Annotated in this window: 51 protein-coding genes and 1 pseudogene; 17 read left to right on the plus strand and 35 right to left on the minus strand. The window is 50.2% G+C overall.

Features of this window, described 5'->3' with window-relative positions; genetic code table 11:
- On the minus strand, window positions 1-2085 hold a 2085-nt coding region (locus tag DCW36_RS16350; RefSeq protein WP_170312520.1), incomplete at its 3' end, for a metallophosphoesterase.
- A 247-nt stretch (window positions 2086-2332) separates the two neighbouring features.
- On the opposite strand from DCW36_RS16350, the gene hrpB reads away from it, so the two are divergent.
- Window positions 2333-4780, plus strand: a complete 2448-nt coding sequence (gene hrpB / locus DCW36_RS16355; protein WP_114783550.1) for an ATP-dependent helicase HrpB — start codon at window positions 2333-2335, stop codon at window positions 4778-4780.
- A gap of 306 nt (window positions 4781-5086) precedes the next feature.
- Window positions 5087-5617 (plus strand): annotated as a pseudogene (locus tag DCW36_RS16360) (REP-associated tyrosine transposase).
- Here the strand turns inward: DCW36_RS16360 and DCW36_RS16365 are convergent.
- Together DCW36_RS16365 and DCW36_RS16370 are read right to left on the minus strand one after the other, a co-directional pair.
- On the minus strand, window positions 5612-6136 hold the full coding sequence (locus tag DCW36_RS16365) for an ExbD/TolR family protein (RefSeq protein WP_114783552.1): 525 nt from the start codon (window positions 6134-6136) through the stop codon (window positions 5612-5614). The pseudogene DCW36_RS16360 and the gene DCW36_RS16365 overlap by 6 nt on opposite strands.
- Window positions 6137-6298: 162 nt before the next feature.
- On the minus strand, window positions 6299-6775 hold the full coding sequence (locus DCW36_RS16370; RefSeq protein WP_114783554.1) for a DinB family protein: 477 nt from the start codon (window positions 6773-6775) through the stop codon (window positions 6299-6301).
- 363 nt (window positions 6776-7138) lie between these two features.
- Here DCW36_RS16370 and DCW36_RS16375 point away from each other — a divergent pair, with 363 nt between their 5' ends.
- The 5 genes from DCW36_RS16375 to DCW36_RS16395 all read left to right on the plus strand — a co-directional run bounded on the left by DCW36_RS16375 (window position 7139) and on the right by DCW36_RS16395 (window position 10584).
- Window positions 7139-7315, plus strand: a complete 177-nt coding sequence (locus DCW36_RS16375; RefSeq protein ID WP_240676212.1) for a hypothetical protein — start codon at window positions 7139-7141, stop codon at window positions 7313-7315.
- A 294-nt stretch (window positions 7316-7609) separates the two neighbouring features.
- On the plus strand, window positions 7610-8116 hold the full coding sequence (locus DCW36_RS16380; protein ID WP_114783558.1) for a GbsR/MarR family transcriptional regulator: 507 nt from the start codon (window positions 7610-7612) through the stop codon (window positions 8114-8116).
- Window positions 8117-8175: 59 nt separating this feature from the next.
- Window positions 8176-9012 (plus strand): DCC1-like thiol-disulfide oxidoreductase family protein, encoded by an 837-nt coding sequence (locus DCW36_RS16385; RefSeq protein WP_114783560.1) that lies wholly within the window; start codon window positions 8176-8178, stop codon window positions 9010-9012.
- 10 nt (window positions 9013-9022) lie between these two features.
- Complete coding sequence (locus DCW36_RS16390; protein ID WP_125185487.1) at window positions 9023-9715, plus strand: DUF2071 domain-containing protein; 693 nt, start codon at window positions 9023-9025, stop codon at window positions 9713-9715.
- Window positions 9697-10584, plus strand: a complete 888-nt coding sequence (locus tag DCW36_RS16395) for a Rossmann-fold NAD(P)-binding domain-containing protein (RefSeq protein ID WP_114783564.1) — start codon at window positions 9697-9699, stop codon at window positions 10582-10584. Before DCW36_RS16390 ends, DCW36_RS16395 begins: the two co-directional genes overlap by 19 nt.
- Before the next feature lie 2 nt (window positions 10585-10586).
- On the opposite strand, the gene DCW36_RS16400 is transcribed toward DCW36_RS16395, so the two are convergent.
- Entirely contained in the window at window positions 10587-11579 is a 993-nt protein-coding gene (locus tag DCW36_RS16400; protein WP_125185488.1) for a carboxypeptidase-like regulatory domain-containing protein, read from the minus strand.
- 36 nt (window positions 11580-11615) lie between these two features.
- On the opposite strand from DCW36_RS16400, the gene DCW36_RS16405 reads away from it, so the two are divergent.
- A complete protein-coding gene (locus tag DCW36_RS16405) occupies window positions 11616-11903 on the plus strand; it encodes an alpha-2-macroglobulin family protein (protein WP_128396987.1) in 288 nt (95 codons plus the stop codon).
- Window positions 11904-11962: 59 nt separating this feature from the next.
- On the opposite strand, the gene DCW36_RS16410 is transcribed toward DCW36_RS16405, so the two are convergent.
- From DCW36_RS16410 to DCW36_RS16435, 6 genes are read right to left on the minus strand one after another with little or no spacing between them, the layout of a single operon-like run.
- On the minus strand, window positions 11963-13294 hold the full coding sequence (locus tag DCW36_RS16410) for a DUF58 domain-containing protein (protein ID WP_114783570.1): 1332 nt from the start codon (window positions 13292-13294) through the stop codon (window positions 11963-11965).
- Window positions 13294-14286 (minus strand): AAA family ATPase, encoded by a 993-nt coding sequence (locus DCW36_RS16415; protein ID WP_114783572.1) that lies wholly within the window; start codon window positions 14284-14286, stop codon window positions 13294-13296. Before DCW36_RS16415 ends, DCW36_RS16410 begins: the two co-directional genes overlap by 1 nt.
- Window positions 14287-14300: 14 nt before the next feature.
- Window positions 14301-15482, minus strand: coding sequence for a DUF4350 domain-containing protein (locus DCW36_RS16420; RefSeq protein ID WP_114783574.1), 1182 nt, complete (start codon window positions 15480-15482; stop codon window positions 14301-14303).
- A complete protein-coding gene (locus DCW36_RS16425; protein WP_114783576.1) occupies window positions 15479-16216 on the minus strand; it encodes a DUF4129 domain-containing protein in 738 nt (245 codons plus the stop codon). The genes DCW36_RS16420 and DCW36_RS16425 overlap by 4 nt, the downstream gene beginning before the upstream one ends.
- Window positions 16200-17090, minus strand: coding sequence for a hypothetical protein (locus DCW36_RS16430; protein WP_114783578.1), 891 nt, complete (start codon window positions 17088-17090; stop codon window positions 16200-16202). The genes DCW36_RS16425 and DCW36_RS16430 overlap by 17 nt, the downstream gene beginning before the upstream one ends.
- Window positions 17065-18027, minus strand: a complete 963-nt coding sequence (locus DCW36_RS16435; protein WP_114783580.1) for a stage II sporulation protein M — start codon at window positions 18025-18027, stop codon at window positions 17065-17067. Before DCW36_RS16435 ends, DCW36_RS16430 begins: the two co-directional genes overlap by 26 nt.
- A gap of 69 nt (window positions 18028-18096) precedes the next feature.
- Here DCW36_RS16435 and DCW36_RS16440 point away from each other — a divergent pair, with 69 nt between their 5' ends.
- Complete coding sequence (locus DCW36_RS16440; protein ID WP_114783582.1) at window positions 18097-18816, plus strand: RDD family protein; 720 nt, start codon at window positions 18097-18099, stop codon at window positions 18814-18816.
- A gap of 51 nt (window positions 18817-18867) precedes the next feature.
- On the opposite strand, the gene DCW36_RS16445 is transcribed toward DCW36_RS16440, so the two are convergent.
- On the minus strand, window positions 18868-19287 hold the full coding sequence (locus tag DCW36_RS16445) for a hypothetical protein (protein ID WP_125185490.1): 420 nt from the start codon (window positions 19285-19287) through the stop codon (window positions 18868-18870).
- Between the two features lie 392 nt (window positions 19288-19679).
- Between DCW36_RS16445 and DCW36_RS16450 the strand changes: the two genes are divergently transcribed.
- Window positions 19680-21626, plus strand: coding sequence for a PAS domain-containing sensor histidine kinase (locus tag DCW36_RS16450; RefSeq protein WP_114783586.1), 1947 nt, complete (start codon window positions 19680-19682; stop codon window positions 21624-21626).
- Window positions 21627-21725: 99 nt separating this feature from the next.
- Here DCW36_RS16450 and DCW36_RS16455 read toward each other — a convergent pair whose 3' ends face one another.
- The 14 genes from DCW36_RS16455 to DCW36_RS16515 form a co-directional block, all read right to left on the minus strand.
- Window positions 21726-22049, minus strand: coding sequence for a hypothetical protein (locus DCW36_RS16455; protein WP_114783588.1), 324 nt, complete (start codon window positions 22047-22049; stop codon window positions 21726-21728).
- Between the two features lie 6 nt (window positions 22050-22055).
- Window positions 22056-23483 carry an NADH-quinone oxidoreductase subunit N gene (locus DCW36_RS16460; protein ID WP_114783590.1) on the minus strand — a complete coding sequence of 476 codons (1428 nt, stop codon included), beginning with the start codon at window positions 23481-23483 and terminating at the stop codon, window positions 22056-22058.
- Between the two features lie 193 nt (window positions 23484-23676).
- Entirely contained in the window at window positions 23677-25164 is a 1488-nt protein-coding gene (locus DCW36_RS16465) for a complex I subunit 4 family protein (protein WP_114783592.1), read from the minus strand.
- A gap of 9 nt (window positions 25165-25173) precedes the next feature.
- Window positions 25174-27096, minus strand: a complete 1923-nt coding sequence (gene nuoL, locus DCW36_RS16470; RefSeq protein ID WP_114783594.1) for an NADH-quinone oxidoreductase subunit L — start codon at window positions 27094-27096, stop codon at window positions 25174-25176.
- Between the two features lie 11 nt (window positions 27097-27107).
- A complete protein-coding gene (gene nuoK / locus DCW36_RS16475) occupies window positions 27108-27425 on the minus strand; it encodes an NADH-quinone oxidoreductase subunit NuoK (RefSeq protein WP_114783596.1) in 318 nt (105 codons plus the stop codon).
- 13 nt (window positions 27426-27438) lie between these two features.
- Entirely contained in the window at window positions 27439-28086 is a 648-nt protein-coding gene (locus DCW36_RS16480; protein WP_114783598.1) for an NADH-quinone oxidoreductase subunit J family protein, read from the minus strand.
- Between the two features lie 3 nt (window positions 28087-28089).
- Window positions 28090-28566, minus strand: coding sequence for a 4Fe-4S dicluster domain-containing protein (locus DCW36_RS16485; RefSeq protein WP_114783600.1), 477 nt, complete (start codon window positions 28564-28566; stop codon window positions 28090-28092).
- A 5-nt stretch (window positions 28567-28571) separates the two neighbouring features.
- Window positions 28572-29636 carry an NADH-quinone oxidoreductase subunit NuoH gene (gene nuoH / locus DCW36_RS16490; RefSeq protein WP_114783602.1) on the minus strand — a complete coding sequence of 355 codons (1065 nt, stop codon included), beginning with the start codon at window positions 29634-29636 and terminating at the stop codon, window positions 28572-28574.
- Window positions 29637-29646: 10 nt separating this feature from the next.
- Window positions 29647-30768, minus strand: coding sequence for an NADH-quinone oxidoreductase subunit D (locus DCW36_RS16495; protein ID WP_205702957.1), 1122 nt, complete (start codon window positions 30766-30768; stop codon window positions 29647-29649).
- A 6-nt stretch (window positions 30769-30774) separates the two neighbouring features.
- A complete protein-coding gene (locus DCW36_RS22760) occupies window positions 30775-31251 on the minus strand; it encodes an NADH-quinone oxidoreductase subunit C (protein ID WP_205702958.1) in 477 nt (158 codons plus the stop codon).
- An 11-nt stretch (window positions 31252-31262) separates the two neighbouring features.
- Window positions 31263-31847 (minus strand): NADH-quinone oxidoreductase subunit B, encoded by a 585-nt coding sequence (locus DCW36_RS16500; protein WP_114783604.1) that lies wholly within the window; start codon window positions 31845-31847, stop codon window positions 31263-31265.
- Complete coding sequence (locus DCW36_RS16505) at window positions 31838-32188, minus strand: NADH-quinone oxidoreductase subunit A (RefSeq protein WP_114783606.1); 351 nt, start codon at window positions 32186-32188, stop codon at window positions 31838-31840. Before DCW36_RS16505 ends, DCW36_RS16500 begins: the two co-directional genes overlap by 10 nt.
- 418 nt (window positions 32189-32606) lie before the next feature.
- Window positions 32607-33620, minus strand: a complete 1014-nt coding sequence (locus DCW36_RS16510; RefSeq protein WP_114783608.1) for a 2-oxoacid:ferredoxin oxidoreductase subunit beta — start codon at window positions 33618-33620, stop codon at window positions 32607-32609.
- A gap of 2 nt (window positions 33621-33622) precedes the next feature.
- Complete coding sequence (locus DCW36_RS16515; RefSeq protein WP_114783610.1) at window positions 33623-35476, minus strand: 2-oxoacid:acceptor oxidoreductase subunit alpha; 1854 nt, start codon at window positions 35474-35476, stop codon at window positions 33623-33625.
- Between the two features lie 268 nt (window positions 35477-35744).
- Here DCW36_RS16515 and DCW36_RS16520 point away from each other — a divergent pair, with 268 nt between their 5' ends.
- The 4 genes from DCW36_RS16520 to DCW36_RS16535 all read left to right on the plus strand — a co-directional run bounded on the left by DCW36_RS16520 (window position 35745) and on the right by DCW36_RS16535 (window position 41916).
- Window positions 35745-36095 (plus strand): 4Fe-4S dicluster domain-containing protein, encoded by a 351-nt coding sequence (locus DCW36_RS16520; protein WP_114783612.1) that lies wholly within the window; start codon window positions 35745-35747, stop codon window positions 36093-36095.
- Between the two features lie 153 nt (window positions 36096-36248).
- Complete coding sequence (nifJ, locus tag DCW36_RS16525; RefSeq protein ID WP_240676213.1) at window positions 36249-39782, plus strand: pyruvate:ferredoxin (flavodoxin) oxidoreductase; 3534 nt, start codon at window positions 36249-36251, stop codon at window positions 39780-39782.
- A gap of 47 nt (window positions 39783-39829) precedes the next feature.
- Window positions 39830-40207 carry a HEPN domain-containing protein gene (locus DCW36_RS16530; RefSeq protein WP_114783614.1) on the plus strand — a complete coding sequence of 126 codons (378 nt, stop codon included), beginning with the start codon at window positions 39830-39832 and terminating at the stop codon, window positions 40205-40207.
- A gap of 560 nt (window positions 40208-40767) precedes the next feature.
- Complete coding sequence (locus DCW36_RS16535) at window positions 40768-41916, plus strand: DEAD/DEAH box helicase (protein ID WP_114783616.1); 1149 nt, start codon at window positions 40768-40770, stop codon at window positions 41914-41916.
- Window positions 41917-42036: 120 nt separating this feature from the next.
- Here the strand turns inward: DCW36_RS16535 and yiaA are convergent, their stop codons facing one another.
- The 5 genes from yiaA to DCW36_RS16560 all read right to left on the minus strand — a co-directional run bounded on the left by yiaA (window position 42037) and on the right by DCW36_RS16560 (window position 47225).
- Window positions 42037-42456: an inner membrane protein YiaA gene (gene yiaA, locus DCW36_RS16540; protein WP_114783618.1), complete on the minus strand. Its 420-nt coding sequence runs from the start codon at window positions 42454-42456 to the stop codon at window positions 42037-42039.
- 81 nt (window positions 42457-42537) lie between these two features.
- A complete protein-coding gene (locus DCW36_RS16545) occupies window positions 42538-43101 on the minus strand; it encodes a Crp/Fnr family transcriptional regulator (protein WP_114783620.1) in 564 nt (187 codons plus the stop codon).
- A gap of 692 nt (window positions 43102-43793) precedes the next feature.
- A complete protein-coding gene (locus DCW36_RS16550) occupies window positions 43794-44852 on the minus strand; it encodes a c-type cytochrome (RefSeq protein WP_114783624.1) in 1059 nt (352 codons plus the stop codon).
- A 168-nt stretch (window positions 44853-45020) separates the two neighbouring features.
- Window positions 45021-46673, minus strand: coding sequence for a bifunctional metallophosphatase/5'-nucleotidase (locus tag DCW36_RS16555; RefSeq protein WP_114783626.1), 1653 nt, complete (start codon window positions 46671-46673; stop codon window positions 45021-45023).
- 192 nt (window positions 46674-46865) lie between these two features.
- Window positions 46866-47225, minus strand: coding sequence for a hypothetical protein (locus DCW36_RS16560; protein ID WP_114783628.1), 360 nt, complete (start codon window positions 47223-47225; stop codon window positions 46866-46868).
- A 187-nt stretch (window positions 47226-47412) separates the two neighbouring features.
- Here DCW36_RS16560 and DCW36_RS16565 point away from each other — a divergent pair, with 187 nt between their 5' ends.
- The 3 genes from DCW36_RS16565 to DCW36_RS16575 all read left to right on the plus strand — a co-directional run bounded on the left by DCW36_RS16565 (window position 47413) and on the right by DCW36_RS16575 (window position 50437).
- The gene (locus DCW36_RS16565) at window positions 47413-47805 is read left to right on the plus strand and encodes a rhodanese-like domain-containing protein (protein ID WP_114783630.1); all 393 of its coding nucleotides are present in this window, start codon (window positions 47413-47415) and stop codon (window positions 47803-47805) included.
- A gap of 3 nt (window positions 47806-47808) precedes the next feature.
- Window positions 47809-48747: a YeiH family protein gene (locus DCW36_RS16570; RefSeq protein ID WP_114783632.1), complete on the plus strand. Its 939-nt coding sequence runs from the start codon at window positions 47809-47811 to the stop codon at window positions 48745-48747.
- A gap of 67 nt (window positions 48748-48814) precedes the next feature.
- Window positions 48815-50437: a bifunctional metallophosphatase/5'-nucleotidase gene (locus DCW36_RS16575; RefSeq protein ID WP_114783634.1), complete on the plus strand. Its 1623-nt coding sequence runs from the start codon at window positions 48815-48817 to the stop codon at window positions 50435-50437.
- Window positions 50438-50477: 40 nt separating this feature from the next.
- On the opposite strand, the gene DCW36_RS16580 is transcribed toward DCW36_RS16575, so the two are convergent.
- The 5 genes from DCW36_RS16580 to DCW36_RS16595 form a co-directional block, all read right to left on the minus strand.
- Window positions 50478-50882, minus strand: a complete 405-nt coding sequence (locus DCW36_RS16580; protein WP_114783636.1) for a hypothetical protein — start codon at window positions 50880-50882, stop codon at window positions 50478-50480.
- 85 nt (window positions 50883-50967) lie between these two features.
- Entirely contained in the window at window positions 50968-51207 is a 240-nt protein-coding gene (locus DCW36_RS22765) for an RNA polymerase sigma factor (protein WP_205702959.1), read from the minus strand.
- Window positions 51208-51228: 21 nt separating this feature from the next.
- Window positions 51229-51315, minus strand: coding sequence for a hypothetical protein (locus DCW36_RS23040; protein WP_394344816.1), 87 nt, complete (start codon window positions 51313-51315; stop codon window positions 51229-51231).
- Between the two features lie 953 nt (window positions 51316-52268).
- Complete coding sequence (locus DCW36_RS16590; protein ID WP_114783638.1) at window positions 52269-52460, minus strand: hypothetical protein; 192 nt, start codon at window positions 52458-52460, stop codon at window positions 52269-52271.
- A gap of 53 nt (window positions 52461-52513) precedes the next feature.
- Window positions 52514-52833 (minus strand): tyrosine-type recombinase/integrase (locus tag DCW36_RS16595; protein WP_164891164.1); only part of this gene is annotated, 320 nt, incomplete at its 5' end.

Consider the following 52833-nt stretch of genomic DNA (forward strand, 5'->3'; position numbering starts at 1 on the left):
ACAATAAAGGAGCAATTCCGTCTTTGTAAAAAAGTTAGAATAGGATTCGCTTACCTGTTGTTGATTTACTTCAAAATTTATCAGATAGTATTTTAAATAATTTAAAACAAGAGGTAACAGATTAATATCATTTGAATCAATAACTTTTGAGAATAACGCTCTTAAAGAATTTGATAAATCTTTTTTAAACTCAAGTGCTTTCTCAGATTCATGGATATTAGTCCTAGATAAATCTAGTTCAATTGCCCTTGGTTCAAATATTACTTCACCACCAATTATATGTGGAAATTTGAAAGGTATTATTTGAGGTGAGTAACGAGTAATTAAAAATCCTTTATTAGTAGCTATTATATCTCTTGAGTCGGCACTAATTGTTAATTTAAATTGGTATTTTTCATTGTTCCGAGAATCAAAGTATAAGCCACCATCTAAGTTCCAAGAATCATTTATTGCCTGTTGAACTTCATCCAAATATATTTCAAGGTTTGTAATATGCCGACAAAAAGTTTTAGCAATAGATAACAAATTGTTATTACTAAACTCGCTCCTTAAGGTTACCCTTATTTGAGTACCTGTGTTTTGGGGTAAAAAATCTTCTTGTTGAGGGGATGCATTAAAATTAAAACCTTTAAAAACATCTTCAATTTCGAAGTGTATTAATTCGTTATCTTCGCTCCTAGTTTTGATGCTTACTTTTCTAGCAACAATAAATGTACTTATAAATCCAATTCCAAATTGAGAAATTAAATTATAGCTACCATTAGAACTAATATATTCTTGGCTAATACTTTTGCCTATAATAGAGAAGTGGTCTCGTAATACTTTTTTACTCATACCATCCCCTTCATCTATAACTTCAAAATAATTTTCTTTGATATTAATTTTTACAACTACTTTGGGCGTAAGATCAGGGTATTTTCTTTTTATCCTATCACAGGCATCAACAGAGTTTTGGATTAGTTCTCTTACAAAAATATATTGGTTAGGATATAAGGATTTACCAATTAATAATTTAACTATCCTATTTACATCTGCGCTATATCCATTAGGAAGATCGCTCTCATGTGCATTTGAATCATTTGATAGTGGAACCAAGGACATTGGACTTAATCTTCCGCTATGAATACCATCCTTCAAAGATTCAACATCTTTATCAAATCTATAACCACTCGCAATATACTTACGAGCATGTAAAACATAACTTCTACTTTTTATATCCAGATCTAAAATATTATATCCAGGTTGGTATCTCGCTTGTTTTTCATTAGTGTCGTTAAAGGCGGATCTACCGTTAATTAATAGGTACCCACCTTCGGAGGAAAATATTGAATTTGACTTATGATGATGATTGTGTCCACAAAAAACAATTTCATAATTTTTTGATTTCAAAATATTTTCAACTTCCTCAGTTTCTTGTGTGTTGAAACTTTCAATGGGGTGGTGAAAAACAGCTATATTAATGTCAGTGTCTTTTTTTCTAAAGAAATTATAAGCATTAAATAACTGGGTAGTACCTATAAAGTGGTCTTCTTTATTTAAACTAGGACTACACCTCCATGAATCGTTTATCAATGCAAAACCAACTTTGTGGTCCAAAGCATTTTCTATAATCAAAGACTCATTAAAAGTGAAAATGTAATCATCATTTTGAGAGTGGAACCTTTTTTCAAATTCTTTGAATTTTTTTATTCTTTGATTTGGTCTTTTTAATTCTTCGGCTTGATCCTTTATTATCTTATTAGCCTCTATTCCTGTAAGTGTTCTAGAAAGTTTAAATTCATTGTCTTCATCAATAAGATTAACATCAATGTCATGATTGCCAGGAATAAATAAAATTTTATTTTTATCAAAAGCCAAAGCTTTGATTATAGGAGTAATTAATTCATTTTCAAAAATTTCATAGGGGTTGTCTCCCAATGATGCACCTCCTTTATCAACGAGATCACCTGTGAATAATATTACATCGATAGGTTTCTGTTTATTATAATTTTCTAAATCATTTAATAAAGATTCAAGGTAATGATTACGTAAGTCTTCTAAGTTAGTGTTAGAAAGATGTATATCTGAAAGTTGTACGATTCTCATAATAATAAAAATGTTTTCGAATAATCTCCTTGAATACAGTATTTAAAAGATTTCAATATAAGGAAGATTTAAATATATTTGATATGCTATCTTTACAATTTACTAGCTGAAAATAAAATTTTATGGTAGACAGGCGTTGGAAAATTGAGATGTAATTAATTTTACTGTAAACATTTATTAAATCTTCCACCAAAAATTTCTAAACAACAACTTATTAATATCTAAAGAAACAAACACTACCACCACCTTGCCCTTCAACCCCTTCACCATCGACCTCCCCGTACGGGAAATAATCCCCGCCGTGCGGGAGCACCTAACCGCGCAGAACACGCTCATCGTCAACGCGCCGCCCGGAGCCGGTAAAAGTACCCTGCTGCCGCTGGCTTTGCTGGACGAGTCCTGGCTCGGAGACCAGAAAATTATCATGCTGGAGCCGCGGCGGCTGGCGGCCAAAACCATTGCCGAACGCCTGGCGCAGCTGCTGGGCGAGGAGGCCGGGCAAACGGTGGGTTACCGCATCCGCTTCGAGAACCGCACCGGGCCCAACACCCGCATCGAAGTCGTAACCGAAGGCATCCTGACGCGCATGATGCACTCCGACCGGGGGCTGAAAGGGGTGGGGCTGGTGATATTCGATGAGTTCCACGAGCGCAGCATCCATGCCGATGTGGCTATGGCTCTGGGCCGCGAAGCACAGCACACGCTGCGCCCGGACCTGCGCATCCTGGTGATGTCGGCCACGCTGGATATGCCGCAGCTCACGAGCCTGCTGCAGGCCCCGGTGGCGCAGAGCGAGGGGCGGCAGTACCCCGTTGAGACCATTTACACCGGCGATGCCGACGACCGCCAGCTGCCCGAAATGACCGCCCGCATTGTGCAGCAGGCCGCAAAGGAGCGGGAAGGCGACATCCTGGTGTTCCTGCCCGGCGAAGGCGACATCCGCAAACTCGAAACGCTGCTGCGCCAACAGCTGCGGGGCTTCATGATTCACCCGCTGTTCGGCATGCTGCCCTTCGGTAAGCAGTACGCCGCCCTCATGCCCGACCGCAACGGCAAACGCAAAGTCGTGCTCGCCACCAGCATCGCCGAAACCAGCCTCACCATCGAAGGCATTTCGGTGGTAGTGGATACCGGCTTTGGCAAAACCTCCCGCTTCGACCCCAAGTCCGGGCTGTCGCGGCTCGAGACGGTACAGATTTCGAAAGACGCCGCCGACCAGCGCGCCGGTCGTGCCGGTCGCCTCGGCCCCGGCACTGCCTACCGCATGTGGAGCAAAAGCACGCACGAGCGCCTGGCTCCGCACCGCACCCCCGAAATCCTGGAAGCCGACCTGTCGTCGCTTGTGCTCGACATGGCGCAGTGGGGCATTACCGACATCCGCAGCCTGACCTGGCTGAACCCGCCGCCGCGCGCCGCTTTACAATCAGCAACCGAGATGCTGCACCAGCTGCAGGCCCTGGAGCATGGCCGCATCACGGCGCATGGCCGGAAAATGCACGCGCTGCCCTGCCACCCCCGCATCGCGCACATGCTGCTCAAAGCCGACGAAACCGACCAGGTGCCGCTGGCCTCCGACATCGCCGCCATCCTGGAAGAACGCGACCCCCTCGACCGCAACGCCGGCATCGACATCAATTTAAGAATACAGGCGCTGCGCCGCTTCCGCAAAGAGCAGGGGCAGGCCAGGCGTTTCGCCAAAATCGAAAAGATAGCCCGCTCGTACCGCCAGCTCTTCAGCGCCGAAGCCGACAACGGCACTTTCGACGACTACGAAACCGGCGTGCTGCTGGCCCACTGCTACCCTGAGCGCATCGCCTACGCCCGTCCCGGCAACAACGCGCAGTTCCAGCTGGCCAACGGCAAATACGCCATGGCCGGCCACCGCGACGACCTGGCGCACGAGCCCTGGCTGGCCATCGCGCACCTGCACGCCGGTTCCGGCGACCAGCCCGGCCGCATTTTTATGGCCTCGCCCCTCAACCCCCGCGACCTGGCCCCGCTCGTCAAACAGCAGGAAGTCTACCACTGGGACGTAAACGACGGCGAGCTCACCGCCTCCATGGACACGCGCATCGGCAGCATCGTGCTGCAAAGCAAGCCGCTGCCCGCCCCCGACGAAAAGCACCGCGTGCCCGCCATGTCCGAAGCCATCAAACACGAAGGCGAGCATTTACTCGATTTTAACGAAGAGGTCACGCAATGGCAGCACCGCGTACTCAGCCTGCGCAAGTGGCGCCCCCAGGAAGGCTGGCCCGACGTGAGTACGCCCACGCTGCTCCTCACCAACCGCGACTGGCTGTACCCGCACCTGCACGACATCGAGCACCCCGACGACCTGATGGCCCTCGACCTGCTCCCCATCCTGCAGCAGAAGTTCCTTGACGAGCAGCGGCTTTGGAGGCTGGAGCAGCTGGCCCCCGGAAGCCTGGTTTTACCGGATGGCTCTTCCATCGAACTCGACTACCAGCCCGACGCCACCCCGCCGAAACTCGAAATCCGGCTGCAGGACGTGCTCGGCTGGCAGCAACACCCGCACGTAGACGAAGGCGAAATGACCGTAGAACTCCACCTGCTCACCCCGGATCTGAAGCCCATTACGAAGGTGCTGGACCTGGAATCGTTCTGGAAAGGCAACTACCGCGTGATCAAACGGCAGCTGGAGGTGGTGTTTCCGGAGGTAGATTGGACCCGGTGAGGCTGTGGTGGGAGGAGCAGTGCGGTTTTTTGCGTTGCTTTGGGTGATTTTTGTTCGTGGTTCACGGCGGCCAGAGGCCGCAGAATAGTAAACACGAGTCTGGAGGCTCGCGCTAGGAAAGGTTTTTTTATTTTTTAAAAAAATATTTAAATAAATAACCATGGCGCGAGCGTCCTCGCTCGTGCCGACTATTCTGCGGCCTCTGGCCGCCGTGAACCACCAGAAGCTAAATCTTTCAGCGAGCAAACGCAACCTCATTATTTCACCGATTTTCCATTCTTTCGTAAAAACAGGAAAAAAGGTAGCATGTCAGAGAAATACAAACTATACCAGGGCGGCCTCTTCTTTGTAACCTTAACTGTAGTCGGTTGGATTGACGTTTTTACCAGGAGGGAGTATGCCGAAATTATAGTCGACAACCTAAACTATTGCAGTAGCCGGAAAGGCTTGGAAGTGTATAGCTTCTGACTGATGCCAAGCCACCTGCACCTGATTTGTGGCGCCGGAGAAGGAAGTCTAAGCAACATCCTGCGCGACTTTAAAAGCTACACCTCCAAACTGCTACTGAAACGGATAGAGGAGAACCCGCAGGAAAGCCGGAAAGAATGGCTGCTGCACCTGTTTCGCTACTTCAGCAAAGGCAATAGCCATAACAGCACCTACCAATTCTGGCAGCAGCACAACCACCCCATCGACTTAACAAATGCCGCTTTACTTCACCAAAAACAGGACTACATCCACCAGAACCCGGTGCTGGCCGGGCTGGTGACGGAGCCGCAGTACTATACCTTCAGCAGTGCCAACCGGGAATGTGGCGTGCAGCTGGCAGCACTATAGTGCTTCAAACTTACCCTTGTGCTTTTCAAGCAGCTCCCGGTCAGCTGCCTCCAGGTCCGCCAGGGCATACTTTTTAGTGCCGGTGATGCGCATCTCATCCAGGGCATCCACCAGGTTCCGGTACTTCGATTCCTTCATGGCTTTCAGCAGCACCACCTGTTTCTGGTTGGATTTTACTTTTTCCGAGAGCAGCAGCTTCCGGAGACCCTCTGCAGAAAAATCGGTGGTCGTTACGGCTGGCGCATCGCCGGGGAATCCGAAGAAATAATAGATTCTGTCGTTCTCTCCCAGCACAATGGTAAGTGCATTCCTGGCAGGAACAGGCGTGGTGACTTTGGTGTCCGCCGGCATCTGCAGTTCCATGGCTGCCAGTTTGCTGAAGGTGGTGGTGAGCATGAAAAAGGTGAGCAGCAGAAACGCCAGGTCGACCATGGGGGTCATGTCGAGGTGGGTGTTAAGTTTGCGTGCACGTCGTTTGCCGCCTTTTCCGGATTCGGGTTTTTCCTGTAACTGTGCCATGGGGTGTGTTCCTTTCTGTTAAATAAACTTGAATGATGAAACCTATGTCGGTTTAACAGAAGATGCCGTTTGCCTGCTTTTTCCATAAAGCGGTGGCAAAAATCTTTGAAAAATGCTGGAAAAGTTCTGCTGCACCAGCCACCACAGCCACTGCTGCTGTTTCTATTTCCAGGTACCCAGCAACCGCCGGAGCACCAGGATTTCTCCCAGGTGATAGGCATTGTGCTCCGCCACGAGCATGGCCTCGCGCAGCAGGTTTTGGCCGGTGCCGTGGGCGAAGGGCTCGTACAGGTCGGTGCTGGTATCCTGTACCAGTTGCACCATGGCATCCACACCATCTTTTATAGCCTGAATGCTGTTGTCCAGCGCTTCCTGGTCGGCAGGGGCATTTTCCTGCGGCCAATAGCCCGCTGGCCATTCCGGCGATACATAAACCGGATCGCGGCTGAATTCCAGGATGTCGTACAGGGCAATGCGCAGGTGCTCGATGAGTTTCCAGAGCGTGTACGGCAGTCCATCAACCGTTTTGCCTGCTTCTGCTGCGGTTATGCCCTCCAGCAATTTGTCCATGGGCTGAAAAGCCTGTCCGCTTTTCAGCAGCTTTGTCAGCTGTTCGCGAAGTACCTGGTCCTGTTTCATAGGTCGGGATAAGTTTGTAGTTGTTAACGTATTTCTACGGATTATGGAGCAGAAACAGGTAATTACTTGTCCCTGAAACAGCTGCCCTGCATTTTGCTTCGTAAGTAACTATTTTTGTTATTTTGTGATGAAGGCAAACGTGGCGCTATTTTTCGACTCCTTCCCGGATCGCAGGCAGTGTTTGGGAAGAGTACCTGCTCATATCTGGAATGCAGCTTCCGGCTTGCGGCCAACAAAACACAAACTGGTGCACCTGAGCCATACCAGGCAAAACAGTAAGTTTAAGACCACTGTGAAATTATATTTCCTGGAGGAGTGTTTTCAAATTACCGATTCATAATATTGCGGGCTACGAAAATGGAAATGACAGAAGAAGAGTTTGATACAAAGTTTACAGCGGCACTGGATGCCCTGGTGGTAGCCATGGCCGAGAATCCGGAAATCGAGCCGAACAAGTTTTTCGGGATGACCTGTATCCTGGAGAACCTGCGGTTTTTCAGCCCGGTGCTATACGGAGTGCTTCAAAATGCGAAAAAGTAATCAGTAACTGACCTGATTTAGTTTAAACTATCCCCTTTTTGTCATCCTGCAAAGGATCTTGTGGGAAAGCTGCAGGAACGCTTGTTGTATGAAGTGTTATACCAGAAGGTATTTAACCAGTGCCACAAAACAATTCCCCTCTGTCATCCCCGCAGGGGATCTTGTGAGCGAACTGCAGTCAAGCGAGCTACTAGATGTCATGTGATGGAAGGTATTTTTGCTGGTTGAAATAATTGTTATGCCAAAACTTTCAATAAGTATTGAAAGTATAGAAAATTATAATAACTTTGGCGTATGCAATTAGAAGAAGGAAAAGAAAAGTTTTTACAGGCCTGGGGCACCCTTGGCTCGAGTTGGGGGATTAACCGCACCATGGCGCAGGTGCATGCATTGCTGCTCATTTCGTCGGAGGCCATGAGTACCGAGGATGTGATGCAGGAACTGAACATTTCCAGGGGCAACGCCAACATGAACCTGCGGGCTTTGATCGACTGGGGCCTGGTTGGCAAGGAACTGCGGCCGGGGGAGCGGAAAGAGTTTTTTGTGGCTGAAAAAGACATGTGGAAAGTTGCCAGGCAGGTGATCCGGGAGCGCCGCAAACGCGAACTGGAGCCTATGCTGCGCATCCTGGAGGAACTGAAACAGGTAGAAGGAGCGCAGGACGATAAAGAAGCAGAGGCATTTACGAAGGCTATCCAGAACTTGTACGACCTGTCCTCAAAAGCCGACAAGACTCTCAATACCATGCTGCGGGCAGACGAGCACTGGTTTCTCAGTTCTTTCATGAAGCTGATGCGTTAATTTTTTTGCTTGTAATGTTTCAATGTTTATTGAAAGTTCTAAAAGTTTAAAACAAGAAGATGGAAAACAAACTGATCATTTACGATGGCAATTGCAAAGTCTGTGTAGGGCTGCGGGATCTGATGCTGGTCCTGGGCCTGGTGGAGCAGCAGGAATGTTTGGCTTATCAGCAGCTGAAACCAGGGCTGAAGGCGCATGTAAACCCGGACCGCTTCCGAAATGAGATGGCCCTTATCGATACCGGTGGGGGAGAGACCCTATACGGTGCTGAGGGCGTGTCATTCATCTTTTCAGAAAAGCTGAAACTGCTCAAGCCCCTGTTCCGGTTCAAACTATTTTTTCGCCTGTTCCGGTTTCTCTACAAAACACTGGCCTATAACCGCTATGCTATTGCCACACCCAAAGCACCAGCCATTGCCTGCGATTGCTACCCGGAGGCGGCCACAAAATACCGGTTCGCCTACATCGCCCTGGCAATAGCCTTTTCAGTTTTACTGACGGCCCTGTTTGGCATTTCGGTGCACGAGGTACTCCAAGCCGGGCCTTTTGCTGCAGCTGTCCAGATGCTCCTGATGGCCGGTACGGGCTGGGTAATTCAGCTCATGGCCGCTGCACTCCTGTTGGAGCGGCAGCAGGCACTGGAATATGCAGGGCACCTGGGTACCATCATGGTCGCGGGGCTCCTGGTGTTGGTGCCTGCGATGAGCTTCTATTTCATCGGCGGCATCCTGTTCTATCCCTTGCCTGTGCTGAGCGTGTTGTGCAGCAGTGGCCTGATGCTCTACCTGCACCACCACCGGGTGCAGTACCTTGGTTTATCGCAACGCTGGACGGTGCAGTGGTTCTTCCTGCTGCAGGTAACGGCACTGCTTTGGTTACTTTACTTTCACCTCTAAATTGTTCGTTATGGACTTGCTAAAAAAACTACCGCTCACGTATACCGGGGAACTGCACCAGGTGTGCCTGGTCAATTTTTCAGTTGAAAAAGAAGAGGTGCTGCCGTACCTGCCGGAGGGCTTACAGCTGCGCGATTACCATGGCCGTGCCCTGATCTCGCTGGTAAATGTGCAGCTACGAAACATGCGGCCTGACTTCCTGCCAAAGGCACTACACTTCAACTACCAGCACATCGGTTTCAGGTTGCTGCTCGATGATGCCCGGTATAGCAACGGTACGGCAAAGGGAATTTACTTTCTGCGCTCGTTCACCGACAAGCCGCTGCTGGTGCAGGGCGGCAGCTGGTTCACCAACTACAAACTGGAAAAAGCAAGCCTTACAAACGAAGCGGGTGCTTTTGAACTCCGGCAGCATGACCACTTCCTGCGTTACCGCTTAAGCGAGTCCAAACCGCTGCAGGTGAACGAGGAACTGCAGCAGCTGGTCGGAGCCCTCGACCGGGCCTATTCTTACATCGGGAAGGAGTTGGTACGGGTGCAGATCATGCGGGAGCGCTGGCCGATTGAATGGGTAACCTGCGAAGGTTTTGAAACGAATTTCTTTCAGACTGCCCGGTTCGAAGGCGCTTTCCGGGTGCGGGAGGTGATCCCGTACCAGTGGTTGCCAGCTAAAGCTGTAACAGTATGCGCATCGTCGTACTAGGCGCCAACGGGCAGTTAGGCTCCCGCATCCTGGCGCGCCTGCTGCAGGAGTATCCGCAGGCGCAGGTGGTGGGCTGTGTGCGCGAAAAAAGCATAGCCTCGGTAAAAGGAAACGCAGGTTTTCTGCAACACCTGCTGCCCTTCAACCCTTTCCGGGACGACTGGGCCGCGCTGGGAAAGGTGGATGTACTCATCAACTGCATCGGCATTATCCGGGAAACGGCTTCCCTGAGTTTTGAGCAGGCGCACCTGGGGTTGACAAAACTAATGCTGCAACACCGGGAGCAGCTGGGAAATCCAAAGCTGATACAGCTTTCTGCGTTAGGAGCTGATCCGCAAAGTCCTTCCGGATTTCTGCGTACCAAAGGCCAGGCGGATGCGCTGCTGTTAACACAGCGGGCTACAGTCGTTGTGCGACCTTCTATTGTCTGTACGCCGGGAACCATGCTGAGCCGGAAACTGCAGCTGGTAAAGAAGCTTTGCCGCTTTACGGGTGGCCTGCTGCTTTTCCCGGAACAGTTCCTGGAAACAAAGCTGCAGCCGGTGGCGGTGGCGGATCTGACGGCGCTCGTATCGCAGCTTTGTCTGCAGCGGGAGCATCCAGCAGTAGTTGAAGTTGCAGGAAAAGAGCGGTATACGCTGCGGCAACTGCTGGAGCTGGTGCCCACCTGCCGCAACATTCTCCCGCTGCCCCAGGCATTGTTCCGCATGTTTTCCCCGCTGCTGTACCGGTTGTTTCCTGCGCTTATCGACAAAGAGCAGGCAGTCCTGCTGCAGCATGATAACATTGCTGAGACCGACGCATGTGAGAAAATCCTGGGCAGGCCTATGGCTTCGACATTGCCTTTCTGGCAGCAGGAACTGGCATAGCGCTATTTCTCATACAACAAAGTTACATACATCCCAAAGCTCCTCGAGTTGATCAACGTGGATTTCAAAATTTGCCAGGGCTTTTCGCCGGATTCCCGGTAGTAAATCAGCTGGTCTTTGGGATGTGTTGCAAAAGCCATGAGGGTGCTGGTGGTAAGGGTGCTGGTTTCGGTGAGCCATTCCAGCACTACGGCCACATCTTCCTGCAGGGTAAGGTCGTAGTTGGACAGGGGAACGGTAATCCAGCCGGTATGATGAGCAGGAATGGCAATGGTGGCAGGTGCAGAAAGCAGTTTCCGATGTGGTTTGTCATCTTTCAGGGAATAAAGTTGAATACGGATAACGGCGCGCTCTCCGCCCGAACCCGCTAACCCGAAACTCACGCTCTGCAGTTTCGCCGGTTTTTTCTTCAACACAATCCTGCTTCCAATTTCCTGTCCCGGTGCCTTTTTGCGGATGGTGTCGGAGGGGTAGATTTCGTGGTGAATAGGAGTGCCTTCGTCGATGTGGTACCCAACTTTTATCGGTTTCCATTTCCGCGATCTTGCCCTTACCTCTACCATATTTAAACTTTCCTGTTTAGGAGCCAGCGCCAGCTTCAGGTTGCCGGTGTTTTTCTGTTGCCGGAGCAAGTCAGCTACAGCAAATTCCCCAGTTTCATAGCCCAGCGACGACACCTGTAGAATAGCCTGTTCCATTTCCGGTTGTACAGCCAGCGTAAACGCTCCCTTGCTGTTTGCCTGGAACTGCATTTTATGTGCAACAACCGAAATCGTAGCGAAAGGGATGGGCAGCCGCGTTTCTTTATCGATGACAGTTCCTTTGATCGTAGCTGCTGTTTTAGGCGAGCGATTGCTGATTTTTTCAGGAAGCGCAACTGAAGCCTGTACAGCGTGTGGCATGCACAGGAAGCAAAGGCAGGCCGTGCAGAGCAGGTACCGCATCATACGTATGCTGATAACAGGAACTGTAGCCGGTATTTTGTGCTGTGGCATAAGCAGGAAAAAGTTTAGCTGCACGTTGGTTTTGGATTGGTAGATGTAGTTCCTGCTGCCGAGGTTGCCTGTGTCCCTGCATTTATTTTTTGTAAGGAAGCACACTCCAAATCAGGCCGGGGCGCCTACGAAGTGCACCGCGAATACAACCGCCACAAAGTTGCCATCTTCTGCGACAGGCTACCCCAAGGCAAACACACCTACACGGTTCAGCTGCTGCCCCGCTACTCCGGCACCTACACCCTGAACCCGGCAAAAGCGGAGCTGATGTACTTCCCGACCTTCTTTGGCAGAACGGGGGTGAAACAGGTGGAGGTCCGGTAGCTCTATATTTTATGGCGTGAGCAGCAGCGGAAGCTGTGGTGGCAGGTGCAGAAGAACTTTTATATTAACCCCCGCGCTTTCAGCTCCAGGTACTTATTGATGGTATTCACGTTGAGCTGCTCGGGTGGCGTGAGGATGGTGTGGATGCCATGCTGCTGCAGCTCTTTTACAATCTGACGTTTGTCGTAGCTGAACTTCTGGGCGATGGCTTTGGTGTACACTTCTTCCAGGTCGTGGGCCGATTTATCGAGCAGGGCCTGTAGTTCTGTGTTTTCGAAAAAGACGACCACCAGCAGGTGGTGGCGGGCCAGCGCGCGCAGGTAAGGCAGCTGGCGTTTGCAGCCATTCAGCGTTTCGAAGTTCGTGAAGAGCAGCAAGAGGCTGCGCTGCGTTATTTTCCGGCGTACCGTCACGTACAGGCGCTCGTAGTCCGTTTCCTGGTACCTGGTTTTCTGGTTGTAGAGCAGCTCCAGGATGCGCCGCAGCTGGTCCGATTTGCGCTGGGCCGGCAACAGGTTGCTGATGTTGTTGGAGAACGTGATGATGCCTGCCTTGTCCTGCTTCCGGAGAGCGATGTTGGAAATCACCAGCGAGGCATTGATGGCATAATCGAGGAGGCTCAGCCCTTCGAACGGCATCTGCATCACGCGCCCTTTGTCGATGAGGCAATACACCTGCTGCGACTTCTCATCCTGGAAGCTGTTCACCATCAGCTCAGCCCTGCGGGCCGATGCTTTCCAGTTAATCGTACGCTGGTCGTCGCCTGCTACGTAGGAGCGTATCTGCTCAAACTCGGCGCTGTGCCCGATGCGGCGCACCTGTTTCACACCCAGTTCATGCAGCTTATTCGAAATAGCCATGAGTTCGTACTGCCGCATCTGGATAAAGGATGGATAGACCGGCACTTCCTGGTCCTGCGCAAAGCGGTAGCGCCGCCGGACAAGCTGCAGCAGGCTTTTGGCAAACACGTTGATGGCGCCAAAGCTGTAAGTGCCGCGCCTGGTGGGGCGGAGGGTATAGTGGATGATGTGGGTGCGGCCCTGCAGCAGGTGCGCCCGGAACAAGGCATCGCGTTTCTGGAACTGGAAGGGGAGCTCGTCTATCACCTCGGCATGTACGTCAAAAGGGTACTTGTTTTCGAGGTACAGGTAAAGGTCGTTGTCGCTGCCGTTGGAGAGTTTTTCCTGAATGCTGCGGCTGGCAAACAGGCCGTCGCGGGTACGGTAGAGCAGCAGCATGTCGAGCAGCGTAAATACCGCCAGCACGCCGAAAGCCACCTTCGCCAGTACCAGCAGCACCGGCAGGAAAAAGCCAAGCACAAACAGGCACACGACACCTGCCAGGCACAGGTACAGCCGGTTTGTAAAGTATAAGCTGCGAATAAACTGCACTAGCGCGGTACTTCTATTTTCTGGACAATCTGTTTAATTACCTCATCCGGTGTGATGCCCTCCATCTCGCGTTCCGGGGTGAGCAGGATGCGGTGGCGGAGTACGGCCGGCGCCAACTCCTGCACATCGTCGGGGGTCACAAAGCCGCGGCCACGCAGGGTAGCCAAGGCCTTCGATGCATTCATCAGGGCAAGCGAAGCCCGTGGCGAAGCACCCAGGTACAAGGACTTGCTTGCCCGCGTTTCGCCGGTTATCCGGGCAATGTATTCGAGCAGCTTTTTATCGACGTGCACCGCCTGTACCGCCTGCCGCAGTTCCAGCAGCTGTTCCGATGACAGCACCGGCTGCACCCGCTCCAGGTCCTGTTTGAGGTCGGTGCCTTTGTGCTGCAGGTCCAGGATCGCCACTTCTTCTTCCAGGGTCGGGTAACCCGCTACTACTTTAAACATAAACCTGTCCAGCTGGGCTTCGGGTAGCCGGTAGGTGCCTTCCTGTTCAATGGGATTTTGCGTAGCCAGCACCACAAACGGAGGCGCTAACGGGTACACCACCCCATCATGGGTAATATGCTGCTCCTCCATCACTTCGAACAGCGAGGCCTGTGTTTTGGCCGGTGCCCGGTTTATCTCATCTATCAGCACGATGTTGGCGAAGATGGGGCCTTTTTTATAGTCGAAGGTGGCGGTGCCCGGGTGGAAAACGGAGGTGCCCAGCACATCCGACGGCATTAAATCAGATGTGAACTGGATGCGGCTGAAATCGGCCTGCACGGTGCGGGCCATCAGTTTGGCTGTAAGGGTTTTGGCAATGCCGGGTACACCTTCTATCAGCACATGGCCTTCGGCCAGCATGGCCACCAGCAACAGCTCTATCAGCTGCTCCTGCCCGACAATGAGTTGGTGTATCTCTTTTTTAATGGCACGCATGGCCTCGTGCAGGGCGCTGTAATCGGTTTTATTTTCCTGTGCGGATGTTAAAATTTGTTGCTCCATGTGTTTGTTATCTGCTAGGCTAAGTGCCTTTTTGTTGTCTGCTTATAAAATTTTTCCAGGAGGTTGCTGAGTTTCAGCAGGGTTTGTTCGCCGATGCTGCGGCTCTGCCGGATGCTGTCGATGAGCTGGAAAATGGAAGTGACCAGTTCTTTATCGGCTCCCGACTTGGCTACGACCAGTTCCTGCAGTTCCTCGTTCCATTCGCCTGCAGGAAGGTAAAAGTGCGTGCGCAGGTGCTCCAGGAAAAAGGCAATTTTCTTTTCGGCTATGTTTTTGTGGTTGCCGTCGTTATAGTACAAACTGGCAATGACCTTTACAAAATCGAGGGTGGTGTTGCGGGGCGGTTCCAGTACCGGGATAGTGCGCTGCGTACGTTTGCTCTGGAAAAGCAGGAACAGCACCACCGTGAAGAGCGCCAGGTAATAAGCCCAGGTAAGCGCCTCGTGGCTGAGCAGCACCCGGAATACGGATTGCTCTCCCGGCGCTCCCTGCTTCTGGTATTCATCCCAAAATACGGGCACTACCGGCAGGTGGGAGAGGGCCATGGCGGCATATTCGCTCTGGTTCAGGGTAATAAGCGCATAGTTCGAAAAGGCCAGCGGCACCGTGCTGATGTAAAAGGAACCCTTCCCGAAAGGCACCTGCATAAAATTCAGCTTACCGGCTTTATTATGCCCAAGCGGAACAAACCGTGTCTCCTTGCCCGGTATCAGGAACCGGGAACTGTTGTTGGCCGGGTACGTGTAGGCTTTCGGCCAGGCCGGGTTCTCAAAGACCAGGGCCGTGGAGTCCGGTTTTGAACTGGAAAGCATAGCCGTTTCGAAGTGCAGCGTATCGGCCAGGGGACCGGCAAACCATTCGGCGGCAATAAAGACCTGGTTGCCCCGCTTTACAAAATCGAGTAACAGGTCTGTGTCCAGGCTGTCTGCCTGAAAAGACTGGTGGATGAAAAGGTAATTGCCGCTACGGGTGCTGTCCTGCAGGTAATTAAATATAGGCTGACGCACCATCGTAACCGGCTGCTCCTCAAAAATGCCTGGCAGGAGCTCGTACAAAGCGAAGGTGCCATACGGGATTTTATCTCTGTTCGAGAAACTCTTGCTCCAGTCCACGGGCTTCGGGCGGAAGTAGTCCAGCAGCACCAGCGCGGTGAAGAGCAAAACCACAACAGCGATGTAACGGCGGTATCCTTTCATGCGTGTTGGTTTATCAGGTTGTCGAACTGGATAAACTCCTGCCGGGCGGCGGCGAAAACTTCGTTGCCGAGTGCGGCACCGCCATACCACACATATTCAAACATGTTGGTGAGCTGCTCAAACTCCTGCCGGATGTGTTGTTGCTTTATTTCAGGAATATAGCTGCGGTTTGTTTTGCCGGGCTTCCAGGTGATAAAACCGGCATCCGTCAGTTTTTTCAGGCTGAGCAGGTAGTGCAGGCGAACGGCTTTCCGGTATTCGTGCTGGTCGATGGCCTGCGCGATAAGTTCCTCCAGGTCCAGCTCATGGATGTTCTCTTCCAGTACATCGTAAGGCACTGTGGCTGCGCTTTGTTTCCTGCCCAGGAGGCCGGTGAAATCTGCTTTGAGCATCTTGATGATGACAAACACAACAGTGGCTACCAGAACAGCATAAAACAATATTTCCCAGAACCTGCCGGACTGCCCCGTGTAAAATATGCGCCGTAGCCAGTCCATTAACCTGTACTTAAGGCGTTCCCAGAATGTATTGTTTGGGCGTACCTCTTCAAAGTACCGGAAATCAGTATCAGCCTGTAATTCTTTCAGCTTTTGCGCATCGGGCAGGCGCAGCACCACAGGTGGCTGGTTAATAGCCAGACTATCCGGTTGCCGGGCACAGACAGGAAGGCCAGCACTTAAAAGCAGGCAAAAAGTTATCAGGTAAAAGAATATGCTGTTAGTACTGCCCCTCATTGGCGGATGTATCGAGGTTATGGCGCCCGATCAGGTCGGCCTGCTCCAGCAGGCCAAGTCCTTCTTTCTTCTCAACCAGGTTGAAATACTGGAAGCCGATGGCAATAGCGGAAATGGCATAAATGTAAATACCCAAAACAGAAGAGATGGTTTGGACCACCACCAGCAGCAGGTCGTTGTCCATGCCGGGTACCTGCAAACCGCGCATCACGCCAATGGCGAATAAAGGCAGCGCCGTTAACCAGGTGACAACCCCCTGTATAAATCCCGCCACTATGATTAAACCGAACGTAGCCCACCAGTTACCTTTTATCAGGGTAAAGCATCGTTCAACCGTTTCAATAAAATCCAGGTCTTCTCGCACCATCACCACCACGAAAAGCGACAGCACCACGCCCAGGTAAAGGCCCAGCCCCAGCAGGAACAGGCTCAGGAAGGTGATCAGGGCAATCAGCACTCCGCCGAAGATAACTTTTACCAGGTGCTCTTTCATGTGCAGCCAGACGGCAGCAGGATTCACTTCGCCCTCTTCGTCCTGGTACACGACCATAAAACTGTAAACCGCCAGGAAGAGCACATAGACGCTGGTGAGCATAAAAAAAGCGGTGAAGAAATAATTAACCGAGGTAACCTGGTTAAAAAAGCTGAACTGCCCGTACGTTTCGAATTCGTTTGTGCCGGATAATCCCCTGAGGACACGGGCCTGGTAAATGCCGGACGAAATGCCTGCTGCAAGCGCCAGGGGCGTAACGTACATAAACAGGGTTTTCAGGAGCGTTCTGAAGTTGGCCCTGATAAAATGGAAAGTCGCATTCAGTTTGCTGCTGAAGTCCCGTTCTTCCCGGAGGTTAATTTTTTGATTTGTTGAAATCATTGCGCTTTGCAATAAAACGTGGGTAAAGTATGAAGTAAAATAAGATAAAGGCAGCTGATGTCATAATGATAAGCAGGCTCAGGGCCACGGGCATTTCAGTGTGCCTTGTTACGAAGCCTTCCAGGAAGCCGGCCGCCATGAAAACGGGAACCAGCCCGATAACAATTTTAAGTCCCTGCCGGGCGCCCTGCTTAAAGGCATAGGCCCGGGAATAGGTTTTGGGGAACAGGAGTTTGTTGCCCATCACAAAGCCGGCACAACCGGCAATAACGATGGCCGAAATTTCCAGGGTGCCGTGTATCCAGATGGTGAGGAGGGAGGGAAGCAGCACGCCCTGCTGGTAGAAAAAGTACTGAAAAGCCCCCATCATGATCCCGTTCTGAAAGAGAATCCAGCAGGTGCCTACCGAGAAGAAGGCGCCCAGCACGAAGGCCAGAAAAGAAACCTTGATGTTGTTGAACGTGATAAACAAAAACATTTCTGCTTCGCCCTGGCCTTTGTACACGGCCATCGGGTCGCCTTTGCGGATGTTTTCCAGCGTCATGTTTACGTAGGAGTCGCCCAGGATGAGTCGCACAAAGGTATCGTCGAGGGCGGCGGACAGCGCTCCGATGCCGGCTGCCACCATAAAAATCAGGAAAGCATAAAACAGCTGCCGCTGGTGGCTCCGGAACAGGAACGGCAGTTCGTATTTCCAGAAGGTAACAAAGCGGTTCTGCTTTTCTTTTTTGTTTTTGTAAATGGACTGGTGCGACTGCCCCGCCAGCGCATTCAGGTAACTGGTTGTTTCCGAGTCCGGGTAAAAGGTGCGCGCATAGGCCAGGTCGTCCGTCAGCTCAATAAACCTGTCGGCCAGTTCGTCGGGACCGGCAGGTTGCTGTGTTTCAAATGACTTCCACTTAAGTTTGTTTTTTTTTATAAAGGCAGCTTCGCGCAAAACGGGGATAGATTTTAATTATGACCAAATATATTTATATTCACGTGAAAATAAAATAAATTTTTCAATATGAATTCGATTAAAATCAGGACTACGCAAAACGTGGAAGTGGAGTACCCGATGGCCAGTGTGGGAGACCGTATTATTGCCTATATAATTGATGTAGCAGTTCTTTTTGGGTGGGTGATGCTCGTAGTTATGTTTACAGTTGCTACCAATATTGAAGGTGATATTATATTTGTGCTTATGTATGGTTTACCTGTTCTTTTTTATCACCTGTTATGTGAAATTTTCCTGAACGGGCAAAGTTTAGGCAAAATGGCCCGCAACATAAAAGTGATTAAACTATCCGGCCAGGCGCCAACCGTGGGCGATTACCTGCTGCGCTGGATATTCCGGCTGGTAGACATAAGCATCTCCAGTGGCCTGGTAGCGGTTGTGTCCATAGCTGCCAGCAAGAACGGGCAGCGCCTGGGCGACATGGCTGCCGGCACCTGTGTGATCAAAAAGAAACAGGTCCAGAGAAAGGACCGGGTAAATGTGCAGATTGAGGAGGGGTACCAGATCCGGTTTCCGGAAGTAAACCTGCTGACGGATAAGGATGTGGCCCTCATCCGGAAGCTGCTGCACAAAGCACAGCAACACAATAATTATGAGCTGCTCGAGAAAATAGCGGAGCGTGTGAAAGAAACCACCGGCATCCAGACCGACATGTCGGAGTGGGAGTTTCTGCAAACCGTGGTAAAAGATTATTACCATTTTACCCACGGCGATGTGTCGGTAGCGTAGCGGGCAGGGCAGCAGAGGCTGTGGTGGCAGGTGCAGCAGAATTTTTACGGCCTATGCTGTTTCTTTTCCGGTGAGCCAGTAGCGGGCGGCGGCCTGGCTGGTGAAATTCCGGAAGACGAAAGCTGGCTTGAGTTCTTTTTTGAATTCGATTGCAAGGCTTGCCACCCGGGCTTCTCTGACGGCATCATCTGAGATCACCCTTGCCACTCTTTTCACACAGGTGGGCATCAGGTCCTGGACAAACTGGCTCAGCACCATTTTGTAATCATCATCGCTAACATCAATAGTTGTTTTGCTGAAATCCAGCAGCAGGTTTTTGATATCGTAGGCTCCTACAGCCGAAACAATGCGATTGAAAGCTGCATGAATCTGCAGCAGCACAAAATCCTGAAGGTCCGGGCACGCTGCATACAGAACGTCCGTGGAAGGATCATAGTCCAGTGTAATGAAGCCGTCTTGGTAGAGAATCACGTTACCTCCTCTTATCAATTTAATTAATTAAAATTGTATTTGCGCTGTAAAAGCATTTGGTTTATTTGATTACGTAAACAAGTGTTACTTGATGCGGGAAGTGGCGTGGTAGCTGGCCGTACGCTGAAAAAATGCTGCTGAATGCGCTAAAATCGCCCTTTCCGGCCCCGATGGCAGGCAACTAACAATGCAGTGTTGGCAAATTTGCTTCCTTAGTGGTAGTTGTTTTCGGGAAAGCGTGCCGGTATTTTCCAGCTAATTTGTATTTTTATCCGTATGCCTTACGTGGGGCCACGCTTTTTCTTTTAAAACGAAGGGTATTCTACCTGGTCAGCTATGGCCCCGGCCTGACCAGTTACCTGCATCGTGTAGTTTAGCATTATAAATTCAGTATGGAGCAAGAGCCAGCAGTTGTTTCGTGTATTAGCCCTGAGGAAGCAACTCAAAACCAGTACCAGTTATTAATTGAGACCGTAACCGAGTACGCCATTTTTTTACTGGACCCTACAGGTCATGTGCTTACCTGGAATGCCGGGGCCAGGCAAATAATACAATACCAGGCAAAAGAAATTATCGGAAAGCACTTCTCGCTGTTCTATACTTTCCAGGATAAGGCAAACGATTGCCCCTCTAAAGTGCTTGCAGAAGCCAAGGCACGCGGAAAATTTGAAGACGAAGGCTGGCGGGTAAAAAAAGACGGGTCCGTTTTCTGGGCCAGTGTGCTCCTGACACCACTTTACAACAACGAAAAAGAACTGACGGGGTATTCCGTGATCACGCGGGACCTGTCGGACCGGAAAAAGGCAGAGGACGATCTGTTCAGGGCCTACGACGATCTGAAGGCAAGTGAAGAAAGATTCCGGCTCCTGATAGAAGGTGTTTCGGACTATGCCATTTTTATGCTCGACCCTGCCGGAAATGTTGCCACCTGGAACGAAGGCGCCAGGAGGATGAAAGGCTATGAAGCGCATGAAATCATTGGAAAATACTTTGCTAAATTTTACAGCCGTGAATCCGTGATGCAGAATTTTCCGGAGTATGAGCTTAGTCAGGCAAAAGCCAATGGCAGCTTCGAGGATAGTGGCTGGCGCTACCGGAAAGATGGTACTGCCTTCTGGGCCAACACCGTATTAACAGCCATTTATAATGCTGACAAGGAACTGCTGGGGTTTTCTAAAATTACCCGCGATCTTACGGATAAGCTCAAGATGGAGCACCAGCTGTTCCGCTTGCATGAAGAATTAAAAGAAAGTGAAGAAAAAAGCCGCCTGCTGGTAGACAGTGTAAAAGATTATGCCATCCTGATGTTGAATCCGGAGGGCATTATTTTGAGCTGGAACACAGGGGCACAGCGCATAAAAGGCTACACCGCCAAGGAGATCATCGGCAAACACTTTTCCGTTTTTTATTCGCGCGAAGCCATCGAGAAGCGGTTTCCGCAGTTTGAAATGAAAAAAGCGGTAGAAATTGGCCATTTCGAGGATGAAGGCTGGCGCATCCGAAAAGACGGTACGGCTTTCTGGGCGAACGTGATCATTACGCCGGTTTACAATTCCGATAAACGGTTACTTGGTTTTGCCAAAATCACCCGCGATTTAACGGAACGCCGCCGCAACGAAGAGTTGATGCTGAAGAATAACGAGTTAATCAAGATCAATAACGAACTGGATAATTTCGTTTATGCCGCCTCGCACGATCTGAAAGCCCCGATCACCAACCTGGAGGGTTTGCTTATTGCCCTGGAAGAAGACATGGGTATGGAGAAAGCGAAACACCAGGATCTGCTGCTGCTCATGCAGAACACGGTTGGCACGCTGAAGAATGTAATTGCGGATCTGTCTGATGTTACCAGATTGCATAACGATAAAGCAGTAGCTGAAAGTGTGAACATACCGGCTTTGCTCGAGGAGGTAAAAGAAAACCTGGCGCCGCTGATCAGCAGGAGTAATGCTGAAATAACACTTGATGTGCTGGCGTTTGAAGAACTGCAGTACCCGCGCAAGAACCTGCGAAGCATTTTGTTTAACCTCGTATCCAATGCCATTAAATATACCGATCCGCAACGGAGGCCAACGGTAAAGGTGGGCACTTCTTTCTCGGGTTCCGGCGACTTTGTATTATCGGTGGCTGACAACGGGTTAGGTATTGCACCGAACCAGGTACATAAAATCTTTTCGTTATTTAAACGGGCCCATGACCATGTGGAAGGTTCCGGTATCGGCTTGTACCTGGTGAAAAGAATTCTGAACAATTCCGGAGACAGTATCCTGGTGGATAGTAAGGTTGGGGTAGGATCTACGTTCCGGGTGTATTTTAAGCAGGGGAAGCAGGCGGTTTAGCTGATATGTATTTAATGAACAGCAGAGGCTGTGGTGGCAGGTGCAGAAAACTTTTTAGCCTGGACCGCACCGCGGCCCAGTCTGAAAATGTAGTAATCCTTACCGGCTGCGCCAGTACTGAGGCCGGGTGTCATCTGTTTTCTGCAGCCAGTAGTCCTGCGTCACCCTGCGGCCGTCGAAGGTCCTGAGCCGGCGTTCAAATACATAGATCGCGGGGTTGAAAACCATGTCGGTTACGGCCACGGTGTAGCACAGCGGATCTGCTTCGGACTTTCGTTTTTCCTCCTCAATTACCACCTCAAAACCGTTGTGCTCCAGCAGGTCTTTTAAAAAGGCTTTGCGGTTTTCGTCAGCTTTTTTCTCCACAAAAGTTACCCTGGTTTCGCCGATGCTGCCAAAGGTATGTTTTCCGTCTATTGCCATAACGTTTTAGTTAAAAACACCACTAAGTTCATAAATGTAATCGTACAGCGGACTGTAAAGCCCTAACACCAGGATGCCAATCACGGTAAAGGCCAGGCCTAGCCGCATGTACAGCTGGTTGCTGAAATGCGGAACAGGGTTATCGCCCCGCCGGAGGAATATGGCCCGTACCACCAGCAGGTAGTAGTAGAGCGAGATGGTCACGTTTACCACGGCCAGGAACACCAGCAGGTAATAGCCTTCGCTGGCGGCAGCTGTAAAGAGGAAGAACTTCCCGAAGAAACCTGCTACAGGCGGAATACCGGCCAGCGAGAAAAGCGCCAGCAGCATGACCAGGCTTAACCGTGGGTTGGTTCTGTAAAGACCTTCGTAATCAACTATATTTTCTTTCCCGGTTTTCTGGGAGATGGCCTGTACCACCCCGAATGCCGCGAGGTTCGAGAAAATGTAGATCATCACAAAATACACTACGGTGGCCGTGCCCAGCTGCGTGCCCGTAATCAAACCAAGTAAAATAAAGCCTGCCTGCGCAATAGAGGAGAATGCCAGGAAGCGCTTCATGTTGTGCTGGCGCAGGGCAAACAAGTTACCGGTAAACATGGTCGCCAGGGCAAGTACATAAATCAGGTTTTCCCAGACCTGCATCAGTGGCTTCAGGACCGTAAACAGCAGGATCATGAGAATGAAAGCCGCCGCGCCTTTCGAGATAACCGACAGGTAAGAGGCCACGCTGATGGGCGCGCCTTCGTACACATCAGCCGTCCAGAAGTGGAAGGGCACCAGCGAAATTTTAAAGGCCAGCCCGGCAAAAAACAGCACGAAGCCCAGCACCGTCAGGTTGGTGGTGGTGATCACCTGGATGACATCCTGGAAGTAAATGGAGCCGGTGGTGGCATACAGCATCGAAATACCGAACAACGAAACACCCGAAGCCAGGCCTGCCGAAAAGATCAGCTTGATACCCGCTTCGCTCGACTTTCGTTTCATGATTTCATAAGCAGCCAGGGCGGCCACCGGCAGGGTAGACAGTTCCAGGCCGATGTAGAACATCAGGAAGTCGCCGGCAGATATCATGAAGTACATGCCCAGCAGCGAGCAGAACAGCAGCGTAAAGAACTCAGTGCCCCGGTTCTGCTTTTCTATCTTTTTCTGCAGCCAGTCCGCCGACTGCAGCAGGAGAATCAGTACCCCGATGTTGAGCACATTTTTAAAGAAATGAATGAGGCTGTTGGTGCGAAACATGCCGCCAAACAGGCTGCTTTCTTCCAGCGTCAGAAAGCCAAGGGCGGTGTGGAGACCGAAAAGCAAAATGGCCAGGTGCACGGTGCTGCCTTTCTTCTTTCTGGGAATAACGATTTCGGCGGTTACAAAGAGCAGGATGATTACTAACAGTAATAGTTCGTGCCGCATCAGAAAGAAACTGTTCAAATCCATGGGAGTAGCTGTTAAGGTTTTTGTTACGATATTATATATCAGGAGAAAAGTTCCCCTTTGAAAGGGGGTAAGGGGGATGATGTGCGTGCTGAAGAAAAAACTAGTACAGCAAGTAGTTTGTTCGCAGGTGTAAGTCATCCCCCAACCCCCTTCAAAGGGGGACAATGGCATCGGCCTGCGTAACATCAGTAGGTTATAACACCGCCTGAATGAAAGGCTGAATACTTTTCAAAATCATATCGCTTAACCAGAGCGGCGCCACCCCGATGCCTACAATCGGAAGCAGCAGCAGCAGGATGCCGGTGGTTTCGTACCAGGTGGCCTGCGGCAGGTCCAGGAATTCTTCGTTCTTCACGGGGCCCATCAGCATAATGCCTACCACGCGCAGAATGTAAACAGCCGTTACCACGATAGCCGAAACCGACACAAGGGTAGCTACCCGGTGAAACAGCCCTTCCTGCTGAAAGGAGCCGACAAAAATGTTCATCTCAGCTACGAAGCCGCTGAACCCGGGCAAGCCTAACGATGCAAGTCCGGCGATGACGTAAATGGCCGATATGAACGGGATGACCTTTAATAGGCCGCCCAGTCTGGTGATGTCGCGGGTGTGGGTGCGGGAGTAGATCATGCCGATCAGGGCAAAGAAAAGGGCCGTCATAAATCCATGCGATAAAGACTGCAGGATGGCCCCGTTCCAGGCGGTTTTGTTCAGCATAAGCAAAGCAAACAGCACCATGCCCAGGTGACTCACCGAAGAATAAGCATTGATGTATTTCAGGTCGGTTTGCCGGATGGCAGCAAAGGCGCCATAGATAACCCCAATGGCAGAAAGAATGATAAAGAACCAGGACCATTCCAGCGCACCGGCCGGTAACAGGAACATGGCCACCCGGAACACCCCGTAACCTCCCAGCTTCATCAGCACCCCGGCGTGCAGCATCGATACGGCCGTAGGCGCAGAGGCGTGGCCGTCGGGGGACCAGGTGTGGAAGGGGAACAAAGCCCCCAGCACCGCAAAACCCACAAAGGTCAGCGGGAAGAACAGGAGCTGCGCCTCGTACGGAATGTTCACGTTGGCAATTTCCAGGATGTTGAAGGTGAGCGCGCCGCCGCCGGCAATGGAGTTGAAGTAGATGCCCAGGATGCCAACCAGCAGCACCGCAGAAGCACCCATCAGCATCAGCGTCAGTTTCATGGCCGAATATTCTTTAGGTCCGGAGCCCCAGATGCCAATGAGCAGGTACATCGGGATTACCGCAATTTCATAAAAGAGGAACATGGTGAACAGGTCGATGGAAATAAAGAACCCGTACACCCCGGTCGCCAGCACCAGCAGCGAAATGAAAAACTCTTTCGGCAGATCGTCTATTTTCCAGGAAATAAAAATCCCGGCGAGTAAAATGATGGCGGTGAGCAGGAGGAGGGCCACCGAAATACCATCTACCCCGATGCTGTAATGAATGTTGAGTTGCTTAAACCAGACGATGTCGCGGGTAAAAACAAAGATGGCATCGTTCACAGCCCGTTCCTGCAGGTAAGCAAAGAGCAGGTTTACCGCCATGCCAAACTGCAGCAGGCCTCCGGCCAGCGCTACCAGGCGGGCCTGTTTTAATCCGGTGGTGAGCGCCAGCAAGGCCACCACAAGCACCGGAACCAAGACGAAAAGTGATAATATGTCCATGTCAGTCAGTTAAAAAGTCCACAAGTAAATAAACACCGCCGCCAGCAGGACCACCCCGCCGATAAACCCAAAGGCATAATCCTGCACTTTACCGGATTGCACGCTCATTATTTTCCGGGAGAGCAGCACCGTTTTATTCCCGATCCCTTCCATGGTGCCGTCCACAAACTTTTTATCGAAAAAGGCGATGGGGGCGGAGATGTACCGGAAGATGATATTCCGGGTGATGAACAGGTACAGCTCGTCGAAGTAAAACTTATGGCTGGTCCAGAGGTACAGGCTGCCGAAGGCATGGGCAAACCTGTCGGAGAGGTCGTTTTCGGTTTTGTAGAACAGCCAGGCCAGCAGAATGCCTGCTGCGCCAACCGCGACCGCAATGGCTGCGAGCGGATAGTTTAAATGTGCTTCAAAACCCATTTTATCGGCTGTTACAAACCGGCTGAACGGAATGAAACCAACCACCGACGTGAAGAAGGCCAGGAGGACCAGCGGAATGGTCATGGACAAAGGCGCCTCGTGTGGTGTGTGCGCATACCGGGTATTTTTGCCCCAGAAGATGCCGAAGTACAGCCGGAACATGTAAAAAGCCGTCAGCCCGGCAACGACCACGCCAATACCGTAAAGGAGCGGGCTGTTTTCATAAGCGGCCACCAGTATTTCGTCTTTACTCCAGAAGCCGGCCAGTGGCGGCACGCCTGCTATGGCCAGGGCTGCTACCAGGAAAGTAAAGTTCGTGACAGGCATATACTTGCGCAGGCCGCCCATGTCCTGCAGGTAATTGCTGTGCACGGCATGAATCACGGCGCCGGCACCCAGGAACAGCAGGGCCTTGAACATGGCGTGGGTAAAGAGGTGGAACATGGAAGCCATATAACCTACCCCTTCGTGCCCGTCGAAACCGGATACGCCCAGTGCCATCATCATGTAGCCAATCTGCGACATCGTGGAAAAGGCCAGCACGCGCTTGATATCGGTTTGCGTGAGGGCGATAACGGCTGCAAACAAAGAGGAGAAGGCGCCTACATAGGCAACGACTTGCAGGACAAAGCCATCATCCACAAAGAGGAACATCGGGAATAACCGGGCCACCAGATACACACCGGCTACCACCATGGTGGCGGCATGGATCAGGGCCGAAACTGGTGTGGGGCCTTCCATGGCGTCCGGCAGCCAGATGTGCAGCGGGAACATGGCCGACTTACCGGCACCCCCCATAAAGATCAGGATCAGCGCCCAGGTGATGGCAGACAGGCCCATAAAGGTGGAGGTAAAGGCCCAGTTCTGGATGGCACTGCCCGCAGGGTTGTTCAGCGCTTCAAAATCGAAGGTGCCGGTGTAGTAGCCGATGATCAGGATGCCAACCAGGAAACCGAAGTCGGCAAAGCGGGTGACGATGAAAGCTTTTTTGGCAGCAGCCACCGCCGATGTTTTGGTGTAGTAGTAGCCAATGAGCAGGAAAGACGAAACGCCCACCAGCTCCCAGAAAATGTAGATCTGGAACAGGTTGGTAGCCAGCACCAGTCCATACATCGAGAAGGTAAAGAGCGACAGGAAGGCAAAGAACTTGGTGTAACCTGCGTCGCCTTTCATGTAGCCTCTGCTGTAAATGTGTACCATCAGCGAAATGGTGGAGACTACAACGAGCATCATTACGGAAATAGGATCAATAAAAATGCCCATATCCACCTGCAGCGTGTCGGTAAACTGCATCCAGGCTGTTTTTTGAATAAAGGTCTGGTAAGCGCCGTTTACTTTGTCCGCTACAAAAAAGTACTGGAAGGCGGCGAAACAGGAAAGCATGGTGGCCGCGGCCAGCCCTGCCACCCCGATGTACCCGGAAACAGCCGGTTTAATGCGCTTGTTAAAGATCCCGAGCACCAGGAAAACGAGCAGGGGAATTAGCGGAATCAGAAGTAGATAAGCTGTTTGCATAAATCCATCGTTTAGAACTTCATTGTTTCGGTTTCCTTCACCTCTACCGAGCTGGTCTGCTTGTACAGGTTGAAAATGATCGCCACTGCCAGGGCCGTTTCGGCCGCTGCCACGGCAATGATAAACAGCGCGTAAAGCACACCCTGCAGGATGTCGGGGTAGAGGTACTTATTGATCATCACGAAATTGATGACAGAGGCATTTAATATGAGCTCTACTGAAATCAAAATTGAAATGAGGTTGGTGCGGGTAATAAATCCGTAAATCCCGATAAAGAACAGGATCGTGGACAGTGTCAGGATTTCGGTGATGCTGATGCCGGGTATCATAATCTTGCCTTTTTTAGTTTGTTGTTTCTTCTAAAAGCGCTGTCTCTGGTTCTGCAACAGCAGGTTCCTTTTCGAGCGGATACACGGTTATTTTCTCCGCTTTGTCTGCTTTCGCAGGCGTTGTGTGCTCGATGTGTTCTTTCACGACTCTGCCACCGTCGCCCACTTTGCCACCTTTGGCTATGGCGATGGCGCCTATCATGGCTGCCAGCAGGAGCACGCTGATCACCTCGAAGGGCAGAATAAAGCCGCCCTCGCCGTAGCTCAGGAGCTTCATGCCGATGTCGGCGGTTGTGGTGGTTACAGCAGTTTGCGCGGCTGCAAAAGGATGCGAATAAATGGTAGTCAGGAAGACAGCCAGACCGGCCAGGCAGGTGAGGGCAGCCAATACCCGCTTCGACTTTTTAACCACTTCCAGCTCCATGTCGATGTGGTGCACCAGCAGCACCGAGAAGATAATGAGCACGATGATACCCCCCGCATACACCGTCAGCTGAATCGCGGCCAGGAAGTTGTAGTCGGCCATAAAATACAGCCCCGCCACCCCGATCAGCACGAAGAGCAGGTAAATAACCGAGCGCAGCATTTTGCGGCTGCTAACCGATGCGATCGCGGAGCCGACCATGATCAGTGCTAATGCGTAAAAAATGATCTTTTCCATAGCTTATTCCTCTACACCGGCTCTAACCTTAGAGCCCGGTTTGTTTAACACCCTGGTAAGTTCGGCCCTGTCGTACACTGAATTTTCAAAGTTCTGTGCCCAGACAATGGCGTTGGACGGACAGGCGTCCACGCACAGGCCGCACTGGGTACACATGCCGTAGTGGTAGATGTGCTTCTCGATAAATTTTTTCTTTTTACCGGTCTCCGCATCCACACCGCGATCCCAGATAATTTCGATGCTGCCGTTGGGGCAGGCCAGTTCGCATTTCTGGCAGCCGGTGCAGCTGTGCTCGTTGTTCTCGTCGTGCAGCATCACCACTTCGCCACGGAAGCGGTCGAACATCTGCAGCGTGTCGCGGTTGTCGGGGTACTGCTGCGTGATGGCGCCTTTCCCGGAAGTCAGGAAGTACCTGCCGGTTACACCCATGCCGGTAAGCAGTGTTTTGATGCCGTGATAGATTTCTCCGAAGTAACTCATAGCTCCTAGAATTGAATTGTTAAGTTCAGCCAGACAATTAAAGCCATCAACACAATGTTCATCAGGTTGAGCGGAAGCAGGTATTTCCATTCCAGCTTCAGCAGCTGATCAACGCGCAGGCGGGGGAAGGTCCAGCGGAACCACATCATCAGGAACACGATCGCCAGCGTTTTGGCCAGGAACCAGAACACGCCCAACCAGGGGATTGACTCCGTGATGCCGAAAGGCGACAGCCAGGCGCCGAAGAAAACGGTAACGGCCACTGCCGCAATGATGAACATGTTGATGAACTCGGCCAGGAAGAAGTAGGCGAATTTCATCCCGGAGTACTCGGTATGGAAACCGGCTCCCAGCTCCGACTCCGCTTCTACCAGGTCGAAGGGTGCGCGATTGGTTTCGGCGGTGCCGGCAATCATGTAAATCATAAAAGCAATCAGGGCGGGAATATGCCCCTGCACAATCAGCCAGCCGTTTTTCTGAACCTCCACAATACCCGAAAGCTGTGGCGTGCCGGTCAGCAGGATCATGGTTAAGAGCGACAGGCCAACGGACAGTTCGTAGCTGATGGTTTGCACGCCGCTGCGCATGGCCCCGATCATGGCAAACTTGTTGTTGCTGCTCCAGCCTGCCAGCAAAATTCCGATCACCCCGATAGAGGAGAGGGCGATGATGAAGAACACCCCGATGTTGATGTCGAATGCCTGGAAGCCGCTGGAGAACGGAATAACGGCCAGGGCCATCAGGGCCGTGATGATGACAAAGTAGGGCGCCAGGTTGTAGAGAAACTTATCTGCTTTTTCGGTTCCGGTCAGTTCTTTCGACACCAGTTTGAGCGCATCGGCCATGGTTTGCATCAGGCCAAAATAACCCACCCGGTTCGGGCCTAGCCGCAGCTGGAACCAGGCGGCCACTTTCCGTTCAAGTAAAACCAGGAACAAACCGGCAACTGCAAAAATAGCCAGGTAGACCAGTGCCATAATGACCATTTCGAAAATGCCCGCCGCAGCCGGTGGCAGGATGGCAAAGAGCCAGTTGTGTAGCGGTCCTGAGATGTTTAAAGGTATATTCATCGCCTTGTCGTTATCGGTCTATATCAGGTATTACAAGATCGAGCGTTGCCATAGCGGCTACCAGGTCGCCTATTTTACTTCCCACGGTTATGTGGTTCAGCAGCGAGAGGTTCGAAAGTCCGGGAGAGCGCAGTTTAAGCCGGTACGGGTTTTTGGTGCCGGTGCTGATGATGAACACACCCAGCTCTCCCCGGGCCGTTTCCACTTTCTGGTAGAATTCCCCTTTCGGCAGTTTAATCACCGCATCTGTCGCCACCTGTATAGCGCCCTCCGGTATGTCGTCTATCAATTGCTCGATGATGGACAGCGACTCCCACATCTCCTGTATCCGGACCTGGTAACGGGCGAAAGCATCGCCTGCCGTTTGGAGCGCTTCGTTAAAGTTTACCTTGTGCAGGGCGCTATAGGGGTGGTGGATTCTGACGTCGCAGGAGTAGCCCGAACCGCGGCCAACCGGGCCGGAAGCGCCGTAGGCAATAGCGTCTTCTTTGCTTAACACCCCGACGCCTTTGGTTCTTTTCTGGAAGATGATGTTGCCGGTCAGCAGGCGGTCGTATTCGGGTAGTTTTGTTTTGAAATGGGCTACAAAATCCTTCACCCTTTTCACGAAGTTGGGGTGAATGTCGTGTCGCAAACCACCAGGCACATTGTAGTTCATGGTTAGCCGTGCGCCGCAGGTTTCCTCGAAAATGTCGTTGATGAGTTCCCGGTCCCGGAAGCCGTAGAAGTAGGTGGTGAGGGCGCCAACGTCCATGCCCATCACGCCCCACCAGAGGCAGTGGGAGGCAATGCGGGTGAGCTCATCCAGGATGGTCCGGATAACTTTTACGCGCTCCGGCACCTCCAGCTCCAGCGCATTTTCCACGGCCAGGCAAACGGCTTCGTTGTTGATGTGCGCAGACAGGTAATCCAGCCGGTCGGTTAAATGGATGATTTGCTGGTAGCTGTCGCGCTCGCACATTTTTTCGATGGAGCGGTGGATGTAGCCCAGGTCCGGTTCCACTTTTTTGATGACTTCCCCGTCGATGGTGAGCAGGAGGCGCAGCACGCCGTGGGTAGCAGGGTGCTGCGGGCCCATGTTCACAAAGTATTCTTCCGACTTGAAGGGGCTTTTTAGGATAGCTGTTTCCATGGTCCTTTACTTTACAATCATGTTCACGTCGTCTGCATAATCTTTCCGGAGCGGGAAGCCTTCCCATTCTTCGGGCAGAAAAAGCTTCTTCAGGTTGGGGTGGTTGTGGAATTGTATCCCAAAAAAATCGTACACTTCCCGTTCGTGAAACTCAGCCGTTGGCCAGATATCCGAAACCGTGTCGAAGCAGGGGGTATCCCGGTCGGTGGTGTTTACCTTTACTACCACGATGTGCCGGTGCACCGTCGACTCCAGGTGGTAGACCACGCCCAGCTCTTTGCCCCAGTCCACGCCGGTGAGGCAGAAGAGGTAGTCGAAACAGGTTTCCTTGTTATGCTTGAGCAGCCACATCAGCTCGTGCAGGTTATCAGCCTCGATGCTGACAGTCAGAAACTGCGTCCCTTCCTGCGTGAATTGCAGCTTCACGGCTTCGGGTTCCGGGAACCAGTCGCTTATTACATACTGTAGTGCTTCGTTCGTCATTGCCTTCAGTCTTAAAAGCCTTCATCAAAACCTTCGATCGGATTCTTTTTATGTTTAATGCTTTCGGTGCGGATCTTGTCCTGCAGCTTCAGCATGCCCTCCAGCAGGGCTTCGGGGCGGGGCGGGCAACCGGGCACGTACACATCGACCGGGATAATGTGGTCGGCTCCTTTTACCACCGAGTAGGAGTTGTAAAAGAAGGGGCCGCCGGAGATGGCGCAGGCGCCCATGGCAATCACGTATTTGGGTTCCGCCATCTGGTCGTAGAGACGGCGCAGCACCGGGGCCATCTTGTTGGTAATGGTACCCGCTATCACGATCAGGTCGGCTTGCCGGGGCGAAGGGCGGGCCACCTCGAAACCGAACCTGGCATAATCGTGACGGGCAGCGCCTGTCTGCATCATTTCGATGGCACAGCAGCTGGTGCCAAAGTAAAGCGACCACAGCGAGTTGGCGCGTCCCCAGTTAATGATCTTGTCCAGGGAAGTGACGAGGATATTGGCCCCGTTTCCTGCCGGAATAACGTCTCCCGGAAAGTCGGCCGGTATCGCAGTGGGGGTGCTTCCGGCGGGTGAGTTGGTACAAGTTACTTCCATTTGAGTGCTCCTTTCTTCCATGCATATGCTAAACCTAATCCGAGTATCGACAGGAAAATGAGTATTTCGACGAAGGCCAAGGCGCCCACATCTTTGAACACAACCGCCCACGGAAACAGGAAGGCCACCTCCACATCAAAAATCAGGAACAGGATGGCGAACAAATAATAGCCCACCTTAAACTGCACCCAGGTCGGCCCGATGGTGGGCATGCCGCTCTCGTACGGCTCCCGCTTCTGCGGATTGTCTGATTTATGCGAAATCAGGTTCGAAATAAAGTTTGCACCTGCGACCAAAGCCACACCTGCCAGAAAAAATACGATCAATGCTTCTGAACCCATTTTATTAGTGCTTTTAATTGCTGAAAAAATATTGCTTCAAGTTTTCAACCTGCTGATTCGGATTTGCAATCCGAATCCTTTGAGTGGGGATTTGTAATCCCCGTAGCCTGAGGTTCTGGTGCCCAAAATATGCTATGTACTTTTTAGTCGGATTACAAATCCGACGGCTCCCGGGATTCGGATTGCAAATCCGAATCAGCTAATACAGGTATTTTTTTAAGTAGCAGAGGCAATGGTGGCTGGTGCAGACCGTTTTTTGTCCCCCTTTGAAGGGGGTAGGGGGATGATTTTCACCTGCAGACAAAACATATTGTGTTGGCAGTGTGGCTTAAATTCCTTCACAGCCCGTGTAACATCCCCCTTACCCCCTTCAAAGGGGGACTTTTTTTGCTGCACCAGCCACCACAGCCACTGCTCCTTAGTTTACCTGGTAAGTCGCGCCGGAGAAGAACAGATCGTCGGCTTTGGCGAAGTCTGATTTGGCTTTGATGCGCGCTGTCAGGGCTTCTTCCCGCTCTTCCAGTGTCAGGTCTTCCACGCTTCGGATAATGCCGGTAACCAGCGGGTAGTGCAGCCTGACCAGCATCTGGTGCAGCGTAGGGTCCGGTTCTTTGGCATCGTGCACCAGGACTTCGTTCGGTGTGATGCCATTTTCGCCTATCGTTACCACCTCCAGTTTCAGTCCGGTCAGCACCAGGCCTTTTTCCTTGTTCTTCCCGAAAAGCATGGGTTTGCCGTGCTCCAGGAAAATCTGCTTATCTTCTTTTACCTCTTTGTTGGTCAGGTGCTCGTAGCAGCCGTTGTTGAAAATGACGCAGTTCTGCAGCACTTCTATCAGGGAGGTTCCTTTAAACTGGTGCGCCTCCATGAGCAGCTGAATGATTTCTTTCGGACTGTTGCCTGCTATCCGGGCAAAAAAGCGACCGTTGGCGCCTAAAGCCAGTTCGCCCGGCGAAAAAGGTGGTTGTGTGTTCCCATACGGGGAGGACTTTGTTTTCTTGTCGAGCGCTGTGGTAGGCGAGAACTGCCCTTTGGTGAGGCCGTAAATCTCGTTGTTGAACATGACAATGTTCAGGTCCACGTTCCGCCGGAGGGCATGAATAAAATGGTTGCCGCCAATAGCCATGGAGTCGCCGTCGCCGGTCATTACCCACACGCTCAGGTGGGGATTGGCCAGTTTTACGCCGGTTGCAATGCCGGGCGCCCTGCCGTGGATGCTGTGCATGCCATAGGTATCCATGTAATACGGAAACCGCGAAGAGCACCCGATGCCCGAAATGAACACCACGTCCTCCTTCTTCACGTTCATCTCCGGCAGCGCCTTCTGCATCGCCCGCAGCACCACGTAATCGTCGCAACCGGGGCACCACCGTACTTCCTGGTCGCTTGCAAAATCCTTAAACGTATATCCTTTACCAGCTGTCGTTTCCATGGTTACACCAGTTGTTTGAATTGTTGAATGAGTTCGTCGTTCGAGAAAGGCAGGCCCTGTATTTTGTTGTACTGCAACAGTTTCAGGTTATGGAAGTGCATTTTTAAGAGGCTGGCAAACTGGCCGTTGTTAAGTTCGCAGACGAGTATTCTTTTGAACCTGGCCAGCACCTTGGCGGTGTTCCTGGGCAGCGGATTGATGTAATTGAAATGCGCCAGTCCGATGTTGCTGTAGCCTTCCTTGTGCATGTGTTTCACAGCCGAATGCAGTGCGCCGTAGGTGCCGCCCCAGCCCACCACCAGCAAATCGCCGGAGTCGGCAAATTCTGTTTTCAGGCAGGGGATGTTGTATTTTACACGCCTCACTTTTTCGGCCCGGATGTGTGTCATGCGTTCGTGGTTCTCGGGCACATGCGACACGTTGCCCGATACGCTGTCTTTTTCCAGGCCACCCACCCGGTGCTCCAGGCCAGGCGTTCCCGGAACCGCCCAGTTGCGGGCTAAGGTTTGTTTGTCCCGGTCGAAGGGGCTTCCGTTCTCGGTGATTTCTTTTACCCGGCGTGTATGGATCGGCGGCATTTCGGCTACGGATTTGATGCGCCAGGGAGCGGAGCCGTTGGCGATGTAGCCGTCGGTGAGCAGGATAACAGGAGTCATGTGCTCCAGCGCCAGCCGTGCCGCCTCGTAGGCATAAGTGAAGCAGTTGGCAGGGGTGCTGGCAGCAAGTACAATCACGGGGCTGTCGCCGTTGCGGCCGTACATGGCCTGCAGCAGGTCCGATTGCTCTGTTTTGGTGGGCAAACCGGTGGAGGGGCCGCCGCGCTGCACGTTGATGATCACCAGCGGCAACTCCGTCATCACAGCCAGTCCGATGGCTTCGCCTTTCAGCGCCAGCCCGGGACCGGAGGTAGTGGTTACGGCTAAATCACCGGCGAAAGACGCGCCTATAGCCGATGTTATACCGGCAATCTCATCTTCGGCCTGGAAGGCTTTTACGCCAAAATGCTTGTGCTTGACGAGCTCATGTAAAATATCGGTGGCAGGCGTAATGGGGTAGGAGCCTAAAAACAATTCCAGTCCCGACTTTTCGGCAGCAGCTAAGAGTCCCCAGGCCGTAGCCGTATTCCCCATGATAATACGGTAAGCGCCCGACGGCATCCTGGCCGGAGAAATCCGGTAACTGTTCGGGATAAGCTCCAGCGACTCGGCATAGTAGAAGCCTGCATTTAATACTTTGGTGTTGGCCTCGATGAGGTGGGGTTTTGCCTTGAATTTCTTATTGAAAAAACTGATGGTATGCTCGGTGGAGCGGCTGTAGAGCCAGTAGATCATGCCCAGGGCAAACATGTTTTTGCTTCGGGTAATCATGTCATTATCCAGCCCTTCCACGTCTTTCAGCGCTTCGCGGGTCAGGGAAGTCATGCCCACTTCAATCACCTTGTAGTTCTGCAGACTGCCGTCATGAAGCGGATTGGAAACATAGGCTGCCTTCTCCAGGTTCTTCCGGGTAAAGGAATCGGTATCTACGATGATGGTGCTGCCGGGCTTCACGGCGTGCAGGTTCACTTTCAAACCGGCCGGGTTCATGGCTACCAGCAGGTCCACGCTGTCGCCGGGCGTGCTCACCTCTACGCTGCCGATGTGCACCTGAAAGCCTGAAACGCCACACAGGCTGCCCTGGGGCGCCCTGATTTCAGAAGGGTAATTCGGAAAAGTAGCAATGTCATTCCCAAACAAGGCAGAAGTATCGGTAAACTGCGTTCCCGTCAGCTGCATGCCGTCGCCTGAATCCCCCACAAACCGGACCACCACCGTTTCCAGATCCTCAGGTTCAATTTTAACTTTCTCTGTAATCATGACTTGAGCTATATATTAGAGGTGAGAAAACAAGTGGTAGTTTCGGGTAACTAACAATTATTTGTTATTAAAATCAGAAGTTGTTGGAACGTAATACGCACCAGCAGCCGGTTGAAAAAAATAACTATCATTAGTTACATGTGGATCAAATCTAGATTTCTTTTCAAGAATTAAAAATGATCATAATCATCTGGAGCAGTGACCATTGTCATATTTAATGATTTTAAGGAAGTATAACTTCATACTGTCTAATCAAAAAAAACATGTTATGGCACTGATAATTACATCCGACTGCATCAACTGCGATGCCTGCATTTCCAAATGCCCGAACAACGCGATTTACGAACCGGACGAAGAATGGTCGTTCGCTGATGGTACCACTTTAAAAGGGTTGATTTCAAAAATTACAGGTGAAGAAATTGACGCTGATGCTAAAAATGAACCGCTATCAGATGAATTCTATTTTGTTGTTTCCGACAAGTGCACCGAGTGCAAAGGCTTTCATGAAAAGCCGCAGTGTGCCTCTGTCTGCCCGGTAGACTGCTGCATTATAGACGACAGCCTGGAGGAAGCGGAAGATGTGCTCCTGCAGAAGAAAGCCTGGATGCACGGCTCCTGATTTTGATGCCGGCGCAACTGCCTAGTAGCTGCAAACATCTCTTCTTTATGGATTAACGGAAGGCCGGAAAGTTTTCAGGGGTCCTGGAAATTTTTAGGTGCCGGCCTGTTAGTACCTACCTGTCTGATTCAAGGGTGCACACAATAAAAATTCATGATGAAAAAGAATTTCCCAAAGCTGATTTGCGATGCTAATGAGGCGGTAGCCCTGGTAGCGCACAAAACAAACGAAGTCTGTGCTATTTACCCGATTACACCCGCATCGCCGATGGGCGAACACGTGGATGTTTTCAGTGCCGAAGGGCAGACCAATATCTGGAACAACGTTCCGAAGATCGTAGAAATGCAGAGTGAAGGCGGTGCTGCAGGCGCCGTGCACGGTTCCTTGCAGGCGGGAGCGCTGACCACTACTTTTACGGCTTCGCAGGGCCTGCTGCTGATGATTCCGAACATGTATAAAATAGCAGGGGAGCTGCTGCCTTCCGTTATACATGTTGCCGCCCGCACAGTGGCTACCCATGCGCTCTCCATCTTCGGCGACCACTCCGATGTGATGGCCACCAGGCAAACCGGTTTTGCCATGCTCTTTGGCGGAAGTGTGCAGGAGGCCATGGACTTTGCCCTGGTCTCGCAGGTTGCTACCTTACACGCCCGGGTACCTTTCCTGAATATCTTCGACGGCTTCCGTACCTCCCACGAAATTTCCAAAATCGATGCTATCCCCGATAACATCATCCGGGAGATGATGCCCGAAGATAAGATCATGGAGCATAAAAAGCGGTCGCTGGACCCGGACCACCCCGTGATCAGGGGCACTTCCCAGAACCCGGATGTTTTCTTCCAGGCCCGGGAAGCCGCCAACCTGTATTATGCCAAAGTGCCGGACATTGTGCAGGGCGTGATGGACGAATTCAACGCGTATACTGGCAGGCAATATAACCTGTTTGATTACTACGGTGATCCGGAAGCGGAACGCGTGATTATCATCATGGGCTCGGGCGAAGGAGCTGTCCGGGAAACTGTAGAGGTGTTGCAGCACCAGGGCGAAAAAGTAGGGGTGCTGGTGGTGCGGCTGTACAGGCCGTTCTCCTTGAAGCACTTTATGGAAGCGCTGCCGGAATCAGCCCGGAAAATAGCCGTACTCGACCGTACGAAAGAACCCGGAAGCATCGGCGAGCCGTTGTACCTGGACGTGATTTCTGCTTTTGCCGAAAGCGACCGCGAGATGCCGGTAATCGTGGGCGGTCGGTATGGCCTGTCCTCCAAGGAATTTAACCCGGCAATGGTAAAGGCCATTTACGACGAGCTGCTGAAAGACAAACCGAAAAATCATTTCACCATCGGCATCAACGACGACGTTACCCACACCAGTCTGCCGTATAACCCCGAATTCAAAGCGCTTAAAACAACCATCAACTGCCTGTTCTATGGCCTGGGATCGGACGGAACGGTGGGCGCCAACAAAAACTCCATCAAGATTATCGGCGAAACCACCGATAATTATGTGCAGGGCTATTTCGTGTATGATTCCAAAAAAGCAGGGGCGCAAACTGTATCGCACCTGCGCTTCGGCATGGAGCCGATCTTCTCCACTTATCTCATTGATACCGCCGATTTCCTGGCCTGCCACCAGTTTAATTTCATTCACAAGTACGACCTTCTGAAGAACCTGAAGCAAGGGGGCACCTTCCTGTTAAACGCGCCTTTCTCCAAAGATGAAATCTGGGATGAACTGCCGCAGCGGGTGCAGGATGAAATCATAGAAAAAGAGCTCGACTTTTATGTAGTAGATGCTACCCGGGTAGCGCTGGAAGCCAACCTGGGTAACCGCACCAACACCGTGCTGCAGACCTGTTTCTTTGCTATTTCCGGTGTGCTGCCGAAAGAGGAGGCTATCCAGAAAATTAAAGATGCCATCGTAAAATCTTACTCCCACAAAGGCGACAGAATTGTGAAGATGAACTTCGATGCCGTGGATATGTCGTTGGATAACCTGCAGAAAGTAGATTATCCAAAACTGACCACCAGCACCAGGGGGCTCAAACCCACCATCACCGGAAACGCCGACGCCTTTGTCAAAAATGTGCTGGGCAAGATACTGGCCGGAGATGGAGAGGAGTTGCCGGTAAGCGCTTTCCCGGTAGACGGCACCTTCCCGACCGGCACCTCGCAGTTCGAGAAACGCGGTATCGCCGATTTTATACCAGTGTGGGACGATGCCCTTGCCTGTACGCAGTGTAACAAATGCGTCGTCATTTGTCCGCATGCCGCTATCCGGGCCAAAGTGGTTCCCGTGGAAAGCCTGGCCGATGCACCTGCCTCCATCCGAGCTGTGCCTGCCATCGGCCGCCCCTTTAACAGCGCCACCGATTCCTACATCCTGCAGGTGTCGCCCGAAGATTGTACCGGTTGCGATCTGTGTGTAAATATCTGCCCGGCAAAAAGCAAAACGCTGGAGAACGCCAAAGCCATTAATATGCACCGCAAACTGGAGGTAGACACGGTCGAAAACATCAACTGGGACTACTTTGTGAACCTGCCGTACTTCAACCGCGAAGAGCTGCAGGTTTCTACTGTTAAAGGATGCCAGTTCCTGGAGCCCCTGTTCGAGTTCTCAGGCGCCTGCTCCGGCTGCGGCGAAACGCCTTACATCAAAATGCTGACCCAGCTGTACGGCGACAGTATCCTGATCGCCAATGCCACCGGTTGTTCTTCCATTTTCGGCGGAAACCTGCCCACCACGCCTTACAAAACAAACGCAGCGGGCAGAGGCCCCGCCTGGGCAAATTCGCTCTTCGAAGATAATGCCGAGTTCGGGTTAGGCATGCGACTGGCGCTCACGAAAAAGCAGGAAATAGCCGTTGAGCTGCTGAAATCGGTAGAGCACCTGGTGGGCAGCGAGCTGGTAGCCTCCATCCTGCATAACCCGGAACAAACCGAAGCAGAGAAGAGCCAGAAGTTTGCCGACATCGAAACGCTGAAAACCATGCTCAAACTCATTGGCAACACCGACGCCGTAAAACTAAGCCAGCTGACCGAGTACCTCCGCAAGAAAGCCGTGTGGCTGATAGGCGGCGACGGCTGGGCCTACGACATTGGCTATGGCGGTGTAGACCATGTGCTGGCCTCCGGCGAAGACATCAACATCCTGGTGCTCGATACCGAAGTGTACTCCAACACCGGCGGCCAAACCTCTAAGGCTACCCCACTGGGCGCCAGCGCCAAGTTTGCCGTATCGGGCAAGCGCACCGGCAAGAAGAGCCTGGCGCTGCAGGCCATTTCCTACGAGAACGTGTATGTAGCGCAGGTGGCGATCGGGGCCAAAGATTTACAAACCCTGAAAGCCATCGAAGAAGCTGCGGCCTATCCCGGACCGTCCATTATAATCGCCTACTCCCACTGCAGGGAACATGGCTACGATATCAAAGACGGGCTGTCGCACCAGGAGAAAGCGGTGGAAACTGGTTACTGGCCGCTCTTCCGCTACGATCCTTCCAAGCCGAAAGGCAGCCGCTTCAAGCTCGATTCCAAACCGCCTGTTGTACCGGTAGGCGAATTTATGTACAACGAAACCCGCTTTACCCGCGTGGTGCAGGACGATGCGGCTGTAGGGGAAGAGCTGCTGAAGCGCGCGCAGGAAGAAGTGAAAGCCAGGTGGGAGAAGCTGGAGCTGTTAAAGAACAGTTAAAGCCTGTAATGATTTTGTAGAAGTATTCACCTTTAAATAAGACCGATATGAAAGACAAGGCCACTATATTATTTGATGATGCACTGGATAAGCTAAACCGGGCTAAAGAAGAAAGTTTCCGGCCTAAAAAGGATTTAGTGACTTACCTGGTTTGCAAAAATGCACAAGCCTCTATCGAGAACTTCCTGAAAGGGTATCTTCTGCAAAATGAATTTGACCCCTCCAGGTACACCACGCTGGATGAACTCCTCCAAAAATGTAAATCCATTAATAAAAGCTTTGAACAGGTAGATCTAGCTGCTTTTAACTGCAAAGGAGAGAACCTGAACGCCGCATTTTGTAACGACACGCCAAACGCCTGTAAATGTCTGGATGTTTCTGCTAAACTGGAAACCTTTCTGAGACAAGAGAAGATTATCGGATAAACACCCAGGTCCGGTATGTGCAAGAGCTCCGGTTTACCGGAGCTCTTTTTTTGTGTCTGAAGGCGGGTGTTCGTTAGCGAAGCAGTGTGTCGATGGTGTGCTTGCCAGCAGCAGCGGCTGTGGTGGCAGGTGCAGCAAACTTTTTGGGCCTTTAATATGCTCACGAAACCTTTCCAATGAGCAGCAGAGGGAATGGTAGCAGGTGCAGCAAGCTTTTTCCTGCAGTTTAGCTTCGAAACAGGAAAATTTTCTTCTTAAGTAACTGATGTTACGCAGGCATTTTTTGTCCCCCTTTGAAGGGGGCAGGGGGATGATTTACATCTGAGGGCAAAATATTTTTGTACTGGCTGTAGAACCTGAATTTCTTCGCAGTACGTGCGTCATCCCCCTTACCCCCTTCAAAGGGGGACAACTCCTGCTTTTGTAATTTTTTGCGTAACGTCAGTTAAGTAAGTTTTAAGCTAAACATAAGTTACTACCTGAAACCAATCAGTCGGATCGTATCGGTGCTTTGCTTTTATAACCGTACCTTTGCGCACCACCAACACTTTAACCCGCTTATGGATTTTTCTGACCTCGGTTTAGCTGCTCCTTTACTCAGAGCTATCAAAGAACAAGATTACCAGGAGCCTTTTCCTATTCAGCAGCAGGCTATTCCGGCCATTTTAGCGGGCAGCGATGTACTGGGTATTGCGCAAACCGGTTCCGGGAAAACAGCAGGTTTTGCGTTGCCCCTGCTGCAGCAGTTTCAGGAAAAGCAACTGGCAAGAAAACGTTACATAAAAGCGCTGGTGCTGGTGCCTACCCGCGAACTGGCCTTGCAGATTGCCACTGTTTTCCAGGGTTTCAGCACCCATCTGAAGCGGCGGGTAAAAACGCTGGCGGTGTATGGCGGTGTCAGCATTAACCCGCAGATGATGGCGCTGAGCGGAACCGAAATTCTGGTGGCAACACCCGGTCGTTTGCTGGACCTGGTAGACAACAATGCACTGCACCTGTCAGAGGTGGAGGTGCTGGTGCTCGACGAAGCGGATAAAATGTTGAACATGGGGTTTGAGGATGAAATGCGCCGCATCTTTGCCCTCCTGCCCAAAAAGCGGCAAAACCTGCTTTTCTCGGCCACACTGGCCGAGGATGTAAAGGCCATCAAAGCGAAACTGCTACGCGACCCGGTTGTGATTTCCGTTGAAGCGCAGCAGGAGGAAAACCAGCTTGACCTGATAAAGCAGGTAGCCTACCGCGTCAGTCCCGAACGGAAAGGCCCTTTCCTGCGCTACCTCATCCGGAACGAAAATATGGAGCAGGTGCTGGTGTTTGTGTCCAGTATCCGCAATGCGAATAACCTGGTGATCAAGCTCAACAAGAACGGGCTGGAGGCGATGGCGATGCACGGCGATAAAAGCCAGGGTGCCCGTACAGAAGCCCTGCGGCGATTTAAAACCGGAAAGCTGCGCGTGTTGGTGGCAACCGACCTGGCCTCACGCGGCATCGATATCAAGTTCCTGCCTTTCGTGGTAAACTACGACCTGCCGCGTTCCCCAAAAGATTACGTCCACCGGATAGGAAGAACAGGCCGTGCCGGAGCTGCCGGCGAAGCCATTTCCCTGATCACGCCCGAAGACGAGCACCACTTCAAGATCATCCAGAAAAAGATGGGCAAAAAGGTGGAGATGCTAACAAGCGACGACGCGGATCTGCAGGGGTTCTAGCCAAATAGAAGTCCCGGAAGAAGCGCAGTGGCTGTGGTGGCAGGGGCAGAAAAGAAAAGGGAGCAATTTGCGAAAGCTGACAAGGGTAATGTGGTACAGGTATAAAATACTGCCACACAATTAATATTTCTCTACAATACTTTTAGCCGGTTCGTCTTTCCCTAAACTGTCTCTTGTGTTTTTCTGAACTGCAATAGCAGCAAAAAGGCTAAGTAGAAAGGACATTGCGTAAAAACCTTTTTCACTGCGGAGCAAATCGGCATTCCAAAGCCCCACTGCCAGCAGGACCAACGCCAGAATGGTAGAAAACCAACTAAGACCATAGTAGATATGGGTAACAGGAATGCCATCCAGTTGGTCGCGCACACTTTTTTGGAGAGAGATTGCTGAGAACAAGCCATACATGAGTATGGTAAAATAATAACCCTTTTCGTTCAGCAGCATTTCGGCATTCCACAGCCCGATGATGTAAGCTGTAATACCCGTAAGTAAAGTGGCCCAGGAGGCTGCAATAAATGCGATTGATGGTTTCTGATTCATTTTTACCTTTTGTTAAGTGATGAATCAAAGGTAGACCAACCCCCAATCCTTTCTTTTGACAATTGTCAAAAAAGGGAAATATTAAACCTGACTTCTTATCCTGCTCAATGTTTCCTGACTAATGCCAAGGTAAGAAGCAATTTGCCCGAGAGAGACTCTTTGAAGAATATGTGGTGAGGTTTCCATGAGTTGTTCATACCGCTCCCGGGCCGTTTTAAACTGCATGGCCATTAGCCGCTCTTCCAGTCTTATGTAGTACTGCTCATTTATGATCCGCACAAGGCGCTCGAGGTCCTGATGCAAATCGAACAACTGGTTCAGGGCTTCAAAACGAATAGCCCATAAGGTGGAGTCTTCCAAGATTTGTATGTTTTCTACACCCGGTTTTCGGGAAATGAAGCTATAAAAAGAAGTAACAAAGTTATTTTCGAAGCCAAACCAATAGGTAATTTCCTTCCCATCCAGATTATAATATCCTCGTAAACAACCTTTTTCAAGAAAGTACAGATTACTGCAAACCATTCCTTCCTGTATAAGAAAAGAATTTCGTGAGATCTCCACCCTCGTTAAAGCTTTGGCAAGAGCCTCCCAGGCTTCTGAAGAAATGGGGTAATATTGTGATATGCAATTGAATAGGCTATTCATTCAAAACTCTTTTACCTTTAGGTTGGAATTTCTTTGTTAGAAAAAAAGGAGGATGTAAAGTTAAGATAAGCATCAGAAATTATAACTGTCAACCTATTTCAGGACGGGACAAAATTGCATAAAAAAAGCCTCTCAGCGTTAACTGAGAGGCTTTTGTGTAGACCGAAGGAGTGAATTATCGAACTTTTTCCACAAAGATTTTGAGGCTTTAGATACATATTTTCAAGTAGGAGAGTAGTGTATTTACAGCTCCTGCTTTATATAGCACTTGTTATAACCAAATAATAAAGGTAAGTCCAGTCGGGAGTGTAATTTAAACTGACACAGTTTAAATTACACTCCCTCATATATTGGTTAGAGAAATCAACCTTATCCTCAGCGCCAGTGGCTACAAACATTTCCACATATATGAACTGTACAGAAACCAGTACTAGTTTTGTTAGCAGACCATATATTATCATCTGCATCAGGCTTTTGTCGTTGCTTGCTGTAGTGGTATTCTGGTTCATAGTCAGCCCCTTTTACTTACTATACTATACGGATGCATACTGTTCCCAGTGTTTTTGAGAATGGCTTTTTGGGTCAGAAGATTCTCCCTTGTAGTTAAGTCGGTTTATTTAAGTGTAAAGACATCTATTAATCAGTGACGATTCAGCAGGCTAACGCATAAACTTTTTGGCTTATACTACGGCTTACTTCGCCTGTTGCTTTGCTGCAATAATATCTTTAAACGGTCCATACTTGTGCTGTTCTTCACTAAAGCCATCAGAATATGGTCCGAAAGGATGGTCATATGGCTTCTTGGAGATGTCCGGCCAGTCTTTGCCAATGTCTTTCTTAGGACGCGGCATAGAGTTTACGTAGGCCGCCAGATCCCAGGCTTCTTCGTCGGTTAGTTGTGGTTTGTCGTAGGTAGCTCCTAGTGGCATGTTGGCTTTCACATACTTGGCAAAATTAGAGATACGGTACAAGCCGGCCCCGTCGTTGTAGCTATGTTCTCCCCAAAGCGGCGGGTATGTATACTCTGCGCTTCCTTCACCTTTTATACCCTGCCCGTCGGCTCCGTGGCAAACCTGGCACTTCTGTGCGTAGATCGGTTTGCCCAACTCGGGGCTGGCAGCATGGTCCAGCATTTCAATTTCAATTAAACCGGAGCCTTTAGGAGTTTCCCCTTTTGTTACATCCTTGCCGACCCAGTTTATATAGGCTACCATTGCCTGCATCTCTTTGGAGTCCGCCTTTAGCGGCTGGCCATTAAGGCTGCGTTCAAAGCAGTCGTTCACACGTTTTACTGCGTCTTCTTCCACACCTGATCTGGCTCTGACTTTAGGGTATGTGGTAGCTACACGGGAGTAGTTGTTGCCGAAGGTTTTGGTGCCCGCATCCAGGTGGCAGTTCTGGCAGTTAAGGCCGTTGGAGATGTGTAATACGCTACCCTCTGGCCCCAGGTACTCTGCCGTATGTGCTACCAGTTCACGGCCGTAGCGAATCTGATTGCCTTTAGGGTTGGCTGGTAGCGATGCCAGGTCAGGAGCCTTCCACATATCATCTTCAACTTCCGGGGCAGCGGGTTCGCTTGATGTACTATCTGTAAATACCTGTGCAAGGTCTGGTAGGTAAGTATGAACTGGTGTTACCCGTAAAATAACAACTATAACTACCAGCAGAATGGTTACGAAGGTACTTATTCCGACCAAACTGGAGAGCTTTACCAACAGGCTCCCGAAGTCTTGTTCCTGATTTCTTTTCATGGAAAATAAGGCATGATGATTTACAGTACAAGCTATCCATTATATACATAGAATTCTGTGATATATGTCACACAACAAAAGATATTAGAAGTATTTTGATGTGTACCTAAAGCAAAAGAGCAGGAAGTATAAACCCCCTGCTCAGAAACAAACACTAAACTAACATCCTTATCTGAAAGTGTAATCCACGTTAGGCAACTGCGAAAGTACCGGCGACTCCAGGTCAAGCGCTTTGGCTCTTCCTTCAATTTTTGGAGACACAGTGCCGTTGGTTTTCAGGTACTCTTCAATTACATCGTGTACTGTATAATCCAGCACTTTAGGGTCTTTCGCATTTGGCATGCGGCAAAGTACGTGGTCTGGCTCACCGGTGCGGCGGCAGGCAGCCATGGTATACTCCTTTTTCAAGTCTAGTGGCTTACCACCTACCGTGATAGACTGCACACGTTCTCCTTTAGGTGCATTTGCTTTAAAAGTAAGCTCCATTCCGGAGAAACGAACCACCCAACCCCCGAAGCGCTCCAGCGGCTTCTCGGCGAACACATTATGCAGTTCCTGCTCCATCCAGTTTTTTATCTGCTGGCCGGTTGCCTTACCTGTTTTTACATTCTCGTTCACAGGTAGCATGTTCCAAACGTCGCTGTAGGTAATAGGCGCTTTTCCTGATTCGTCAGGCACGATAGGCGTACCAAATCTGAAACCGTTAGATATAGCAATGTCAGCACCGGTTTTCCAGCGAACGGCGTCCGTGATCATGTTGTCCAGTGCATTCTCAACTACCAGGTAACGGTAGAGTGGGGTAGTAGTATAGCCTAACACACGGCTTATTTGCTCTTTGTATGGCGCCATCTGTTCGTCCACAATTTTCTGTACAACCGGATCAGCTGGGTACACTTTAGGGTCTACATCTATCAATTCGTAGCGCTGGTCCACTACCTTGCCATCCTTTACTTCCAGGTCCAGGCGACCAACAAAAGAACCGAATCCGCCTGGCTCTACTACCTGCGCATACTTGCGTTTTAGTGGTTTCCGGATTCTTTCATGCGTGTCGTTGCCAAGTATAAAATCAACGCCTTCATTCTCAGGCTGATCGGCCAGGTAAATTTGCTTGGAGATGCCCAGGTGCGTTACCAGAAACAGGATGTCTACTCCTTTTTCTTCCTTCAGCTCTTTGATAAGCGGTTGCATATTATCTTCCAGACCCTTAAAAACTAGCCCTTTGCTAAATACAGGGTTCTGGCGCACCGGTACTTCTGGGTCGTTGTAGGAGATAAAGCCCAGCTTAACGCCTTTCATTTCTTTAATGATGTAAGGAGGGTAGAGCATGGTGGATGTAGCTTCGTCGTAAATATTTGCGCACACTACCGGTTTGCCATATGATGCCAGCACACTGCGCATTTTCTGGCTACCAAAGATCACTTCCCAGTTCCCCGGGATCAGGAAGTCATACTCCATCGCTTTGATTACGGGGGCAATCGCATCACCTTCCGACAGGGCTGCCACGGCGCTTCCCTGGATAAGGTCGCCACCGTCAACGATTACGGTACCTTCGGGATTTTCTGATTTCACCTGCTTAAAGAGTGTTTGTATGTTGGCTACGCCGCCGCGCTCTTTAAACACAAATTCTCCGTTCTCGACAAACATTTCCTGGTGGGGCATCAGCTGTCCGTGGATGTCTGCTGTCTGAAGTATGGTGATGGTCTCAGCACCATCGTTATTGGTTGTTGATTCGTTTTGCCCCGCAGTCTGGCAGGAAGTTACCGCAGCCAAACCAATTACCGGTAAGGCAGAAAGTATAAGTTTTTTGAAGTTTAGCTTCATGGCTTCTGTTGTTAAATAGTAGTACAGGATTGTGCCTAACGTTATAGGCTTACCCAGTTGTGGTGATCGATTCCGGAATAGAAATGCCTCCGTTAGAAAGAGACAACACACTAACATGAACAGGCATGCGAGTGAAGTATGCAGGCAAAACAGGTGTATAAACTACCTTGTGCTGCAACAAACGGAAAGAAATTAGCTAAGCCGGGGTGGATCGGGCTCTAAGTAAATGCCAGGGGAGTAATAGCTGCTCTGGTCAAAACCGGATTTCTCAAAGTCCGGGTATAAGGGTATAAAAATTAAATTATCAGCTGCGGCGGTGCAGAGTAACTTGACTGAGCAAAGCACTTCTACAGTACCTTCTTCCGACTTGTTCTTAGTGTCCGGCACTTTGTTTAGCAGCTGCTTGCTAATAAAAGTTTTAGCAGTAGGTGCCAGTAACTGTTTTTTCGTTTCTTTTTTTAAGCAAACCTTTTTCAGTAACACACCTGCACGTTCCATAGGCACGAAGCTGATGCCGGTCAGCGTCGAGAGATGTATAAATAACATCAGCATGGCCCATATGTGCAGGTAGTTTCTCAAATGCCTTTTTAAGGGAATAACGCTACAGTTGCGCTGTTCTGTTTTACAAAGCAAACAAAACTCCGATTAACTATCGGTGACTATTGTCACACTGACTCTTTCCGAAAAGTGTGTTCTTGCAAACAGAACAATAATTGCAGCTTAAACCTTAACAAAAACCATGAGAAATTGGATTAACGCGATTGCTATTGTTCTGCTTTTTGCCTTTGCCGGCTGTCAGCAGGATACAGGAGACAGAAAAGTAAACTTAACAGCAACAGAAGTAAAACAACTAATCGATTCTGAAAAGGAAATTGTGGTACTGGACGTACGAACACTGTACGAATTTCAGGAAGGTCATTTAGAAGGTGCCATCAACATAGATTATACTTCCCCGGGTTTTGAGCAGGAAATAGCAAAACTGGATACCGCCTCCACTTACCTGCTATACTGTAAATCGGGCAACAGAAGCGGCAGGGCAACTGCTGTCATGCAAAACAACAATTTCAAACACCTTTATAACGCAACTGTAGGTTTTGATGCCCTTAGAGCTGAAGGCATACAAACTTACTAAACTATGGAAATATCAGATAAAAGAATCATACATCTCAGCTTTTTCTGGCTGGTGCTGTTGTTGATTGCGGTAACAGACTACATCAGCGCCCCGATAGCTTTATTTACAGGTATACTTTTAGGACTGATTTTCGATAATCCGTATCCGGCAAAACTTAGCAAGGTTACCAAGTACTCGCTTCAGGCATCGGTGGTAGGCCTAGGTTTTGGCATTAACGTGTACCAGGTAGCCGAAACCGGCCTGACAGGTTTTTTCTATACTGCCTTGTCCCTTATCGTGACGATGGTGGTTGGGCTACTACTAGCGAAGCTATTCGGAGTGGAAAAGAAGCTGAACCATCTTATCTCGGCGGGTACTGCTATTTGTGGGGGAAGCGCCATTGCGGCTGTGGCTCCGGCTATTAAAGCATCTGAAAAAGAAATATCGGTGGCGCTTGGCGTGGTGTTTATCTTAAATGCACTGGCAATGTTTATTTTCCCGGTAGTGGGTAAACAGTTGCAGCTTTCGCAGGAGCAGTTTGGTATTTGGGCCGCCATTGCCATACATGATACCAGCTCGGTAGTTGGGGCAGCAACACAGTTCGGTGAAAAAGCCCTTGAAATAGCCACTACCCTTAAACTTACCCGTGCCCTTTGGATACTGCCGATGGTGCTGATCACTGGGTTTTTGTTCAAATCTGAAGGAAAAGCCAGCTTCCCGAAGTTTATACTTTTCTTTTTAGTGGCATCCCTTTTCAGCACCTTTCTGAGTGGCCTGAGCGAAGTATACGGCTGGCTGACGATGCTGGCCAGAAAAGGCTTGACCATCAGTTTGTTCTTGACCGGTGCGGGCATCAGCCTGTCTTTGCTCAGAACCATCAGTATAAGGCCTTTCCTGCAGGGGATAGTGCTTTGGCTGCTAGTAGCAACAGGTGCGCTGATAGCGGTTTACTATGTAACATAAAGAAACTGGCAGTACGTACTTATTTAACATGTACAGGTACTTGTCTCATCATTAAACCTTTGTAACAATGAATTTAAGAAAACATATAGGCATTCCTTTTTTAGTTGCGCCGGCTATACTTGCCGCTGCCTGTACAAACACAGCCCAAACATCAACTGGAACAAGCCTAGCAGAGGAGCAGGAGCAGAAGTCTATTCATATTCTGCATACCAACGACATGCATGGCACCTATATGCCTTTCCTGACAACAACCGGTAACGCGACTGCCCAAACCGGCGACCTAGGTCGCGACACGCTCATCACGTTTAACCAGGCAGCAAAGATTGGTGGTTTTGCCTATCTGGCCAGCGCCGTAGAAAAGGTGCGAAGCGAGAAAGGTGCCGGTAACGTGCTGCTGCTGGATGGCGGCGATACATTCGGGGATGACCAGCTGGGCAACATTACCAAAGGCGAAGCCATGATACGCCTGATGAACACGCTCAACTATGACCTGATGGCACTTGGCAACCATGATTTTGACTATGGCTTGCAGCGAACGCGGGAGCTGGAGCAGATGGCCAAGTTCCCGATGCGTGCTGCCAACATCATAGATGAGAGTTCGCAGCAGCCTGTGTTCGGGGAGCCATACTTGGTTAAAGAGCTAAATGGCGTAAAGGTGGCCGTGCTGGCGCTTGGTTATCGCAACACACCTAAAACGGGTAACCCGGATAATGTGAAAGGGCTACGCTTTATGGTAGGGCAGGAAGCTGCCCGGAAGTATGTGCCCGAACTACGCCAGAAAGCCGATGTAGTGGTGGTGCTTTCGCATGAAGGTACAGCCGTGGATTACAAAATGGCCCGCGAAGTGGAAGGTATAGATTTAATTATCGGAGCCCACAGCCACGATATACTGGAGCCGCGCAAAAAGATTGGCCAGACCTATGTAGTACAGGCACTGTCTGACGACGCAGTACTTGGCGATGCAGAGCTGATCATGGCTGGCAACAAACTGGCAGATGTGAAAACGCATTACCATTGGCTTTGGAACGACAAATTGCAGCCAGACCAAAAGGTGCAGGCACTGGTAGACGAACTGCGCAAACCACACCTGAGCAAGCTAGAGGAAAACGTAGTGGAAAGCAAAGACATTATCGGAAGACAGTATAAATCTGAGAGTCCGTTTGATAAGCTGGTAGGAAATCTGCTGCTGGAAGGATATAAAGGCGATGTTGCCATTATGCCGGGAGTTGGCTATGGTATATCTCTAAAGCCCGGAATGGTGACAAGCGAAGAGATCTACAAGCTGCTGCCACACCCATCCAAGATCGTAACCCTGACCATGACAGGAAAGCAGCTAAAGCAAACGCTGGAGCAAACCGCCAAGAACCTGAAACCGGATAACAAACTGGCAGCCGTGGGTGGCCTTATCCAGACAACCGGCATCCGGTACGAAATGGATCTTACCAAACCTATCGGACAGCGTATCAGTAACGTGATGATCAAAAACCAGCCTGTAAGCGATACGCAAAGCTATGCAATTGTAACACATGGTGGCTTGCTGACCGGTTTGCACAACTACGATGAAATAGGGAAGGGGCAGCAAATCAAAAGAACTGATAAACCACTTACCGAATTCATCATCGAAAAGCTTAAGGAAAAGAAAACAGTTACTAAGCCTGCTAACATGGGTGAAGTAACCATTAAACGCTAAGTATAAAACACATGTCTCGTCCTGAATTAGGTTGACAGGATTACACTCCCGTAATACGCTTGAAATTCATTAACGTGTTTCGGATCCCTTCTCTGACGCTTCCGGTTGCCGTTTCAAAAAATATCTCTTCCTGCCGCTTGTAAGTCCAGTTTGAAAACCAGGCAAACACCACGATTATGACCATCAGCGGAAGCTTTTCTAAAATTACTTGGCTCGCTTCCCCCTTATAATAGAGCATCGTGCAATACCCAATTAAGGGTAGAAGCATAAGGACACTGTTCCAACTGCCCACTGTTCTCCAGAAGCTACTTTTCTCTTGTAGTTCTTCGAGGGTGCTGTTGGAGTTGAGGATTATTTTGTTCAGATCTTCTGGGCTATGCGCCTGTTGTTTAACTTCCTGCTGCTGGGCAGCGATCCAGTGTTTTTTGAATTCATCCAGTTCCATATTATCCTATGTTTACAAGTCCTGACGCTACCAGTGTTCTTAGCCTGGCTTTTATTTTATTTAATTTAAAACCCACGTTTGATTCTTAAAGGCCCATGATCTCCGCTATTTCTTTGTAGCTGCACTCTTCCAGGTAAAGCAGGGTCAAGGCCTGTTCCACTTGGGAGAGTTGTCTGATGCCCTGGTACATCAGGATCAAATTCTCATCAACATCGCCATCCAGGACGGGTAACTTAAAGGCCTCTGTACCGAGCTCTGCAAACCTTGCTCTTTTAGTCTCTTTTCTTACTCTGGTAATAGCCGTATTCAAGGCAACCCAGTACATCCAGGTGGTTATTTTGGATTCCTACTGAAAAAAAGAGAAGGATTTCCAAAGCTGGAGCACAATGTCTTGAAACAGATCTTCTCTGTCTTCTTTCGTGTTGCAATACATGTTGCATACCTTGAGAATAAGGCCTTGGTGCTGGGTGATGAGTAAAAGAAATGGCTCTTTCAAATCGTTTGTTTTTCCTATTAGTCGTCTAAAGTTGGAAAAACTTAGAGAGATAGTAATCTTTTTTTTATTCAGGAGAAACAGTACCGGGGAGGAGCTTTATGTTGCTAAGTTATCAAATGGAATGACCATCGAATATTAGCCTTCTGCCACCTTACAAATATGAAACTTTTTTGACATCATATACTGAAAATCAAATGGTGTTGATGCGGGCTAAAAAATGCAGGAAGGGAGTAACAATACTAAAATCGTATTTGTTATTTTTTTGTTACTCTGGAAACAAAAAACCCGCTTATTTAAAGAAATAAGCGGGTTTTTATGGGTTACTGTGTAGTCCGTAGGGGAATCGTGATTCCTACACAAACAGATAATTATCAATGCTTTACGTGGCTTCTGTTTTGCGACTCACCGAATCACGCACCACTTGTTTGCTTCAGTTTAGCTGCAAATGCTATAGAACAAATATAGCATTATTGGTTTTAAGAATCAATTATGTTCTTCCTGGATTGCTCCTGAATGTTCAACGTGTAAGATAAATTTCCGATTCGAATAAGTGTTATATCTCGCGGTTTAGTGCGAGAAGCAAGATGTATTTTTGTAAACAAAAAAGGCTCCACCCCCTGGTCAGAGCCTTCCAAAGATTGCCTCGGAACTCGGCTTCATTTCTTTTTCAAAAGCAACACCACTTCACACAACGAAAGCTTTTTTATTGCTCTATTCCGGAAGACACTGAAATAAGACTGTTGAAATATGGAAAACCCTTTGGGTTTACCACATTCCAACAGCATGGTAGTAATGGTAGCAATGCGACGGCAGAGTTTTACCTCTACCTTAGCAGACCAAGGTCACCTCTTGTAATCCCCTTTTGCTTATGAAGAAAGAAATTGAAATGACTAAGAATGCTTTACTCTTTTCTTAACGACAGCAGAGCGGTCGAGCCGCTGGCCCGGCTTGAGGGATTGAGAGATGATAAAAGTAACTGCCTCTATCCGTTCTTTAGGAGCACGACTGAGCCAGTAGAGCAGGTCTTCCTGCTCGTCTATCTCTTTCATCGGACCCTTTCGTACTACAGCCTGTATTCGCATATTTTCTTTTTAATAGCAGGGGACATTTTTCAAGTAGCTCCTTTACAAATATACTATTTTTGATGAACTCTTGTTGTAGCAATTAAGGTCAGTCCCATTACCTCAAAGGATTTAGTACAGCACTTATTCTCTTCTGCCGGTACGCTTCTAAACTTACTTCTCAGTATCCCCATGTCTTGGCTTACCTTTATGTCGAGCACCTTGGCGTAGTGCTGGGTGGTCTTGATGGAGGTGTGGCCGAGCATCTTCGAAACGCTCTCCATAGGTACACCGTTGAATAGCGTAACAGTGGTGGCGAATGTGTGGCGGGCGGTGTGGAACGTAACAGGCTTGGTGATACCGCACACGTCCATAATCTCCTTGAGGTAAGCGT

It is taken from the genome of Botryobacter ruber (assembly GCF_003347595.2).
In the GTDB taxonomy this organism is placed as follows: Bacteria; Bacteroidota; Bacteroidia; order Cytophagales; family Hymenobacteraceae; genus Pontibacter; species Pontibacter ruber_A.

Bases quoted from the DNA above. Each gene is read 5' to 3' on its own strand.
- DCW36_RS16365 (WP_114783552.1), bottom strand. From the start codon at position 6,136: ATGGCACAGTTACAGGAAAAACCCGAATCCGGAAAAGGCGGCAAACGA.
- DCW36_RS16370 (WP_114783554.1), bottom strand. From the start codon at position 6,775: ATGAAACAGGACCAGGTACTTCGCGAACAGCTGACAAAGCTGCTGAAA.
- DCW36_RS16375 (WP_240676212.1), top strand. From the start codon at position 7,139: ATGACAGAAGAAGAGTTTGATACAAAGTTTACAGCGGCACTGGATGCC.
- DCW36_RS16380 (WP_114783558.1), top strand. From the start codon at position 7,610: ATGCAATTAGAAGAAGGAAAAGAAAAGTTTTTACAGGCCTGGGGCACC.
- DCW36_RS16385 (WP_114783560.1), top strand. From the start codon at position 8,176: ATGGAAAACAAACTGATCATTTACGATGGCAATTGCAAAGTCTGTGTA.
- DCW36_RS16390 (WP_125185487.1), top strand. From the start codon at position 9,023: ATGGACTTGCTAAAAAAACTACCGCTCACGTATACCGGGGAACTGCAC.
- DCW36_RS16395 (WP_114783564.1), top strand. From the start codon at position 9,697: ATGCGCATCGTCGTACTAGGCGCCAACGGGCAGTTAGGCTCCCGCATC.
- DCW36_RS16400 (WP_125185488.1), bottom strand. From the start codon at position 11,579: ATGCCACAGCACAAAATACCGGCTACAGTTCCTGTTATCAGCATACGT.
- DCW36_RS16415 (WP_114783572.1), bottom strand. From the start codon at position 14,286: ATGGAGCAACAAATTTTAACATCCGCACAGGAAAATAAAACCGATTAC.
- DCW36_RS16420 (WP_114783574.1), bottom strand. From the start codon at position 15,482: ATGAAAGGATACCGCCGTTACATCGCTGTTGTGGTTTTGCTCTTCACC.
- DCW36_RS16425 (WP_114783576.1), bottom strand. From the start codon at position 16,216: ATGAGGGGCAGTACTAACAGCATATTCTTTTACCTGATAACTTTTTGC.
- DCW36_RS16430 (WP_114783578.1), bottom strand. From the start codon at position 17,090: ATGATTTCAACAAATCAAAAAATTAACCTCCGGGAAGAACGGGACTTC.
- DCW36_RS16440 (WP_114783582.1), top strand. From the start codon at position 18,097: ATGAATTCGATTAAAATCAGGACTACGCAAAACGTGGAAGTGGAGTAC.
- DCW36_RS16450 (WP_114783586.1), top strand. From the start codon at position 19,680: ATGGAGCAAGAGCCAGCAGTTGTTTCGTGTATTAGCCCTGAGGAAGCA.
- DCW36_RS16455 (WP_114783588.1), bottom strand. From the start codon at position 22,049: ATGGCAATAGACGGAAAACATACCTTTGGCAGCATCGGCGAAACCAGG.
- DCW36_RS16460 (WP_114783590.1), bottom strand. From the start codon at position 23,483: ATGGATTTGAACAGTTTCTTTCTGATGCGGCACGAACTATTACTGTTA.
- DCW36_RS16465 (WP_114783592.1), bottom strand. From the start codon at position 25,164: ATGGACATATTATCACTTTTCGTCTTGGTTCCGGTGCTTGTGGTGGCC.
- nuoL (WP_114783594.1), bottom strand. From the start codon at position 27,096: ATGCAAACAGCTTATCTACTTCTGATTCCGCTAATTCCCCTGCTCGTT.
- nuoK (WP_114783596.1), bottom strand. From the start codon at position 27,425: ATGATACCCGGCATCAGCATCACCGAAATCCTGACACTGTCCACGATC.
- DCW36_RS16480 (WP_114783598.1), bottom strand. From the start codon at position 28,086: ATGGAAAAGATCATTTTTTACGCATTAGCACTGATCATGGTCGGCTCC.
- DCW36_RS16485 (WP_114783600.1), bottom strand. From the start codon at position 28,566: ATGAGTTACTTCGGAGAAATCTATCACGGCATCAAAACACTGCTTACC.
- nuoH (WP_114783602.1), bottom strand. From the start codon at position 29,636: ATGAATATACCTTTAAACATCTCAGGACCGCTACACAACTGGCTCTTT.
- DCW36_RS16495 (WP_205702957.1), bottom strand. From the start codon at position 30,768: ATGGAAACAGCTATCCTAAAAAGCCCCTTCAAGTCGGAAGAATACTTT.
- DCW36_RS22760 (WP_205702958.1), bottom strand. From the start codon at position 31,251: ATGACGAACGAAGCACTACAGTATGTAATAAGCGACTGGTTCCCGGAA.
- DCW36_RS16500 (WP_114783604.1), bottom strand. From the start codon at position 31,847: ATGGAAGTAACTTGTACCAACTCACCCGCCGGAAGCACCCCCACTGCG.
- DCW36_RS16505 (WP_114783606.1), bottom strand. From the start codon at position 32,188: ATGGGTTCAGAAGCATTGATCGTATTTTTTCTGGCAGGTGTGGCTTTG.
- DCW36_RS16510 (WP_114783608.1), bottom strand. From the start codon at position 33,620: ATGGAAACGACAGCTGGTAAAGGATATACGTTTAAGGATTTTGCAAGC.
- DCW36_RS16515 (WP_114783610.1), bottom strand. From the start codon at position 35,476: ATGATTACAGAGAAAGTTAAAATTGAACCTGAGGATCTGGAAACGGTG.
- DCW36_RS16520 (WP_114783612.1), top strand. From the start codon at position 35,745: ATGGCACTGATAATTACATCCGACTGCATCAACTGCGATGCCTGCATT.
- nifJ (WP_240676213.1), top strand. From the start codon at position 36,249: ATGATGAAAAAGAATTTCCCAAAGCTGATTTGCGATGCTAATGAGGCG.
- DCW36_RS16530 (WP_114783614.1), top strand. From the start codon at position 39,830: ATGAAAGACAAGGCCACTATATTATTTGATGATGCACTGGATAAGCTA.
- DCW36_RS16535 (WP_114783616.1), top strand. From the start codon at position 40,768: ATGGATTTTTCTGACCTCGGTTTAGCTGCTCCTTTACTCAGAGCTATC.
- yiaA (WP_114783618.1), bottom strand. From the start codon at position 42,456: ATGAATCAGAAACCATCAATCGCATTTATTGCAGCCTCCTGGGCCACT.
- DCW36_RS16545 (WP_114783620.1), bottom strand. From the start codon at position 43,101: ATGAATAGCCTATTCAATTGCATATCACAATATTACCCCATTTCTTCA.
- DCW36_RS16550 (WP_114783624.1), bottom strand. From the start codon at position 44,852: ATGAAAAGAAATCAGGAACAAGACTTCGGGAGCCTGTTGGTAAAGCTC.
- DCW36_RS16555 (WP_114783626.1), bottom strand. From the start codon at position 46,673: ATGAAGCTAAACTTCAAAAAACTTATACTTTCTGCCTTACCGGTAATT.
- DCW36_RS16560 (WP_114783628.1), bottom strand. From the start codon at position 47,225: ATGCTGATGTTATTTATACATCTCTCGACGCTGACCGGCATCAGCTTC.
- DCW36_RS16565 (WP_114783630.1), top strand. From the start codon at position 47,413: ATGAGAAATTGGATTAACGCGATTGCTATTGTTCTGCTTTTTGCCTTT.
- DCW36_RS16570 (WP_114783632.1), top strand. From the start codon at position 47,809: ATGGAAATATCAGATAAAAGAATCATACATCTCAGCTTTTTCTGGCTG.
- DCW36_RS16575 (WP_114783634.1), top strand. From the start codon at position 48,815: ATGAATTTAAGAAAACATATAGGCATTCCTTTTTTAGTTGCGCCGGCT.
- DCW36_RS16580 (WP_114783636.1), bottom strand. From the start codon at position 50,882: ATGGAACTGGATGAATTCAAAAAACACTGGATCGCTGCCCAGCAGCAG.
- DCW36_RS22765 (WP_205702959.1), bottom strand. From the start codon at position 51,207: ATGTACTGGGTTGCCTTGAATACGGCTATTACCAGAGTAAGAAAAGAG.
- DCW36_RS23040 (WP_394344816.1), bottom strand. From the start codon at position 51,315: ATGTATTGCAACACGAAAGAAGACAGAGAAGATCTGTTTCAAGACATT.
- DCW36_RS16590 (WP_114783638.1), bottom strand. From the start codon at position 52,460: ATGCGAATACAGGCTGTAGTACGAAAGGGTCCGATGAAAGAGATAGAC.